Source organism: Cupriavidus sp. YAF13 (genome assembly GCF_052113425.1).
Classification (GTDB): Bacteria; Pseudomonadota; Gammaproteobacteria; order Burkholderiales; family Burkholderiaceae; genus Cupriavidus.
This window is the reverse complement of the sequence record NZ_JBFRDD010000055.1, coordinates 1-52,774: the sequence shown is the minus strand read 5'-3', so window position 1 is coordinate 52,774 and position 52,774 is coordinate 1. Positions and strand designations below refer to the sequence as shown.

Annotated in this window: 49 protein-coding genes and 2 tRNA genes; 21 read left to right on the top strand and 30 right to left on the bottom strand. The window is 65.9% G+C overall.

From position 1 onward, the window contains the following. Window positions 1-276 precede the first annotated feature (276 nt). The gene (locus tag AB4061_RS32560; RefSeq protein WP_441640326.1) at window positions 277-750 is read left to right on the top strand and encodes a thioesterase family protein; all 474 of its coding nucleotides are present in this window, start codon (window positions 277-279) and stop codon (window positions 748-750) included. 20 nt (window positions 751-770) lie between these two features. Here the strand turns inward: AB4061_RS32560 and AB4061_RS32555 are convergent, their stop codons facing one another. Further along, window positions 771-1,892 carry a tetratricopeptide repeat-containing glycosyltransferase gene (locus AB4061_RS32555; RefSeq protein ID WP_441640325.1) on the bottom strand — a complete coding sequence of 374 codons (1,122 nt, stop codon included), beginning with the start codon at window positions 1,890-1,892 and terminating at the stop codon, window positions 771-773. Between the two features lie 252 nt (window positions 1,893-2,144). Here AB4061_RS32555 and AB4061_RS32550 point away from each other — a divergent pair, with 252 nt between their 5' ends. Beyond that, the gene (locus AB4061_RS32550) at window positions 2,145-3,395 is read left to right on the top strand and encodes a hypothetical protein (RefSeq protein WP_441640324.1); all 1,251 of its coding nucleotides are present in this window, start codon (window positions 2,145-2,147) and stop codon (window positions 3,393-3,395) included. Between the two features lie 30 nt (window positions 3,396-3,425). Here AB4061_RS32550 and alkB read toward each other — a convergent pair whose 3' ends face one another. The 7 genes from alkB to fliF form a co-directional block, all read right to left on the bottom strand. Beyond that, on the bottom strand, window positions 3,426-4,079 hold the full coding sequence (gene alkB / locus AB4061_RS32545) for a DNA oxidative demethylase AlkB (protein ID WP_441640323.1): 654 nt from the start codon (window positions 4,077-4,079) through the stop codon (window positions 3,426-3,428). A 133-nt stretch (window positions 4,080-4,212) separates the two neighbouring features. Then, window positions 4,213-5,721, bottom strand: coding sequence for a flagellar hook-length control protein FliK (locus AB4061_RS32540; protein WP_441640322.1), 1,509 nt, complete (start codon window positions 5,719-5,721; stop codon window positions 4,213-4,215). A 26-nt stretch (window positions 5,722-5,747) separates the two neighbouring features. After that, window positions 5,748-6,203: a flagellar export protein FliJ gene (gene fliJ, locus AB4061_RS32535; protein ID WP_174425237.1), complete on the bottom strand. Its 456-nt coding sequence runs from the start codon at window positions 6,201-6,203 to the stop codon at window positions 5,748-5,750. After that, on the bottom strand, window positions 6,196-7,743 hold the full coding sequence (gene fliI / locus AB4061_RS32530; protein ID WP_441640321.1) for a flagellar protein export ATPase FliI: 1,548 nt from the start codon (window positions 7,741-7,743) through the stop codon (window positions 6,196-6,198). The genes fliJ and fliI overlap by 8 nt, the downstream gene beginning before the upstream one ends. Beyond that, a complete protein-coding gene (fliH, locus tag AB4061_RS32525) occupies window positions 7,664-8,521 on the bottom strand; it encodes a flagellar assembly protein FliH (protein ID WP_441640320.1) in 858 nt (285 codons plus the stop codon). Before fliH ends, fliI begins: the two co-directional genes overlap by 80 nt. After that, the gene (gene fliG / locus AB4061_RS32520) at window positions 8,508-9,500 is read right to left on the bottom strand and encodes a flagellar motor switch protein FliG (protein WP_441640319.1); all 993 of its coding nucleotides are present in this window, start codon (window positions 9,498-9,500) and stop codon (window positions 8,508-8,510) included. Before fliG ends, fliH begins: the two co-directional genes overlap by 14 nt. Beyond that, a complete protein-coding gene (fliF, locus tag AB4061_RS32515; RefSeq protein ID WP_441640318.1) occupies window positions 9,490-11,199 on the bottom strand; it encodes a flagellar basal-body MS-ring/collar protein FliF in 1,710 nt (569 codons plus the stop codon). The genes fliG and fliF overlap by 11 nt, the downstream gene beginning before the upstream one ends. A 512-nt stretch (window positions 11,200-11,711) precedes the next feature. Between fliF and fliE the strand changes: the two genes are divergently transcribed. Continuing rightward, window positions 11,712-12,032: a flagellar hook-basal body complex protein FliE gene (gene fliE / locus AB4061_RS32510; protein WP_441640317.1), complete on the top strand. Its 321-nt coding sequence runs from the start codon at window positions 11,712-11,714 to the stop codon at window positions 12,030-12,032. A 494-nt stretch (window positions 12,033-12,526) separates the two neighbouring features. On the opposite strand, the gene AB4061_RS32505 is transcribed toward fliE, so the two are convergent. The 17 genes from AB4061_RS32505 to AB4061_RS32425 form a co-directional block, all read right to left on the bottom strand. Next, the gene (locus AB4061_RS32505; protein ID WP_441640316.1) at window positions 12,527-13,174 is read right to left on the bottom strand and encodes a hypothetical protein; all 648 of its coding nucleotides are present in this window, start codon (window positions 13,172-13,174) and stop codon (window positions 12,527-12,529) included. Then, window positions 13,171-13,818 carry a GNAT family N-acetyltransferase gene (locus tag AB4061_RS32500; protein ID WP_441640315.1) on the bottom strand — a complete coding sequence of 216 codons (648 nt, stop codon included), beginning with the start codon at window positions 13,816-13,818 and terminating at the stop codon, window positions 13,171-13,173. The genes AB4061_RS32505 and AB4061_RS32500 overlap by 4 nt, the downstream gene beginning before the upstream one ends. Window position 13,819: 1 nt before the next feature. Then, window positions 13,820-14,950 (bottom strand): DegT/DnrJ/EryC1/StrS family aminotransferase, encoded by a 1,131-nt coding sequence (locus AB4061_RS32495; RefSeq protein ID WP_441640314.1) that lies wholly within the window; start codon window positions 14,948-14,950, stop codon window positions 13,820-13,822. Next, entirely contained in the window at window positions 14,947-15,501 is a 555-nt protein-coding gene (gene rfbC / locus AB4061_RS32490; RefSeq protein ID WP_441640313.1) for a dTDP-4-dehydrorhamnose 3,5-epimerase, read from the bottom strand. The genes AB4061_RS32495 and rfbC overlap by 4 nt, the downstream gene beginning before the upstream one ends. After that, on the bottom strand, window positions 15,498-16,745 hold the full coding sequence (locus tag AB4061_RS32485; RefSeq protein WP_441640312.1) for a methyltransferase domain-containing protein: 1,248 nt from the start codon (window positions 16,743-16,745) through the stop codon (window positions 15,498-15,500). Before AB4061_RS32485 ends, rfbC begins: the two co-directional genes overlap by 4 nt. Beyond that, window positions 16,742-17,806, bottom strand: coding sequence for a CDP-glucose 4,6-dehydratase (rfbG, locus tag AB4061_RS32480; protein ID WP_441640311.1), 1,065 nt, complete (start codon window positions 17,804-17,806; stop codon window positions 16,742-16,744). Before rfbG ends, AB4061_RS32485 begins: the two co-directional genes overlap by 4 nt. After that, a complete protein-coding gene (gene rfbF / locus AB4061_RS32475) occupies window positions 17,806-18,579 on the bottom strand; it encodes a glucose-1-phosphate cytidylyltransferase (RefSeq protein ID WP_441640310.1) in 774 nt (257 codons plus the stop codon). The genes rfbG and rfbF overlap by 1 nt, the downstream gene beginning before the upstream one ends. Further along, window positions 18,576-20,801 (bottom strand): O-linked N-acetylglucosamine transferase, SPINDLY family protein, encoded by a 2,226-nt coding sequence (locus tag AB4061_RS32470; protein WP_441640309.1) that lies wholly within the window; start codon window positions 20,799-20,801, stop codon window positions 18,576-18,578. Before AB4061_RS32470 ends, rfbF begins: the two co-directional genes overlap by 4 nt. Window positions 20,802-20,860: 59 nt before the next feature. Further along, window positions 20,861-23,110 (bottom strand): O-linked N-acetylglucosamine transferase, SPINDLY family protein, encoded by a 2,250-nt coding sequence (locus AB4061_RS32465; RefSeq protein WP_441640308.1) that lies wholly within the window; start codon window positions 23,108-23,110, stop codon window positions 20,861-20,863. A 253-nt stretch (window positions 23,111-23,363) separates the two neighbouring features. After that, on the bottom strand, window positions 23,364-23,696 hold the full coding sequence (locus tag AB4061_RS32460) for an EscU/YscU/HrcU family type III secretion system export apparatus switch protein (protein WP_441640307.1): 333 nt from the start codon (window positions 23,694-23,696) through the stop codon (window positions 23,364-23,366). Then, window positions 23,693-25,048 (bottom strand): flagellar hook-length control protein FliK, encoded by a 1,356-nt coding sequence (fliK, locus tag AB4061_RS32455; RefSeq protein WP_441640306.1) that lies wholly within the window; start codon window positions 25,046-25,048, stop codon window positions 23,693-23,695. The genes AB4061_RS32460 and fliK overlap by 4 nt, the downstream gene beginning before the upstream one ends. Window positions 25,049-25,056: 8 nt before the next feature. Beyond that, a complete protein-coding gene (locus AB4061_RS32450) occupies window positions 25,057-25,398 on the bottom strand; it encodes a flagellar protein FliT (RefSeq protein WP_416051757.1) in 342 nt (113 codons plus the stop codon). A gap of 1 nt (window position 25,399) precedes the next feature. Continuing rightward, a complete protein-coding gene (gene fliS, locus AB4061_RS32445; protein ID WP_441640305.1) occupies window positions 25,400-25,840 on the bottom strand; it encodes a flagellar export chaperone FliS in 441 nt (146 codons plus the stop codon). Between the two features lie 50 nt (window positions 25,841-25,890). Beyond that, complete coding sequence (fliD, locus tag AB4061_RS32440; RefSeq protein ID WP_441640304.1) at window positions 25,891-27,318, bottom strand: flagellar filament capping protein FliD; 1,428 nt, start codon at window positions 27,316-27,318, stop codon at window positions 25,891-25,893. A 47-nt stretch (window positions 27,319-27,365) separates the two neighbouring features. Beyond that, window positions 27,366-27,743, bottom strand: coding sequence for a flagellar protein FlaG (locus AB4061_RS32435; RefSeq protein WP_441640303.1), 378 nt, complete (start codon window positions 27,741-27,743; stop codon window positions 27,366-27,368). 140 nt (window positions 27,744-27,883) lie between these two features. Beyond that, entirely contained in the window at window positions 27,884-29,212 is a 1,329-nt protein-coding gene (locus tag AB4061_RS32430; RefSeq protein ID WP_441640302.1) for a FliC/FljB family flagellin, read from the bottom strand. A 216-nt stretch (window positions 29,213-29,428) separates the two neighbouring features. Continuing rightward, a complete protein-coding gene (locus tag AB4061_RS32425; protein WP_441640301.1) occupies window positions 29,429-29,752 on the bottom strand; it encodes an RNA chaperone Hfq in 324 nt (107 codons plus the stop codon). A 957-nt stretch (window positions 29,753-30,709) separates the two neighbouring features. Here AB4061_RS32425 and AB4061_RS32420 point away from each other — a divergent pair. Further along, a complete protein-coding gene (locus AB4061_RS32420) occupies window positions 30,710-32,785 on the top strand; it encodes a methyl-accepting chemotaxis protein (RefSeq protein WP_441640300.1) in 2,076 nt (691 codons plus the stop codon). Between the two features lie 215 nt (window positions 32,786-33,000). Here AB4061_RS32420 and AB4061_RS32415 read toward each other — a convergent pair whose 3' ends face one another. Next, on the bottom strand, window positions 33,001-33,186 hold the full coding sequence (locus AB4061_RS32415) for a hypothetical protein (RefSeq protein ID WP_441640299.1): 186 nt from the start codon (window positions 33,184-33,186) through the stop codon (window positions 33,001-33,003). Between AB4061_RS32415 and AB4061_RS32410 the strand changes: the two genes are divergently transcribed. Then, complete coding sequence (locus tag AB4061_RS32410; RefSeq protein WP_441640298.1) at window positions 33,176-34,669, top strand: MDR family MFS transporter; 1,494 nt, start codon at window positions 33,176-33,178, stop codon at window positions 34,667-34,669. The two genes, AB4061_RS32415 and AB4061_RS32410, sit on opposite strands and share 11 nt — an antisense overlap. Before the next feature lie 42 nt (window positions 34,670-34,711). Here AB4061_RS32410 and AB4061_RS32405 read toward each other — a convergent pair whose 3' ends face one another. Continuing rightward, window positions 34,712-35,107 (bottom strand): DUF190 domain-containing protein, encoded by a 396-nt coding sequence (locus tag AB4061_RS32405; protein ID WP_441640297.1) that lies wholly within the window; start codon window positions 35,105-35,107, stop codon window positions 34,712-34,714. Between the two features lie 236 nt (window positions 35,108-35,343). Between AB4061_RS32405 and AB4061_RS32400 the strand changes: the two genes are divergently transcribed. Then, a complete protein-coding gene (locus AB4061_RS32400) occupies window positions 35,344-36,324 on the top strand; it encodes a tripartite tricarboxylate transporter substrate binding protein (RefSeq protein ID WP_441640328.1) in 981 nt (326 codons plus the stop codon). 87 nt (window positions 36,325-36,411) lie between these two features. Here the strand turns inward: AB4061_RS32400 and AB4061_RS32395 are convergent, their stop codons facing one another. Beyond that, window positions 36,412-36,930, bottom strand: coding sequence for a MarR family winged helix-turn-helix transcriptional regulator (locus AB4061_RS32395; RefSeq protein ID WP_441640327.1), 519 nt, complete (start codon window positions 36,928-36,930; stop codon window positions 36,412-36,414). Window positions 36,931-37,065: 135 nt separating this feature from the next. On the opposite strand from AB4061_RS32395, the gene badH reads away from it, so the two are divergent. The 6 genes from badH to AB4061_RS32365 all read left to right on the top strand — a co-directional run bounded on the left by badH (window position 37,066) and on the right by AB4061_RS32365 (window position 43,010). Then, complete coding sequence (gene badH / locus AB4061_RS32390) at window positions 37,066-37,833, top strand: 2-hydroxycyclohexanecarboxyl-CoA dehydrogenase (RefSeq protein ID WP_441640296.1); 768 nt, start codon at window positions 37,066-37,068, stop codon at window positions 37,831-37,833. 50 nt (window positions 37,834-37,883) lie between these two features. Continuing rightward, window positions 37,884-38,666 carry a 2-ketocyclohexanecarboxyl-CoA hydrolase gene (gene badI / locus AB4061_RS32385; RefSeq protein ID WP_043353513.1) on the top strand — a complete coding sequence of 261 codons (783 nt, stop codon included), beginning with the start codon at window positions 37,884-37,886 and terminating at the stop codon, window positions 38,664-38,666. Between the two features lie 127 nt (window positions 38,667-38,793). Beyond that, window positions 38,794-39,945 carry a cyclohexanecarboxyl-CoA dehydrogenase gene (aliB, locus tag AB4061_RS32380; RefSeq protein WP_441640295.1) on the top strand — a complete coding sequence of 384 codons (1,152 nt, stop codon included), beginning with the start codon at window positions 38,794-38,796 and terminating at the stop codon, window positions 39,943-39,945. A 73-nt stretch (window positions 39,946-40,018) separates the two neighbouring features. Continuing rightward, window positions 40,019-41,671: a cyclohexanecarboxylate-CoA ligase gene (gene aliA / locus AB4061_RS32375; RefSeq protein WP_441640294.1), complete on the top strand. Its 1,653-nt coding sequence runs from the start codon at window positions 40,019-40,021 to the stop codon at window positions 41,669-41,671. Beyond that, window positions 41,658-42,461, top strand: coding sequence for an enoyl-CoA hydratase (locus AB4061_RS32370; protein ID WP_441640293.1), 804 nt, complete (start codon window positions 41,658-41,660; stop codon window positions 42,459-42,461). The genes aliA and AB4061_RS32370 overlap by 14 nt, the downstream gene beginning before the upstream one ends. Window positions 42,462-42,695: 234 nt before the next feature. Next, on the top strand, window positions 42,696-43,010 hold the full coding sequence (locus AB4061_RS32365) for an amino acid ABC transporter permease (RefSeq protein WP_441640292.1): 315 nt from the start codon (window positions 42,696-42,698) through the stop codon (window positions 43,008-43,010). A gap of 172 nt (window positions 43,011-43,182) precedes the next feature. Here AB4061_RS32365 and AB4061_RS32360 read toward each other — a convergent pair whose 3' ends face one another. Further along, complete coding sequence (locus AB4061_RS32360; protein WP_441640291.1) at window positions 43,183-44,055, bottom strand: hypothetical protein; 873 nt, start codon at window positions 44,053-44,055, stop codon at window positions 43,183-43,185. 278 nt (window positions 44,056-44,333) lie between these two features. Here AB4061_RS32360 and paaA point away from each other — a divergent pair, with 278 nt between their 5' ends. The 9 genes from paaA to AB4061_RS32315 all read left to right on the top strand — a co-directional run bounded on the left by paaA (window position 44,334) and on the right by AB4061_RS32315 (window position 51,675). Continuing rightward, window positions 44,334-45,338, top strand: a complete 1,005-nt coding sequence (paaA, locus tag AB4061_RS32355) for a 1,2-phenylacetyl-CoA epoxidase subunit PaaA (RefSeq protein WP_441640290.1) — start codon at window positions 44,334-44,336, stop codon at window positions 45,336-45,338. Between the two features lie 13 nt (window positions 45,339-45,351). Further along, window positions 45,352-45,636 carry a 1,2-phenylacetyl-CoA epoxidase subunit PaaB gene (paaB, locus tag AB4061_RS32350; RefSeq protein WP_006156041.1) on the top strand — a complete coding sequence of 95 codons (285 nt, stop codon included), beginning with the start codon at window positions 45,352-45,354 and terminating at the stop codon, window positions 45,634-45,636. 15 nt (window positions 45,637-45,651) lie between these two features. Further along, window positions 45,652-46,452 carry a 1,2-phenylacetyl-CoA epoxidase subunit PaaC gene (gene paaC / locus AB4061_RS32345; RefSeq protein WP_441640289.1) on the top strand — a complete coding sequence of 267 codons (801 nt, stop codon included), beginning with the start codon at window positions 45,652-45,654 and terminating at the stop codon, window positions 46,450-46,452. Window positions 46,453-46,458: 6 nt separating this feature from the next. Continuing rightward, complete coding sequence (paaD, locus tag AB4061_RS32340) at window positions 46,459-47,007, top strand: 1,2-phenylacetyl-CoA epoxidase subunit PaaD (protein ID WP_441640288.1); 549 nt, start codon at window positions 46,459-46,461, stop codon at window positions 47,005-47,007. 38 nt (window positions 47,008-47,045) lie between these two features. After that, window positions 47,046-48,134: a 1,2-phenylacetyl-CoA epoxidase subunit PaaE gene (paaE, locus tag AB4061_RS32335; protein WP_441640287.1), complete on the top strand. Its 1,089-nt coding sequence runs from the start codon at window positions 47,046-47,048 to the stop codon at window positions 48,132-48,134. Window positions 48,135-48,200: 66 nt separating this feature from the next. Beyond that, the gene (gene paaN / locus AB4061_RS32330; protein WP_441640286.1) at window positions 48,201-49,883 is read left to right on the top strand and encodes a phenylacetic acid degradation protein PaaN; all 1,683 of its coding nucleotides are present in this window, start codon (window positions 48,201-48,203) and stop codon (window positions 49,881-49,883) included. 170 nt (window positions 49,884-50,053) lie between these two features. Continuing rightward, window positions 50,054-51,379 (top strand): phenylacetate--CoA ligase PaaK, encoded by a 1,326-nt coding sequence (paaK, locus tag AB4061_RS32325; RefSeq protein WP_441640285.1) that lies wholly within the window; start codon window positions 50,054-50,056, stop codon window positions 51,377-51,379. A 140-nt stretch (window positions 51,380-51,519) separates the two neighbouring features. Beyond that, window positions 51,520-51,595, top strand: a tRNA-Asn gene (locus AB4061_RS32320). 4 nt (window positions 51,596-51,599) lie between these two features. After that, window positions 51,600-51,675, top strand: a tRNA-Gly gene (locus AB4061_RS32315). Window positions 51,676-51,780: 105 nt separating this feature from the next. Here AB4061_RS32315 and AB4061_RS32310 read toward each other — a convergent pair. Next, window positions 51,781-52,575: a tyrosine-type recombinase/integrase gene (locus tag AB4061_RS32310; RefSeq protein WP_441640284.1), complete on the bottom strand. Its 795-nt coding sequence runs from the start codon at window positions 52,573-52,575 to the stop codon at window positions 51,781-51,783. Window positions 52,576-52,774: the final 199 nt, after the last annotated feature.

Sequence of the window (52,774 nt, the reverse complement as noted above, 5' to 3'; positions counted from 1 at the left end):
CCGCAGGCTTGGCCTGCACTAGGCCGGATATAAGTCTGCAACCAACCCTGATCGAGCATCGCGTGACGTTTACCTAGCAAACCGGGGCGCGTTCATATAAGTGACCGGCAGCCCCCGCAGGGGGATGTCGTATGGCTCTTGGGTGCAAACGCCATCGCCGTTCAAAGAAACAGCAACCAACCCAGCAGGGCAATGTCGTATGGCCCTTGGGTGCAAAGACCAACGCCGTAAAAAGAAACAGCGACAATCACCCACTTAGTTCCCCCCCTCCACATCATGGCCCGCCTAAATCTCGAATTCCCCGAAGACCAGTTCTGCTACTCCACCCACCTCACGGTGCGCGTGACCGATATCAACTCGGCCAACCACCTCGGCAACGACTCGATGATCTCGATGATTTCCGAGGCGCGGGCGCGCTTTCTGTTTGACCTGCGCACGGAGGACGAGCCGGATGCGCAGACCGACCAGGTGGGCATCATCGTGACCGACCTGGCCACCACCTACCGTACCGAGGCCCATGCCCGCGACCAGTTGCTGTTCGAGGTGGGGGTGATGGACTTCAACCGCTATGGCGGCGATATCACGTTCCGCATCACGCGTCCGGCGGACCTGGCGCTGGTGGCCATGGCCAAGTCCGGCTTTGTCTTTTTCAGCTACGAGCGCAAGCAGGTGGTGCCGATGCCGGAGGCGTTCGCGCGCAAGTTCCCCAAGGTCAACTGGGTGGACCGAGGGGCGGTCAAGGCAAGCTAAAGCAGGCCAGGGCTGAATAGCTACAGCCCGTAGTAAGGCCGGTTCGACTGGATGCGCGTGCTTTCGGCGGGCGGGAAATGCTCCTCGATCAGCAGCTTTTGCAAGGCGGCCTTGCCTTGCGCCAGCGCGCCGATGTAGTACGCGCTGACCGTGAGTTCGTCGAGCGCGCGCCAGGCATAGACCGCGGCATCGACAAACAGGGTATCGGCCGGGCAGGGCATGGCCGCGGCCTGCTGGGCGTAGAGATGCGCCTGCGCGAACTCGCCACGCAGCCGGTGGTAGCGGGCCAGTTCGCACAGCGGCTCGGCACGCGCGGGGCGCGCCTGGTAAGCGGCGAGGTAGGCGTCTCGCACGGCGCCGGGGGCGTAGGCTGGGCTTGCCGCATGCGCGGCGTCGGCGGCAAGGCGCTCGGTCAGCACGGCGATCTGGAACAGCGCGAACCAGCGCTCCTCCTCCCATCCGCCCATGGCCACGCGCGCCCGGTATTGCTTCAGGCTGGCTTCCAGCTTGCCGGCGTCGCGGTAGCTCTGCGCCAGGTAGAAGCAGTAGCGCGCGTTGGCCGGATCCTTCCGCAGCGCGCGCTCCAGCACTTCGATGTCGCGCAGGTAGGTCTGCGGATCCCGGGCGCGGGCGCCATCGCGCGAGACCACGATGGTGGGGCCGGGCAGGTGCTGCCAGGCGTGCGCCGGGTCCTGCGTCAGGTATTCGTGCAGCACGCCTTCCCAGCGCCAGGGCTGGCCCGCCTTGACCAGGGCGTTGCGCTGGTATTGCCAGCCGCCAAGCTCGCACTGGAAGCGATAACCGTCGTCGGCCAGCCGGGGCCAGCGGAATCCTTCTGGCATGCGCAGGGTTTCATCGGCATCGATGAACAGCACGTAGTCTTCGGCACCGGCCGCGCCCTCGGCGCCGGCGCGCGCCAGCGCCAGGGCCTCGTTGCGGTTGTGCGCGAAATCGATCCAGGGCCGCTCATGGAGCACCCCGGGCAGGTCTCCCATGATCTTGCGCACCAGCGCCTGGGTGCCGTCGGTGGACCCGGTGTCGACGATCGCCCAGCGGTCGATCCATGGCTTGACGGACGCGAGGCAGCGGGCGATCACCGGGGCCTCGTTCTTCACGATCATGTTCAGGCAGATGCGCGTCAATTCAGGTTTCCTGTGATCCTGGGTTGGGGTGCGGCGGGGCCACGGGCGGGAGGTCGGCCCCGCGCCGCGGCGAGCCCAAGAATAGCGGAAAACATGGCAGCGCAACACCGCGCGGCAGGGCGCATGGCGGAGCACGGCGAGGATGCCGAAACGCCGGGACATAGGGTAAGGTGTAAGCACCGTCATCCGGGTCAGCATCCGGGTCAGCAGCAGGGCCAACCTTCCCGCCAACATCCGGGCCACGCCATCGACATGGGTTTCTTCGATTCGCTTTTCCTGCGCAAGCCGCCGCCGGATCGTTTCGCGGCGCTGTTCATTGCCGCTGCCCGGCGCCAGGGCTTTGAGGGGCGCCTCGATTTCAACGCGGACGAGTTCCGGCTGGAGCACGGGCGCAACGCTTTCTTCAACCTCCACAACGCCTACCGGGCGTACTGCGAGGCGCCTGGCGCGCAGCGCGACAAGGCGCTGCATGGTTTCGTGGCCACCTTGTGTTCCAGCGGGCAGGCCACGCCGGCCTTGCTGTCCGAGGCCCGGCCCATGCTGCGCCCGCTGATCCGCAGCCGCTCGCTGATCGACGAGATCCGGCTGCACCACTTGCGCACGGAAGGCGATCCTTCGACCTTTGATGTCGCCTACCTGCCCTTCGGCGAGGATTGCGTGATCCTGCTGGCGGTGGACTATCCGGAAACCACGTCGACGCTGCTCAATGGCCCCTCCGCCTCCTGGCAGGTGACACTTGGCCAGGCGCTGCAGATCGCGGGCGACAACCTGCGCGACCACACCGGCGAAGCCTTCGTCCCGGTCGCGCAGGGCGTCTACCAGGGCGCCTGGAGCGACGGCTACGAGGCCAGCCGCGCGCTGCTGCCGGATGTGCTGGAGCGGGTACCGGTACGCGGCCGCCCGGTCTTCATGATGCCAACCCGCGAGGTGCTGCTGGTGACGGGCGACCAGGATGATGCCGGGCAGCTGCGCATGGTGGAGCTCAGCCTGCAAGCGTCCCGCCAGGGCCGCACGATCTCGCCGGCCATGTTCCGCTACCAGCCCGGGGGCGTGGCGCACGCTGTGCCCACGGGGACCGAGGTGTTGCATTTCGTCCCGGCTGGCGAGGAGGCTGCACGGCACCTTGCCCATCTGGTGCGGCTGTACCGCAAGGAAGAATACGACACGCAAAAGGCTGCCCTTGACCGCCTGAACGAGCGCGACGGTGCCGATGTCTTCCTGGCCAATTACGTGCTCTATGGGCGGCAGGATGATCCGCTTACCGCGTTTTCGATCACCACCTGGACGTGCGGCGTGGATACTTCGCTGCCGCGCGCGGATCGCATCGCCCTGGTACGGCCCGACGCGGCCGATGGCGTGGGGCGGACGCGGGTGGTGGGCTGGCAGCAGGCGCTGGCCTTGCTGGGCGATCTGATGGAGCCGGAGGCGCAGTATCCTGCCAGGTATCGCGTCAAGGCGTTTCCCGACGATCGCCGGCTGGCGCTGCTCGATGAGATCGGCTGACGCTCGCCTGCCAACGCGCCCGGCGCGCCGTTAGCGCGTCTTGCGGAAAGTCAGGTTGATCCGCTCGCGGCCCACCAGCGCGTGATCGCCGTCGGCCAGCGGCGCAATGCCGTGGAACGCCAGCCTGGCCGGGCCACCCCATACCACCACATCGCCATGCGCCAGCCGCACGCGCAGCGGGCGCTCGGCGCGGGCAAGGCCGCCGAACAGGAACACGGCCGGCAGGCCAAGCGACACCGAGACGATGGGCGCACGCAGGTCGAGCTCATCGCGGTCCTGGTGCAGGGAGAGCCGGGTGCCCGGTGCATAACGGTTGAGCAGGCACGCGTCCGGCCGGAAATCGGCAAAGCCGGCCGTGGCGGCCGCATCGCGCGCCAGCGCCAGGAAGGCATYCGGCATGCCAGGCCAGGGCTGGCCGCTGAGGGGATCGGCCGCTTCGTAGCGATAGCCGGTGATATCCGAAACCCAGCCAAACTGGCCGCAGTTGGTCATGGCCACCGACATGCGCAGGCCGCCCGGCGTGACAAGGTGCCGCCACGGCGCTTGCGTGGCAATGGCGCGCACGTTATCCAGCAGGGTTTGTTCATGCTCCCGAGCGAAGCCGCGCAGCACCACTGCGCCGGGCACGATGGGCTCGGCGCGGGGGGCGTCCTGGGGGAGGGAGTCGAACAGGTCGAAGGTCATGGCGTCTTGGCGGGCGGGCGCGCCAGCCCTGGTGGCTGCGGCCCTGCTCTAAAACGACATGGTAAGCGCGAATGCGCCGGTCTGCGTGGCCAGCCCGGGTGTGTGCGCCCGAGCGTCCATCCCGCCCGCGCGGTCAGGCGAAGGTGTCGACCTCGCCGCGGGCGAGGGTGCGTGCCACCGGGGCAACGGGGCCGGCATTGACCGGGGCTGCCGGCATGCCTGCCAGCGTGCCGAAGCCGTTCTGCGCATTGCCCGGCTGGCGTTGCTGCTGTTGGCCGTTGCCGGGCTGGCCGGCAAAGCTGTCGGCGCCAACCGAGGTCTGGCCCAGCTGGATGCCGCTGTCGGCCAGCGCGGTGCGCAGTTGCGGCAGTGCGGCTTCGACCGCGGCGCGCACGGCGGCGTGCGGCGAGACGAACTGGGCCTGGGCCTGGTCGTTGACGACGTTGAGCACGACCTTGAGCGGGCCGAGGTCGGGCGGATTGAGCTGCAGCTCGGCGGTGTGGTTGCCTTGGGTCGACAGGCGCACCATCTGCTGGCCAAGCGCTTGCGGCCACTGGCCATCACCCACGGGCGGGGCGATCGGCAGCGAGGTGGCCGGCGACAGGCCGCCGGAGGTTGGCGCCTGGCTCGCGGCCAGGCTGCCGGCTGCCATCAGCGGCGTGACGGCGGCGGGCGTGGCTTCGGTGCTGGCCGGCTCGGCGGCGCGCATGGCTGCTGCCAGTTGCATCGGGTTGGCCGGCGCGGCGGTGGTGGTTGCCGCGGGCGGGCTGTTCTTGCCGGCATCGCCAAGCTGCAGCGGGGCCTTGTACGGCTGGCCGAGCGAGGCGTCCTGCTGCCCCGAGGAGGCCTGGCCATTGCCGCCTTGCTGGCCGGCCATGGCGGCTTTGAGGCTGGCGGCCAGGTCCGCGCTCGCCTTGGTGGCGTCGGTGCCGGGCGTTGCGGCGGGCTTGTCCGTGGCTGCTGCCTGGGTGCCGGCAGCCGTTTGCGGCACGGCTTGCAACGCGGCGCGCTGGGACGCGATGGTGGCCAGCGTATCGGCGGCGGCTGACGCCGTCGGTGCGCCCGCGTCGGGCGTCGCGGCCGCGCCGGTGGCGAGCGCCGGGTCTTTCATGTCTTTCAAGCCGGCTTGCGCGCCCAGGGCGGCAGTGCCGGGTAGTCCGGTCGAGCCTGGCAGCGCGCCGTTGGCTGCCGGCGCGGCAGGCTGTGCCGGCTGCGGCGCGAGCAGGGCGGCCAGCGCGGCGGCGGCGGACTGTGCGGCGGGATTCGCGGCTTGGTCCTCGGACGTCTCGGCGTCCTTGTCCTGGCGGCGTGATGGCTTGGTGGCTACCGTGCTGGACTGCGTGCCTTCTTTGGCGGCATTGGCGTTCTGGCCGCCGGCGTCGTTGCGTGCGGCCGCGTTATCGGTGTTGTTGCTGGCGTTGCTGGCGTTGCTTGCGCTGCCATTGCCGGCGTTGCTGCTATTGCTGCTATTGCTGCTGGTGCTGCTGGTGCTGCTGGTGCGGTCGTCGTTGCGGGCGCGCGCCAGCGCATCGCCGAACCCTTGCTGCTGCGCATCGGCACTGCTGGTGCTGCTGGTGCTGCGCGAAGAAGCGGCTGTGGCGGCCGTGGCGGCATTGCTGACAATCTGGCTGATATCGATCATGTTCGGGCTCGGTCTGTCTGGGCGGCTTAGCGGTGGCGGCCTGCAACTTGCAGGCGGGCGGCGCGGGCTGCGTATTCGTCGGTGTCGCGTTGCTCGCGGCGCGTGCTGGCAATCTGCTCGCGCGTATCCGCGCGGGTAATGAGCGTGTCGAAGGAACTCTGGCGGCGCTTTTGCTGCTGCCAGTTGGCGCGCCCGGCGAGCAACTGGGCTTCGGCCCGCGCCAGCGCTTCGGTCTGCTGGCGGATGGCGGTATCGAGCGAAGCCAGGAACTGCGCAAAGTCCTGCCAGCGGGTGGAAGTCATGCCGTCCTGCGCGATGGCTTGCATGCGCTCGCGGTATTCCTGCCGGTACTGCGTGAGCGCGGCCAGTTGCTGCTCCGCCTGGTTGCGCAGGCCTTGCAGCCGGCCCAGCTCGCGCGCGGCGGCATCCGTATCGTTCTGGGCCAGGTCGGCCAAGGTATTCAATGCAGATGGCTTAGCCATGTTCACTCCGTTGGAAGAGACTATGCAACTGGCCGATCGAGGCGTCATAGCCGGCGCGCTCATGGATGTCTTGCTGCAGGAAGGCCTCCATCTGCGGATGCAGGTGGATGGCCAGGTCCAGCTCCGGATCGTTGCCCGGCACGTACGCGCCCACGCTGATCAGGTCGCGGTTGCGCTGGTAACGCGACATCAATTGCTTGAAGCGCCGCACCGAGGCGAACTGCGGCGGCTCGATCAGCGCCGTCATGGCCCGGCTGATCGAGGCTTCCACGTCGATGGCGGGGTAGTGGCCGGATTCCGCCAGGCTGCGAGAGAGCACGATGTGGCCGTCGAGGATGGCGCGCGCGGAATCCGCGATCGGGTCCTGCTGGTCGTCGCCTTCGGTCAGCACGGTGTAGAAGGCCGTGATCGAGCCGCCGCCTTCGGCGCCGTTGCCGGTGCGTTCCACCAGCGTGGGGAGCTTGGCGAACACCGAGGGCGGATAGCCCTTGGTAGCGGGCGGCTCGCCGATGGCCAGGGCGATCTCGCGCTGGGCCATGGCGTAACGCGTGAGCGAGTCCATGATCAGCAGCACGTGGCGGCCCTGGTCGCGGAAGTACTCGGCCAGGCGCGTGGCATAGGAGGCGCCCTGCATGCGCAGCAGCGGCGAGGTGTCGGCAGGCGCCGCTACCACCACGGAGCGCGCGCGCCCTTCCGGGCCCAGGATGTTCTCGATGAAGTCTTTCACTTCGCGGCCGCGCTCGCCGATCAGGCCGACCACGATCACTTCCGCGCTGGTGTAGCGCGCCATCATGCCCAGCAACACGCTCTTGCCCACGCCGGAGCCGGCGAACAGGCCCATGCGCTGGCCGCGGCCCACGGTGAGCATGCCGTTGATGGCACGCACGCCCACGTCGAGCACGGTCTCGATAGGCGCGCGCGACAGCGGGTTGATCTGCGTGCCGCCGAGCGTGACTTCGGTGGCAGCGGTGATGGGGCCCAGGCCGTCCAGCGGACGTCCGGCGGCATCGAGCACGCGCCCGAGCAGGCCTTCGCCTACCGGCAGGCGCTTCGAGCCCGGCTCACGCGGGGTGGTGTCGCCGCTGGGCAGCGGCGTGGGCTCGAGCGGGTAGACGCGCGCGCCGGGCACCAGGCCCACCACGTCGGACTGCGGCATCAAGTAGAGCCGGTCGGCGCCGAAGCCGACGACTTCCGCCTCGGCCAGGCGCGGGCCGGTGCTCTTGCCGTGCAGCTGGCCGCCCGGCAGCTCGATCAGGCAATCGCTGCCGACCGGCAGGCGCAGGCCCACGGCTTCCAGCACCAGGCCGGCGGCGCGGGTCAGGCGGCCGCAGCTGCGCTTACTGTCGATCTCGGCAATGCCGGCCGAGGCCGCGGTGAGCGCATCGCGCCAGCGCTGGCCATGCAGGCCGGCGGTGAAATCCGGATTCACCGAGGCGTTGGCCGAGGTATTGGCCGAGGTATCAGGCATGCGGCGGCTCCCACGGGTCGTCACGGCCGAGCGCCTTGACCACGCGGCTCCAGCGCGTGGACAGCGTGGCATCGAGCTCGCCGCTGGCGGCGCTTGCCACGCAGCCGCCGCGCGCGATGGCCGGGTCGGCGCGCACGCTCCAGCCGGCGGCTTGGAGTTCGCCCGTCAGGTGGGTTTCCACCAGCGTGACATCTTCGGGATTGAGCAGCAGGCAGGGCGAGCCGGACAGCGCCGGCTCGGCCGCGAGCAGTTCGCGCACCGCAGGCAGCAGCACGGCGGGATCGGCCTGCACGGCCTGCTGCACGAGCTGGCGCGCGACATCCAGCGCCAGTGAAATCAGGGTCTGGGCCACTTCTTCGTCAACGCGGCCAAGCGCGTGGCTGAAGGTGGCGGCCAGTTGCTGCAGGTGGGCGGCTTCGGTGCGTGCGCCTTCCAGGCCGCGCGCATAGCCTTCGCGGTGGCCGTCGCCGTAGCCCTGGGTCTGGCCCTGGGTATAGCCCTGGGCGTAGCCTTCCTTGCGCGCGCCTTCACGCATGGCGTCGAGCGCGGCGAAGTCGATGGGGGGCGGTGCGGGTTCCAGCGGCATGAACTCCGCCGGAGCGGGCGCGGCCTTGCGCGGATCCAGCGAGACCATCTGCCAGCGTTGCCAGCCGTTTTTCTGCGGGGCGCGGCCCGCCGGCGCGGTAAAGCTCTCGAAGCCGGCCTGCCGCGGCGCGCCGCGGTTGCCCGCTGCGCGGCCATCGCCGGCATCGCTGGCATGATCGCCGCGAAGCTCGCTGCGGCCATCGACAAAATCGCTGTCCGAGGCAAGGCCCCGGAACTGGCGCAGGGCACGTTCAGACGTAGGCATCGTCGCCACCACCGATTACAACTTCGCCGGCTTCGGCCAGGCGTCGTACCACCTGGAGGATGTTCTTCTGCTCGGCCTCGACTTGCGAGACCCGTACCGGGCCCAGCGCTTCGAGGTCTTCGCGCAGCATTTCGCCCGCGCGGGTCGACATGTTGCGGATGAACTTGTCGCGCAACTCCACCGGCGCACCCTTGAGCGCGACGATGAGCGATTCGGTGGCCACTTCCTTGAGCACGCGCTGGATGCCGCGATCGTCGACTTCCATCAGGTTCTCGAACAGGAACATCTCGTCGATGATCTTCTGCGCGAGGTCGCCATCGTGCAGGCGCACGCCTTCGATCACCGCTTCTTCGTGGGCCGTGCTCATCAGGTTGATGATCTCGGCCGCCGTGCGCACACCGCCCATGCGGCTGCGCTTGAGGCTCTGGCCCGCCAGCAGCTTGGTCAGCACGTCGGTCAGTTCCTGCAGGGCGCCAGGCTGCACGCCGCCGAAGGTGGCGATCCGCAGGATCACGTCCTGGCGCAGGCGCTCGGTGAACATCGCGATGATCTCGGACGACTTCTGCCGGTCCAGGTGGATCAGGATGGTGGCGATGATCTGCGGGTGTTCGTCGCGGATCAGTTCTGCCACCGAAGTGGAATCCATCCAGTTCAGCGAGTCGATGCCGGCGCCCGGGTCGCGGGACTCGAGGATGTCCTCGATCACCGATACCGCGCGCTCCTCGCCCAGCGCCTTGTTCAGCACGCTGCGGATAAAGGCGCTCGAATCCACATTCAGCGCAAGGTACTGCTCGGTCTCCGAGCGGAACTCGGCCAGCACGGCGGACATCTGCTCGCGCGTCACCGAGTTGAGCGTGGCCATGGCTGAGCCCAGGCTCTGCACTTCGCGGGGGCCAAGGTGCTTGAATACTTCTGCTGCGGCGTCTTCACCGAGCGACATCATCAGGATGGCGCTCTTCTGCAATCCTTCATCGGTCATCGCTAGCCATCCAGTTTTTGATCACACTAGCAACCAGGCGCGGGTCGCGCTGCGCGGCGTCACGCACCAGGGCGAGATCGCTTTCATATTTAGCGGCAAGCCGCAGGACTTCCGGATTTGCCAGCTCTTCAGGCGGCAACAGAATGGCTTCGTTGTCGGCCGACTTTTCCTGTGGCGGCGGCAGGGGCGGCGCGGTGTACTTGCGCAGCACCGGACGCGCCACCTTGAACCACACGAACAGCGCCAGCAGTGCCAGCAGCAGGTAGCCGGCGGCGGTCTTGGCCAGGGCGATCATTTCCGGCTGCTTCCACAGCGGCAGTTCCGGCTTGATGTCGTTGTCCACGGTGAACGGGCTGTTGACCACATTGAGCGAGTCGCCCCGGTCGGCCGAGAAGCCCATGGCTTCCTTGGTCAGGTTCTCGATCTGGGCGAGCTGCGCGGCGGGCAGGGCTTCAGACACCATCTTGCCGTTGGCGCCCGCCTTTTGACGGTAGTTGACCACCACGGCCACCGACAGGCGCTTCACGCCGCCGGGTGCCTGCTGCACATGGCGCACGGTACGGTCGAGCTCGTAGTTGGTGGTGGAGTCGTGGCGGTTGCTGCTCGGGCCGGTCTGGGCCGTGGCGGTGGCGCCGCCCTGGGCCTGGCCAGCGGCCTGGCCTTGCTGGCCGGGCTGCTGCCCCGGCTGGTTCGGCTGGCCCGGGCGCGGCGGCTGGGCCGTGGTGATCGGGGCCGTGGCCGGCGCCGGCGGCTGGTTGGACAGCGCGCCAGGCACGCCGCCAACCGGCGCTGCGCCTTGCTGGCTCGACTCGCTCGATTGCTGGCTGCGAATGGCGGCGCGGGTTGGGTCCTGATTCGGCTTGTAGGACTCGTCCGTGTGCTCGACGATGGAGAAGTCCACGTCGGCGGTAACCTGCGCTTTCACGTTGTCCTGGCCGAGAATCGGCGCCAGGATGGCCTCCACGCGCTGCGCGTAGTTGCGCTCCAGCGCCTGCACGTACTTGATCTGGCCGGCGTCGAGCATGCGCTCGTTGGTGCCGCTGCCGGACAGCAGGTTGCCGTGCTGGTCGACGATGGAAATGGCCTTGGGCGTGAGTTCCGGCACGCTGGACGAAACCAGGTGGCCGATCGCGGCGACCTGGCCGTCGTCGATGGCGCGGCCCGGGTAGAGTTGCAGCACGATCGAGGCGGTCGGCTTCTGGCGTTCGCGCACGAACAGCGTCGGCTTGGGAATGGCCAGGTGCACGCGCGCCGACTGCACCGCCGCAATCGATTCGATCGAGCGGGCCAGCTCGCCTTCCAGGCCGCGCTGGTAGTTGACCTGTTCGGCAAACTGGCTGATGCCGAACTTCTGCGTGTCCATCAGTTCCATGCCCGTGGTGCCGCTCTTGGGCAAGCCCTGCGAAGCCAGGCGCAGCCGCGTTTCGTGGACTTTCTCGGAGGGCACCATCACCGCACCGCCGCCTTCGGCGAACTTGTACGGCACGTTCATCTGCTGCAGGGAGGCGATGACGGCACCGCCGTCGCGCTCGGACAGATTGCTGTAGAGCACCTTGTAGTCCGGCGCACGCGACCAAAGCACACCCACCGCGATGGCCGCGGCGAGGGCCGCGCCGCCCAGCATCAGGGGCAGGCGCGGATTGGTCTTGAGTCGCTCGAACAGCTCGGACTTGTTCGACAGGGCTGCCACGGCGTTCATGCGCGCGCCCCCGTCACGGCCGGGCCGGCATGGGTCAGGATCGGCTGGGCCGGATGGCGGGCGCCGCTCTGGCTGCCCTGTCCACCCCGGCTGGCCTGGCTAACCCGGGCTTCGGCATGGCTAAGATCACGCTGCTGACAAAACACGCGTACTCCCCGCGATAGTTGATGAGATTCGGGTCCGGACCGGGCGCGCAAAGGAGAGCGGCATCCCAGATTCGGCACGGTATCGATGATCATCCAAGGCGGGTGTCGACAATCCGGCGAATAGGCCTCGTTTTCCACCCGAATTCCCGCAATGGCCCGGGTGACGCCGCGAGTACGCTTCGGGGGCTGGCACAGGTGGCGCGCGCGGATGCGGTATTTGTGGCATAGGCGGCGCATTGCGCCAGGTTTGCCGGCAGAGGCCCGGGCGGGTGCCCGGCGCAACCCTTAATGACTCATTTTTCGAACCGGTTTCCCCCGGGGCGGGCTTTGGCTGGCCAGGGCGGGGCGGGTTCCAAGCGGATCGCCATGACTACCATCTCTTCCATCGACGGCATGTTGCAGCAACTGCGCGGGCTGGCCCAGAGCGCCACCGGGCAGGAAAGCCAGGCTTCCGCCGTTTCCTCCGGCGGTTTTGCCGGCGAGCTCCAGCGTTCGCTGGCGCGCATCAGCAACGTGCAGGAGAAGGCTTATGGGCAGGCTGAGGCGTTTGAGCTTGGCAAGCCGGGTGTGTCGCTCAACGATGTGATGATCGATATGCAGAAGGCCAATGTTTCGTTTCAGACCGGGGTACAGGTTCGGAACCGGTTGACGGCGGCTTATCAGGAGATGATGAGCATGACGGTTTGAGGGGAGTGGCTTGTGGCTGCTTGGAGGCTAGCTGCAACGGCTTAACTTCAAGGTCAAAGGCAACTGCCGTTTCACCACCCCTGCGGGGCGGCGACCTACTTTTTTGTCTTGCCAAAAAAGTAGGCAAAAAAGGCGCGCCGGATGGGGCGACACCCTCCTCGGGATTCGGCGAAAAGAGCGGCCGGGACCCAAACTCGCATCGCCTTAAGGCGATACTCAGACATGGGTCCCTCTTTTCCGCTCTTCTCGCCGAATCCCGAGGCGCCCCATACGGCCTAGGTAAACCTTGACGGCTCGCTTCGCATCGCGTTGGGGTGTTTCCCGCCCTTCGGGCGCTTTACACGGCTACCACAGTTGGTTGATCTTGCCGCCGGTTGGCGCCCCTCTCCCGCTTGCGGGAGAGGGGACGGGGGAGAGGGCGGGCGCTTGCCATGCCGCTATGCCTTCGTTACCGCTTGCGCTCCTTGCGGCACGGGCCGGCAGGCCCCGGAAACTTACAGCCGGAAGTACTCTTCCGCCGCCGGTTCGCGCGCTGGCTTGCAGACCAGGTCGCCGGCATGTCCCGCATACACCAGGCAATCCCCTGGCGTATCGCGATTGATCACGCTGACCCCCTGCGCAATCACCGACCCATTGCCCACATGGCTGCGGCCAATGATGGCGGTATTGGGATACATCACCACGCCGTCTCCGATCACCGGGGCTGCGCCGTGGTTCTTGCCGACCGTGGAGTTCTGGTACAGCACCAGGTAATTGCCGTAGGTGGCTTTTGCCAGCACGATGCCGACCGAGTGCCCGATCAGGAAGACTTCGGGCATGATCACCTCGTAGAAGAGGTCCATCGCGTTGAGCGCCTTGTTCAGGCAGAACAGCTTGGTGCAGGCGCGCGGGTCGCCGCCATCGCGCCAGATCGAGTTGGACAGGTAGTAGAGAAAGGTGGCGTACTGGCTGGAGTGCAGGTAGTCGAATTCACCTGGCCGCCACATCCGGACCGCGTCGACGCAACGGCCGGTCCTGGCGAGTGCCTCGTCCAGATAGCGTTCGAGCGCGGTCCGGTGATCCGCGCCATCCGGAAAAAAGCTGGCCAGCTGTGCTTGCACATAGCTGGCCAGTCCGGCCCGGTCGGTGCCGATGAGCTTCATGCCTGCTTGCGGTAGTTCATGTAGACCAAGGCGGCTTGCGGATCCTGCACGGCAGGGTCCTCGTACCAGCGCACCATGTCTTGCGATCTCTCCACATTCAGGGGGACTCGCTTTTCCTCGACGAAGCCGACCTTGCGATAGAACTCCAGCGCGCTATTGTCGGATCGCACCCTGACCGCGAGGTGGCGCAGGCCGAGCTGGTGCTCGGCCCAGTCCAGCATCGTGCGCAGGGCTTCCTTCATCAGCCCGCGCGGGGAGGCGCCACCGCTGACGATGGCATCCGCTTCACCGTAGCTGGTATCCCAGTCGATGAAATCGATGCCGACATGGCCAAGCGGCGTCCCGTCAAGGCTTTCCACCATGAACAGCAGCTTCGAGGGGTTGGCGTGCACGTAGTCCACCAGCCACTGCTCGGTGCGTTTGGCATGCGCGGCGAACTCGGTCAGGAAGGACTTCACATGGCGATTGCGCCATTCGCTGAGCAATTCCAGGTCGGTCTGCGCGATGCAGCCGGGCCGGGTCGGAATGGGCCGCAATACGGCCACGACCGGCCGGCCGACCGGGATGACCACGCCCACCTGGCTCGTCGCGGCGCTGGCCTTGATGCTGGCGATCAGCTCTTTGCCGGAGATGCGCGTGTCCATATCAGCCCACCACTTTGTCAAAATAGCTACGCACCTTGGCGGCCACTTCGCGCACGATCGCCAGATCCATCTTGGAGTACAGCGGCAGCGACAGGATTTCCTTGCCAACACTGTTGGTGACCGACAGGTCGCCCGCCTTGCAGTCCTTCCACAGCGTGAACCAGTGGCCCGGCTGCCAGTGGATGCCGGTGTCAACGCCGTTCTCCTTGAGGTACGCGCGCAGATCGTCGCGATGGCCTTCGGGCACGCGGATGTAGTACAAGAACGGGTTCACATCTTCGAACTTCGACTTCGGCGTGCGCACCATGGGCACATCGGCCAGCAAGCGGCTGTACTCCACGCAGGCATCGCGGCGCGTCTTCGCGATGGTGCCGATCTTGCGCAACTGCGCCAGGCCGACGGCAGCATGCATATTGATCATGTGATAGCGATAGCCAACGCGTTCCACGTCGAAGGTCCATGCACGCTGGTTCTTGTACATCACGGCTGCCGGCTGTTGCATGCCAAGCAGACGCAGCTCATGCACCAGTTTCAGGTCCTCGGGCGTGCTGACCACGATGGTGCCGCCGTCCAGGCAGGTCACGGTCTTCACCGGATCATGGCTGAACACGCAGATATCGGAGAAGCTGCCGACCGGCTTGCCCTTGTACTTGGAGCCAAAGGAGTGCGCCGCATCGTGAATGACGCGCAGCTTGTGGCGCTGGGCGAACGCGGCCACTTCGTCGTGGTCGCACAGCAGGCAGTCGTAGTCCATCACGATGATGGCCTTGGTGCGCTCGGTGACCAGCTCTTCGGCGCGCTTGAGGTCGATGCACAGCGTGTCGTCTTCGCAGTCGCAGAACACGATCTCGGCGCCCACCTGCGTAATGACCTGGAAGTCCGCCGAACAGTTGAACGACGAAACGATGACCTCGTCGCCCGGGCCCACGCCGGCCACGAGCAGTGCCACGTGCAGGCCGGCCGTGCCGGTGCTGACGGCGGCTACGTATTTGTCTTCGGCGCCGATCAGCTTCTTGACTTCTTCCTCGAACGCGGACACGTAGCTGCCCATGCCGAGCCAGCCGAGCTCAAGGGCTTCGCGGCTCGCCTGGATTTCTTCTTCTTCGATCAGCGGTTTGAACATCGGAATCATGTCGGGTCTCCTGCGTTGGGTTGGTGTTGCCACAGTGGATGTTGTTGGTCGCGTGGAGAGAGGATGGGGTTCTCCAGCGGCCAGGGAATATCGAAAGCGGGATCGTTCCACCGCACGCCCGCCGCGTGGGCGGCAGAGTAGGGCGCGGACATCTGGTAGAACATCTCGGTGTCGTCGCAAAGGGTCTGGAAGCCGTGCGCCACGCCTTGCGGCACGTACAGCATGGCGGCGTTGTCGCTGCTGAGCTCAAACGCCTGCCACTGGCCGAAGCCCGGCGTGCCTTCGCGAAGGTCCAGCAGCACGTCATGCACCTTGCCCCGGGTCACCCGGATCAGCTTGGCTTCCGCGTACGGTGCCGTCTGGTAGTGCATGCCACGCAGCGTCCCGCGCTGGCGGCTATAGGACACGTTGCACTGAACCAGGCGCGCATCCAGGCCCTGCTCGTGAAACGCCTGCTCGCACCAGGTGCGAGCAAAATGGCCGCGGTCATCGCGGAGCTGCTCGGGCTCGACCAGGAGCACGCCAGGCATGCGGGCGGCAACGAACTTCATAGACTACGCACCTCCGGGATCGGCACCAGGAACTTGCCGCCCCATTCGCGGATATGCGCCATCTGGCCCATGATCTCCTCGCGCAGGTTCCAGGGCAGGATCAGCACGTAGTCAGGACGATCCGCGTCGATGGCTTCGGGCGCCAGCACCGGAATGCGCGAGCCTGGCAACAGCGTGCCTTGCTTGTGGGGATTCCGGTCCACGGTGTAGTCGATGAAATCGGTGCCGATGCCGCAATAGTTGAGCAAGGTGTTGCCTTTGGCCGGTGCGCCATAGCCAACGACGCGCTTGCCGGCGCGCCGCGCGGTCACGAGAAAGTCAAGCAGGCTGCGCTTGGTGGCGCGCACCGCTTCCGCAAAGGCGGTGTAAGGCGCGAGCGTGGTCAGGCCGGCGGCTTGCTCCGCCGCCAGGCATTGCGCGACCTGCGCTGTGACCGCGTGCGCGGCAGCCTGGTGACAGACAAAGAGGCGCAGGCTGCCGCCATGAGTGGGCAGGGTCTGCACGTCGAACACGCGCAAGCCCGCGCGTGCAAACACCGGCAGCAGCGCGCTTAGCGACAGGTAGGAGAAATGCTCGTGGTACAGCGTATCGAACTGCGTTTCGGCCATCAGGCGCAACAGGTGCGGGAACTCAAGGGTGATCACCCCTTCAGCCTTGAGGACGCGAGGCATGCCGCCAACAAAGTCATTGAGGTCAGGCACATGCGCCAGCACGTTGTTGCCAAGCAGGAGATCGACCTGCCAGCCCTCGTCGCGCAGCGACTGTGCGGTTTCGCGGCCAAAGAACACTTCGCGGCTGGCGACACCGCGTTCGCGCGCGGCCGCGGCGGTATTGCCCGTGGGCTCGATGCCCAGGCAATCGATGCCGGCCTGCACAAAGTACTGCAGCAGGTAGCCATCGTTGCTGGCGATCTCCATCACGCGGCTGTCCCCTCCCAGCGCGAAGCGCTTCGTCATGTCCTCGACGTAGCGGCGGGCGTGCTCCAGCCAGGAGGCGGAGAACGAAGAGAAGTAGGCGTAGTCGTCGTGAAAGTGGGCCTGGGCCCCCGTCACGTCGCTGAGCTGCACCAGCCAGCAGTGGTCGCAGACTAGCGCATGCAGGGGATAGAACATCTCGCCCTTGCCAGCGTCTTCGCGCTTGATGAAGGCGTTGGAGACCGGGGACAGTCCCAGATCGACGAAGGTGTGCACCAGCGGCGCGCCGCAGGCGCGGCAGTTACCGTGGTTGGGTGCGGCGTCTGTCATGAGCAGAATCGATCCAGTTGTTGTTCGGAGAGCCTGCGCGCCTGATGTGGGTCGCGCTGGACCGTGCCATACCACTCGGCGGTAGCGGCCAGTGCCTCGTCAAGCGTCCAGCGCGGACGCCACGACAGCACTTGCCGGGCCTTGGCCGAATCGAGATACAGGTAGCGGGCCTCATGCGGCGCTTGCTCCCGGGCGGCCTCGTCGACCTCCCATTGCAAGGCTGGCCAGTGAGCCTGCAGACGCGTGAGGACCTCGGCCACAGGGAGGTTATCGGTAGCGGCGGGACCAAAGTTGAAGGCGCCGGCCAGTGCCTGTTCGCCTGCCCACAGGCGTTCGCCCAGCAGCAGGTATCCACGCAGCGACTCCAGCACGTGCTGCCAGGGACGGGTGGCTTCCGGGCTGCGGATGCGCAGTGGCTGCGCCGCCGCGGCGGCGCGGGCGGCATCCGCGATCAGGCGATCCATGGACCAGTCGCCGCCGCCGATCACGTTGCCGGCACGCGCGGTCGCCACCAGTACGCCGCTCCCGGCCAGGAAGGCCTGCCGGTAGCTCGCCGCCACGAGCTCCGCGCCGGCCTTGCTGGCACTGTAGGGATCGTGGCCGCCGAGCGGGTCGGTCTCGCGGTAGCCCCACAGCCATTCGCGGTTCTCATAGCTCTTGTCGGTGGTGACCACCACCACGGCGCGCACCGATGGGCAGGCCCTCACGGCCTCCAGCAGGTGCACGGTGCCCATCACATTGGTCGACCACGTTTGCACCGGCTGATGGTAGCTGGCGCGTACCAGCGGCTGCGCGGCGAGGTGGAAGACGATTTCGGGCTGTGCCGCATGCAGCGCGGCGGTCAAGGCAGCCTGGTCGCGGACGTCGCCATGGTGGTGCGCGTGCATGCCAGCCTCGACATCGGCCAGGGTGAACAGCGCCGGGCTGGTGGCGCAGGGCAGGGCATAGCCGCTCACGCGCGCGCCCAGCCGGGTCAGCCACATCGCCATCCAGGCGCCTTTGAAGCCGGTATGGCCCGTCAGGAAGACAGAGCGCCCGGCGTAGCAGGACAGTGCACGCATTACCAGCATTTCCAGGGAGCGGAGCCGGACTGCCACATTTCTTCCAGCTGGGTCTTCTCGCGCAGCGTGTCCATGGGCTGCCAGAATCCGTCGTGCTCGTAGGCCAGGAGATGCCCCAGGCGCGCCAGTTCCTTCATCGGCGCTTGTTCCCAGGGGGTCTGGTCGTCGGCGATCAGGTCCAGCACCTCGCGCTCGAGCACGAAGAAGCCCCCGTTGATCCAGCCGCCATCGCCGCGCGGCTTCTCGGAAAAACCGGTGACCATGCCCTCAGTGGTCCGCTCGAGTGCGCCATAGCGCCCGGGAGGTTGCACTGCGGCGACGGTTGCCCAGCGTCCGTGGTTGCGGTGGAAAGCGATCTCCGCGCTCAGGTCGATGCTGGAGACACCGTCGCCGTAGGTGAAGCAGAACGACTCGCCAGGCGTGAGGTAGTCGCGCACCCTGCGCAGCCGGCCGCCGGTTTGCGCATCTTCGCCGGTGTCGACCAGCGTGACCCGCCACGGCTCTGCCTTGCGGCAATGCACGTCCATGCGGTTCTCCGACATATCGAAGGTGACATCCGACATGTGCAGGAAGTAGTTGGCGAAGTACTCCTTGATGACGTAGCCCTTGTAGCCCAGGCAGATGATGAAATCATTGATGCCGTGCGCCGCGTACATCTTCATGATGTGCCACAGGATCGGCTTGCCGCCGATCTCGATCATCGGCTTGGGGCGCAGGTGCGATTCTTCGGAAATGCGGGTACCAAGCCCGCCCGCCAGGATGACGGCTTTCATGCGGCTTCCTCCAATACCTGGATGCCCAGGATTTCATGGGTCGTGGGTTTGCCCTGGCGCTCGATCAAGGCGAGGTCCAGGCCGAACTGCTGCTGCAGGATGTCAGCCAGGGGGCTTTTATCGTGGCCGCCTTCGTCCATGCGTACGCTCAGCAGCCGATAGAGCGGCACGTGGTACGGGCGCAGGTTGATGCTCTCCATCAGCAGTTCGAGGGCGCGGTCGTGGTTGCCCAGGTGCTGCTGCATCTCGCCCAGCGCGAACGCGACCAGCCAGTGCTTGCTCCACTTTGCCGACATGTTCTCCAGCAGGCTGCTCAGCTCGATATGCCGCCCTTCCTCCAGCAGCAGGCCGATGGTCAGCACGAGTTCTTCCATGGAATGCCATGCGCCGGCGCAGAACACGCCATCCTGCGTGCGTGCCTCGAGATGGCTGACGTCGCGGTGCTGGCCAACCAGCGCTATCGCCTGGCTTTCGAACCAGCGCGCGAAGCCGGCGGCGTCGAAGATGGCGCTCTTCTCGAAGCGGTGCCGCATGCTCAGGCGCAGGGCATTGAGCTGCTCGCGGTTGCTGGCCAGGCTGGCCGCCACCGTGACATAGGCTTCTTCGGTTTCGCAGATCAGCTCGTCCAGCCCCATGGCGTGCAGGAACGGCGCCGAAACGCGGGTGTGGAACGGGGCGCAGGCCAGCGTGACCACGGGCACGCCCATCCAGAGCGCGTCGCAGGTGGTATTGCCGCCGGTAACGGGGGAGGTATCGAGCACGATGTCGATATCGTGGTAGGTCAGGTATTGGTTCTTGCCTTCCCTCGGGATGCAGGTCACCCGCTGCGTATCGATTCCGGCCTGCTGCATGCGCTCCAGAAGCGGAATCCTTACCTCGTCCCGGTCGAGTTCCGCGGCTTCCACCAGCAGCCGGCTATCCGCGCAGCTTGCCAGGGTGGTGCTCCAGAGCCGCAGCGTGCGGTCCGTGATCTTGCCGAGGTTGTTGCAGGAGCCGAAGGTGATGAAGCCGTTGCGGGCAGCAGGCGTTTCGCGTACCTGGTATTCGGGCTGGTAGGCCTTTAGCGGACTATTGATCATCGGGTAGTAGACCGCGAAGATGCCCGGCGCGCGCAACAGGTTCTCCGTGTAGTGCGATTCGGCTCCCGCCGGGTCGCCGATCCAGTCCGTGATGCGATGGTGGATGGCTGGCATCCCGGTGCTGCCGGGATAACCCAGCCAGGTGAGCTGGACAGGGGCCAGGCCGTAGACCATGTAGTGCAAGGGCGAGGTGCCCGTGTAGCCGCCGAGATCGATCAACAGGTCGAGGTTTTCCTCGCGCACTGTCCGCACGACTTCGTTCTCCGCCATGTTGGCCACGTCGACGAAGCGATCGCAATACATGGCGATCTTCTGCGTGACGGTGTCCCGATAGGCGTGCAGGCCGAGCGCTACCACTTCGAATCGCGCCCGGTCCAGATTGGCGATGAAGGGAACCAGGATGTAGGCGCACGCGTGGCGGAACAGGTCATTCGAAAGAATACCAACGCGAATGCGCTCGGACGCCGGCCTCTGTTGCACAGGCAGCAGAGGCAGTCGCTTGCTAGCAAGCGACTGCGCGAAGCTGCCGGCCTCCTTCAGCAGGTCGCCGGCGCTCGTCTTCTCGCCGAACAGCAGGAGGAACAGCAGATTGGAGCGGATGCTCTTGTTGCCCGGGTCAAGGGCCGCGGCCTTCCTGAGTACCGAGATCGCGTCTTCCGCGAATCCCGTGTCTTTCAGGTCGTTGGCGTAATTTGCCAGGATGGCGGGATTGTTGGGGGCGATCTCGAGCGCTTTGAGAGACGCGTGCTTGGCGTCCGCGTGCAGGGCCAGCTTCTGCAGGACGATGGCATAGTTGGCCCAGGCCGCCAGGCTGCCCGGGTGCGCGGCGACGCAGTCCCGCAGCATGATGCGAGCTGGCTCGAGCTTGCCCATCGTGCACAGGATGCGCGCGACCGTGGCGATCATGTCAGGCTGGTTCGGGTGCGCCTTCAACCCGTCCTGCGCGATGCGGTAAGCCTGCTCGATCTGCTGAAGGCCGAGCGTGGCTACGGCGCGCAAGTAGTAGGCCAGGTAGAGGCCGGGGGCCAGCTTCCCGGCCTTCTCCGCATGTTCGATGGCCTCATGGTACCGGCCGGCGAAGTAGCTGGCCTCGGCCTTCTTGAGGTACCGATCCGCTTTGGAGCTGGCTGCGTTGTTCTTCATTGTGGATGGGCTAGTTTGTCAGGCGAGGCGGCGCGCGGCCAGGGCTTGCGCGGCAGCCATCAGGCGTGGGCTGGTTCGAGGTTTTGCGCTCGCGCGATGTCGATGCCAAGCACTTCGAGGACCGTGGGCGTTCCTTGCTGCTCCAGGAACGCCAGGCTCATGCCGAATTGCTGTTGCAGGAATTCAGCCAGCATGCCCTTGTCATACTGGTATGCATCCATGCGGGCGCTGAGCACACGATAGAGCGGCAGGTGATACGCACGCAGGCCGATGCTCTCCATCAGGTATTCGACGCAGGCTTCGGGCTGCCCGCTGTGATGCGCGATCTCGGCCAGTACATAGGCCGTGATCCAGTGCCTGGGCCATTTCGCGGAGAAGTTCTCCATCAGGCTGCGCAGCTCCACGTAGCGCTGGGCATCCAGCAGGCCCGCGATCGCCACCACGATCTCCGCCATGGTGTGCCAGGCGTCGGCGAAGTAGACGCCATCGAGCGAGCCGGCAGGCTGGCTATCGATCGGCCTGTGGGGCTGGACCAGGGTGGTCAACTGATCTTCCAGCCAGCGCGCGAATCCTGCGCTGTCGGCCAGGGGGCTCTGCTCGAAGCGCTGCCTGGTCGATAGCCGCAAGGCATTGAGCTCTTCGAGGTGGGTCGCCAGGTGCACCGCGACCTCGACATACTCGCGTTCGTCCGCGCACACCAGGCCATCGAGCCCGATGGCATGCAAGACACCCGCGGAGATCCGCGAATGGTAGGCGGCGCCGGCCCGCGATACCACCGGCACACCCATCCACACGGCGTCGCACGTGGTGGTGCCGCCGGTCAGCGGCCACGTGTCGAGGACGATGTCGATGTTGTTGTAGGTCAGGTACTGGTTTTGCACCAGCCGCGGAACGCGGATGACGCTGCCCGCGTCGATGCCGACCCGGGCCAGGCGTGCCAGCAGCGGTCCGCTCACGGCGTCGTTGTCGATGTCGCGCGCTTCGATCAGCAGCCGGCTGCCGGGGCAGCGCGCCATCACGGCGCCCCACAGGGCAAGGGTCTGGTCGGTCACCTTGCCCAGGTTGTTGCAGGAGCCAAAGGTGATCGCGCCAGTCCCGTTGCGCAACGCGGGCGTGTCCTGGACCCGGTACTTGGCGCCGTAGGTCTCGAGCGGGCTATGGATCAGCGGGGCATAGGTGCAAAAGGCGGGCGCCCTGAGCAGGGCTTCGCTGTAGTGCGGCTCGAATCCTTCCGGATCGCAGGTCCAGTCGGTGATGCGGTAGTCAATGGCGCTCAGCCCTGTGCTGCCCGGGTAGCCCAGCCATGTCATCTGTACCGGCGCCAGGCCATGGACCATATAGGGCAGCGGGGAAGTTCCGGTATGCCCGCCGAGGTCGATCAGCACGTCGATCTGCTGACCGCGCACGATGTCGACGATGTCGGCGGTGGACTTGCCGGCCAACTCGATGAACTGGTTGGCGTGCAGCCGGATCTTGTCGGTGACGTGGTCGCTCTGCGGGTTGAGCGAGAACGCCACCACTTCTACGCGGGTGCGGTCCAGGTTGGCAAGCAGCGGCAGGATGAAGTAGGCACAGGCGTGCCGCAGCAGGTCATTGGATAGCAGGCCCAGGCGGATCGGGCCGCCGTCCTGGCGCAGGGCGTGCTTGCGCAGCGGGAAGCGCTGCCCGGCCAGCAGCAGCTGCTCGTAGGCCCTGGCCTCGCGCAGCAGGTCGGGCGCCGTGGTTTCCTGCGCGAACAGCATGGCGAACAGCAGGTTGGCGCGGATGGCGAGATTCTTCGGGGCCAGTCTTACCGCTTTCCATAGTGCCTCCATGGCCTCGCCCATCTCCCCGGTTTCCTTCAGGGCGAGGGCGTAGTTGCAGGCGGCGATGGGTTCGTTCGGATCGATGGCCAGCGCCTTGAGCGCCGCTTCCTTCGCCGCCGCGGGCTCGCGCAGCTCCAGCAGCAGGGCGGCGTAGTGCACCCATCCGCTGATGGAGCCCGGCGCGTTGGCGACGCATTGCTGCAGCAACTGCCTGGCGTCCTCGTGCTTGCCATTGCGCAGCAGGACGAAGCCGCCTAGCGACATCAGGTCGATGTTCGCCGGGAAGCGCTGCAAACCGTCGCGCAGGATCTCGCCGGCTTGCTGCGTATCCTGCATCCCCAGCGCCGCGGCCATTTGCCAATAGCTGGCGTCGGCCCGCTTGCCATGGATTTGCTCCGCCCGTTCGGCCTCCTTGAACGCGGCGCGGTATTGGCCGGCATTGTAGAGTTCGCGCGCCTTGTCGATTTGACGCGGTGCCCTGGAAGCAGTCTGGAGTGGTTTCATCGTTTAAGCCCGTCTTGGCGGGCTGGAACAGGTAGTACGCTTGATGGCGATGCTGGCGCGCCGCCGCGGGCCGTGAACGGCGGTATTCGCAAGGGCAATTGCCAGGCTGTTTCGGCCCCCTAAAACTTAACAGGGCGTCACGCAGGGGGAGGCGGGAATACAGGCCAAAAACAAGGCCAATTCGAGGGGCTTGGAAGTCGTGAGATGAATACGCCGCGTGGATGCCAGGAGCCTGGCGCGGCGGGTGGTGGCGTCAGCCCTGGCTGCCGTGCTGCGTGCCGGATGGGTGGCCGGCGCTAACCTGGTCCTGCTCGAGCTGATACAGCCACGCGAGCAGTTCCGCCACCGCCATGTAGAGCTGCGGGGGGATGTGCGAGTCCAGGTTGACCTGCATCAGCAGGGTTACCAGCGCGGGCGAGTTGTGAACGTAGACGCCGCTCTCGCGGGCGCGGGCGATGATGGCATCGGCGACCTCGCCGTAGCCCTTGGCGACCACGCGCGGGCCGCTGTCGCGGCTTTCGTCGTAGCTCAGCGCGACCGCGCTGCCGCGCGGGCTGCCGTCGAGCACATCGTCCGGGTAGCTCATGATCCGATGCTCCGGCCGGGCGAAAGGATGCCGTCCACCGCCAGCGTGGTGAGGTTCAGTCCGGTGGCCGCCAGCCGATCCTGCAATTGCGCGCGTGCCGCATTCAGGCGGTTGACCGAGTCCGGCGCGGCCAGGCGAGCTTCGATGCCGTTGCCAGCCAGGCTCAGGCGTGCTTCCACGGTGCCGAGGTTGGGGAACTCCAGCACCAGCCGCGTCGACCACACGCCGGTGGCGGGGTCGGGGCCTTCGCCCTGGCTGCGTGCCTTGCTGTCATCGGGCTCGCGCCGGATCTGCCAGTCCATTGGCGTGCCCGGCCACGCTTCGCCCATCCAGCGGAACTGCTGGGTGGCGAGGGCGTCGAGCTGCTGGCGCACCAGCGTGGCGGCGTCGGGATGGACCGGCGGGCCAACCGGCGCCGCCAGTTGCCGGGCCTCGGCCGCGGTGCCGCCATCGCGCCAGGAGCTATCGATGTGCAGGTGCCTGGCTTGCGCCTGCGGGTCTGCCTGTGCCGCTGACGCCGCCTGGTAAGCCTGCGTGGCCTGATGGGCAAGATGGGCCGAGGGGCCTTGCGGGACTGTCAGCGATGAGGCAGCACCGGCGGGCTGCGCCGTGTTGCTGCTGTTGTTGCCTGAGCCCCGCGGCGCAGGCACAGGGGCTGCGGGGCCCGCCTCGGCATCGACGAGCGCCCCCAGGGCCGCGGCTGCAAGGTTGATCGCCGTACCGCTGGCGGCCGGCGGCTGGGGCTGAGCCGCCGGTGCTGGCGGCGCAGCGGGGCTTGCCGAGGGTTCATACGTCAGCGCCAGCACGGGCCGCGCCGCGCCGCCCGCGTTGGCGCTCGCGTCAGGGCTGCCGCTGCCAGGAGTGCCCGGCGGGCGGCCCAGCAAGGCTTGCGGCTCGCGCAGCAGGCTGTCCAGCCCGCGCGTGCCGTTGAGCAGCTGTCCCAGATGGGATTCGTAGAACAAGCCGCTTTGCCCGACCTGCCGCGCCAGCGCACCGGCCAGCGCGGCAGCCTGGCCGCTGCCGGGCGGTGTGGGCAGGAGCGGGGCGGAGCCGCGCAGCGGTGTGGATTCGGTGCCTTCCAGGATATCCAGGATGACGCGCGCCGCCGAGCTCAAGGTCTCACGTGCCGAGGCTGGCGCTGTGCCGGCCGCGGGGTTGAGCCCGCCGCCGGTTACCTGGCCGGGACGGCCTTGCTGCACCGTGGGGCCGCCAGTCGCGGGACCCACCGTATCGGTGACGGTGCCCGTGGGCAACAGCGCGGCCAGCTTGGCCACGCTTAGTGCGGATGTGAGGCCTTGCGTATCCGCACGCAGCGCGAGCGAAGGGTCCGGCGGAAGATTGATGCCGACCATTCAGCGTATCAGAGGGCTGCGTCAGCGCCGTAGGTGTGGTGCAGTTCCAGGCGGCGGCGCGAGTGATTGAGCAGGTTGCCGAGGCGTTCGAGCTGGGGCATCACCAGGTTGCGGATGGCGGCATCCTGCGACAGGATGCTCTCCAGCATCTGGTAGCGGTAGCGGCGTTCCTGAGGCGAGAGCAAGGCTACGTCGTCGTTATTGCGCAGCACGTTGACCTGGGCCACGTAACGGGTCTGCAACGCGCTCAGGCTGTCCCAGTCGCTGGCGCGTGCGGCTTCGCACATCTGCCCGGACAGGCCGAGCAGTTCTTCATAGCAGGCGATGAGTCGGTTCTTTTGTCTGAGCATGTCATACCCCTACCGAGACGGCTTCCGGGGGCCGCAGCGGCTGTTGCTCCGGCTCCGCGGCGGGGTCGATCTGGCTCCACGCCGAGGCCAGGTCGGCCAGCAGCTTGTCCACTTCGAACAGCCGGTCGTCATCGTTATGCAGGTTGCCCAGCATGAGCTGGCGGGTCATGTACTCGTAGAGCGCATCGAGGTTGCCCGCGAGTTCGGCGCTGGCGCCGTGGTCCAGCGAGGCACGCAGGCCGCTGTCGATGATCTCGATCGCCTTCGAAATGGCCATGCCCTTGTCGGCGATTTTGCCCGCCTCCATGTGGAAGCGCGCGCGGGCGATGGCTGCCCGCGCGCCGTCGAACAGCATCACGATGAGCCGGTGCGGAGAAGCACTCATGGCTCCGGTCTGGACGCCTACATTGGCATAGGCGTTGGCGGCAGTGCGTGCGTACATGGCGGCGATCCCTAGGTTTGGTGCGGCGGCTGCGAACGGGGTGACGTGGGTCAGGCCGTCTTGCCGCTTGCAGCAGAAAACTGCTGCGTCAGATAATTCTTGGTGGCAGTCATCTGCGACATGATCGAGTCCAGTTGCTGGAACTGGGTACGATACTGCGCGACGGTGGCATCGATCTGGGCGGACATGTTGGTGTAGTCCGTAGCTAGTGACTTGAGTTGCGCATTGACGCCGTTGGTGGCGGTGGTCAGTGCCCCGGTGGCGCTGGAGAAGCCGGCTGCCACGGTCGCCAGCTGGTTGCCATAGCCCGACTTGCCGTCGGTGCCGCTGAACAGCTGGGCCACGCCGGCCTTGTTGCTGGCTAGCACGCTGTTCAGCTTGGCGGTGTCCAGCGACATGGTGCCGTTCGCGTTGAAGCCGATGCCGATCTGCGTCAGGTTGTTCAGGCTGCCGCTGGCGCCTGTCTGCGGCGTGTTGATCACGGAGCGCAGCTGGTTCTCGATCGTGCGCAGGGTGCTGTCGCCCAGCAGTACGCCCGCGGTCTTGGTGGTCGCGTCGTAGCTGGACAGATTGCCTGCCGTGGTCTGCAGCGTGTTGTAGGCGGTGACAAAGCTCTGCACCGCGCTGGCCATCGTCGAGGTGTCGGTGGACACGCTGATCGTGCTGGAGCCGAGCGTGGCCAGGTTCATCGTGACGCCCTGCGCGGCGCCCTGGACCGTGTTGGTGGCGCTGGTGATCGCCAGGCCATTGACGGTGAGCTTGGCGTCCGCGGCCTTGACGTTCTCGGTCATGGCCTTGGTGCCCGCCGGATCATACGACAGCAGGCCGCTGATGGTGCTGGGGTCGCCCGCGCCATTGCTGGCCACCGACACGCGCATGCTGGAGGCGGCGCCGGACGTGTTGGAGGTGATCACCAGGTGATAGGGCGCGCTGCTGCCGTCATTGACGATGCTGGCGGTGACGCCGGCATTGGCCGCGTTGATGGCATCGCGGATGCCGGTCAGCGTGTTGTTGGTGCCGTTGATGTTGATCGAGGTGGGCGTGCCGCTGCCCGGCGTGAACGTCGTGCCGCTGGTGGTGCCGAATTCGATCTTGATGCTGGCGCTGCCCAGCAGCTGGCCGGTGCTGTCGGTGATGCCGTTCGACACCAGCGTCTGCGACTGCGCCAGGGCCGTCACGTTGACGGCATAGCTACCGGCTACTGCGGTCTTGTCCGCGGCCGTGGTCAGCACGCTGGTGTTGCTCGACGTAGTGGTCGTGCTGTTATACAGGCTGGCCGTGCCGAGCGCGGCGGCTGTGGTCTGGAACGAGGCCACGGCGCCCTGGAGCACGCCATAGGCCGACAGCTTGGAGGTCGCCGCCGTCTGCTGGTCCGTGATCGGCGTGAGCTTTGCCTGTTCCCCCGACTGCAGATTGGTCAACAAGGTACTCAGATCCAGTCCGGAACCAACGCCAAGCGACGAAATCGATGAACTCATGATTGCTACCTGTGATGACTTTGTTCGGGGGGGGGAGGGCTGGCCGCTCAAGCGGTCTGGTGAATCAGCAGGCCTTGCAGCTTGTCAATGGCCCGGGTGATGCGCAGGACTTCTTTCGAGGGGAACTGGCGGATGGTTTCGCCTGTAGTCTTGTCCACCACCACCGTCACGAAGCGGTGGGTGTCGTGGTCGATGTTGAACCGCACCTCGACCGGGGTCGCCCGCAAGGCTTCGTTCAGACTGGCGAGCGCGCTGGCCAGCTCCCTGGAGCTGGCCGCTTCCGCTTTCGCGGCTGCGGCCCCCTCAGCCGAGGCTGAGCCCGCTTGCTGGCCGGCGGCCGGCTCGCCTGCCGTATCCACGGACGAGGCCGGGGTGGCGGCAGGCGTGGCGGTCATCGGCGATAGCAGTTCGGGCGATCTGATCATGGTCTGTCTCGCGGCGGTTGGGTCGGAGCATAAAAGCCCCGGTGGAAACGCTTTCAGAGCGGAGACCGCTCTGGAAGCATTCCCGGCAGTACCGGGCCCGCAGGCCCGGCACTACTAGGAGGGTGACGACTGTTGCGGGATTAACGCAGCAGCGACAGCACGCCTTGGGTCGACTGGTTGGCCTGGGCCAGCACAGCCGTACCTGCTTGTTGCAGGATCTGGGCGCGCGACATGTTCGACACTTCCGTCGCGTAGTCGGCGTCTTGAATGCGCGAGCGCGATGCCGACAGGTTCGTGACAGCCRAACCCAGGTTGGAAATTGCCGAGTTGAAGCGGTTCTGCACTGCGCCCAGCGAGCTGCGCAGCTTGTCGACCGTTGCCAGTGCGGCGTCGATCGTGGTCAGCGGGTTGGTGCTGCCCACGCCGGTGAAGGCGGTGGTAGCAGTGGTGCTGCCGCTGGTGCTCAGTTCGATCTGGGCGCCGTTTGTTACGGCCGTGGTCGTAGAGCCACCGTTGACCAGGGCTGCCGGGCCTGCCGTGGTATCCAGAGCGTAGTTGTTGCCACCTTGGCTGACGTACGCCACTGCCGCACCGTTCGAATCCGCGCCGACCTTGACCAGCTGGCCAGCCACGGTATTGCCAGTATTGCCGTTGGCCGCATCGCCGACCTTCACGTCGGCCTTGTTCAGCGTAACTTTGCCATTGCTGTTGTCGACCGAAGCAGCGTAGTAGTCGCTGCCGAACTTGACCACGTAGCTGTTGGTGGAGTTGCCTGCGGAGTCCAGCACGTTGCTCAGCGTCAGGTCGCTGGCCTTGACGGTCGAGCCGGTAGCGGTGGTCAGCGAGGTTGCTGCGGCGGACAGGTCGACTGCAACCGGGGTGGTACCGGTAGCGGCGRCAACCGTGGTGATGGCGGCGCTGGTCGGCAGTGCGTTCTTGGCAACCGTGAAGCCGGTCATGCCCAGGGTCTTCGAGCTGATTTCCTTCAGGTCGATCGAGATGGTCTGGCCGTCTTGCGCGCCAACTTGCACCTTCAGCGACGATGCGGTCGACGACAGGACCTTCACGCCGTTGAAGTCGGTCTGTTGCGACGTACGGTCGATTTCAGCCATACGCTGGGTGATTTCGTCCTGGATCGACTTCAGATCGCTTGCCGAGTTGCTGCCCGTTGCGGCTTGCACGGCCAGGGTACGGATAGCTTGCAGGTTGTTGTTGACTTCGGTCAGCGCGCCTTCAGTCGTTTGCGACAGCGAGATACCGTCGTTGGCGTTACGTTGAGCTTGGGTCAGGCCGTTGATGTTCGAGGTGAAGCGGTTGGCAATTGCCTGGCCAGCAGCGTCATCCTTGGCGCTGTTAATACGCAGGCCCGAGGACAGACGCTGGATCGCGCTGTTCAGCGACGATTGCGACGAGCTCAGGTTGTTCTGCGTCATCAGGGACAACGTGTTGGTATTGATGACCATCGACATGGTACGACTCCTATTCTTTTACAAGTGAGTTGTGCAATCCGGCTGTTGCCGCAACGTTGGCTGCCAGGCAATGCTGGGCGAGAAGTGCCACCGTTGTTTGGGTTATCGGTTGGGGCCGGAAAAGATTTAGAGTGATCTTTGCGATGGTTTGAAAACGAATGGCGGATTTGGTGTGAAACAAGCCCCGCCGGGCCTGCGGCGTGACCTCGGCAACGCCTAGCGGCGCTTGCGGGTACGCGGTGTATATAAGCTGACAAATTCCGGCGAGGTCTCCGCCCCGGGCACGCTGGCCATGGCCTCGGGGGCGTGAGCCGGCGTGATCACGGCGATGGAGTGCTTGTAGACGATCTGCGCAAGCGGGTCCTGCGCCGACTCCGCCAGCAGCACCATATAGTTGTCCGCCGCCATGATCACGCCGTGCAGCCGAATGCCGTTCGATAGGTGCACGACGACAGGATTGCGACTTGCGCTGTGGGTGGAGAGCTGCAGGTGCTGCAGTTTCCGGCTCGGGCGATCGATCCTGGTTACCTTCTTGTTCACAACTTCTCCGGAAGAGCCCGCTCGGGTTCTGGCGGCTGGCAACGGTCCAATAACTGGGCCTGGGCAAATGGGGTGTGACAGCGTGGCTGGGTGCCGGCTGTGGCACGGCCTGGGCTGGGCGGGGGATGAAACATCCGCTCTCGGTGCTGGCGCGGGACGGCGAGGCGGCATGGGCCGGGACCGGCCCTGGTTTGTGTCCAGGCGGTGGATCCGATGCTGCCCCGCAAGCTGTGGCGGGCGACGCCGCCAGAAGAGAAGGGGAATACTTCAGCGGCGAGGGTAACAAAATTTCTTACAAATCTTGACGGTTGGGGGGCGCGTCTCGCGTAGAGGTTTTCCTCTAATAAAACTATTGCATCACGCTGCAGATCTATGCGTTGATTTGCGCTTGCGTGGCAAGTCCCAACGCCACCCGCGCCCGCATTCCCTGTCTGGCATGGGTTTGCGGGCAACAAGGTGGCCCTGGCCTGCTGCTGCGATGTATTCCATGCCGCGTATTCGCCACTTGCGTGGCACTTTCGGCACTTTTGCTATCAGAGTTATCCCTGATAGAAATTGGATTTACACCTCATGTAAGCAGGTTTATATTCGCTTCAGGGCCTTTCGGCTCTAAAGCAGTCCTGGAAAGCCTACGAGCACCCCGCGCGTGGGCTTCTTTTTTTGTGTGCCCACTTTGTTTGTTGTGCGCCCTCGGCGACAAGCGCCGGAGGCGGCACTTCGAAGTGCATGGGTGACATTAGACGACAGGTTGCAGCCGGCCAATCGTTCGAATTGCCGGGCTTTTCCCCCTTATATTCCCTTTCAATCCCGCTTTTTTCCGCTTCTTTGTGGAAGTCGCTGTTTAGCCCTCAAGCTTGCTCCTGTCCCTGCCGTTAAGCCCGCGATGCGGCGTCGCTCCGGAAATCTGTCCGGGGCGAGGATGAAGCGCGCGCGATAAGAGTTAAAGGAGCCGGGAAGATGCGTTGGTTGCGAAACTTTGGCATTGGGGTGCGCCTGACGGTAGCGTTTTCGCTCGTGGCGCTGCTGCTGGTTGCCGTGGCCGTGCTGGGCATGATGTCCCTGCGCACCATGAACGAATCGATGCGCCTGACAGTGGAAGGGCGCCTGTTCAAGGTGCTGGAGATCGAGCGTGTCAAGCAAGTTGCGCTGCGCGCCGGCATCCTGGTGCGCGATGCCACCCTGAATGAGGATCCGGTCGCCGTGCGCCGCAACGCCGAGCGCATCGGCGCGCTGCGCCAGGACATGCGCGGCACGCTGGATGAACTGGGGAAGTGGTTGTCCAGGTCCGCCAGGCCTGAGATCCAGGAAACCTATCGTGCCCTGATCGAGGCACGCAACGCTTACGACACCCAGCTCGACACGGTGCTGCGCCAGTTGCAGGGCGGCGAGTTCGACAGCGCGCGCAGCGCGCTGGTGGCGACCCTGCCGGCGGCCCAGGCACCTTACTTCGACAAGCTGAGCGAATTGTCCGACGGCGGGCGCAAGGTGGCCGCTGCCGCCGTGCTGGAGGCCAATGCCAGCTATGAGATGGGGCGCAACCTGCTGCTGGGTCTGGCTGCCGCCGCGCTCGCGCTGGCCGCCGTCCTCGGCATCAGCATCACGCGCTCGATCACGCGCCCGGCGCGGCAGGCGCTGGACGCGGCACAAGCGCTCGCACATGGCAACCTGACCTATGTCATCCACGCCAGCAGCGATGACGAGATGGGCCGCATGCTGGGTGCGCTGGAGCGCGCTTTCGGGCAGCTGGCAACGCTGGTGCACGGTATCCAGGGCGCGACGCGCTCGATCGACGGCGCGACCCGCGAAATCGCCAAGGGCAATACCGACCTGTCCCAGCGCACGGAAGAGCAGGCGGCATCCCTGGAGCAGACCGCGGCATCCATGGAGCAGCTCACCTCGACGGTCAAGCAGAACGCGGCCAACGCACGCCACGCCAACGAACTGGCGCTCAGCGCTTCCGGCGTGGCAACGGCGGGCGGGAACGCCGTGCGCGGCGTGGTTGAGACCATGCAGCATATTTCGCAATCGTCGGCCAAGGTCGCCGACATCGTCGGTGTGATCGAAGGGATTGCCTTCCAGACCAATATCCTGGCGCTCAACGCGGCCGTGGAAGCTGCCCGCGCCGGTGAGCAAGGACGTGGCTTTGGCGTGGTGGCCGCAGAGGTGCGCAGCCTGGCCCAGCGGTCTTCGTCGGCGGCCAAGGAGATCGGCCAACTGATCAATGGCTCGGTGGGGCAGGTGGCCCATGGCGCCAAACAGGTCGAGGACGCTGGCCGCACCATGGACGACATCGTCGGGGCGGTGAAGCGCGTGACCGACATCATGGGCGAGATCGCCGCGGCCAGCGAGGAGCAATCCTCCGGCATCGAGCAGGTCAACCGCGCCATCAGCCAGATGGAAAGCGTGACGCAGCAGAACGCCGCGCTGGTCGAGCAAGCCGCCGCCGCCGCCGAGAGCCTGCAGCAGCAGGCCGCCGGGCTGGTCGACGATGTATCCAGGTTCCAGGTGACACCGGCGCAAACGCATGTTGCACGGGCGCCCGCACCGGCTGCGCCTGCGCGAGTGGTATCGGCCGCGCGCGCGGCGCCGGCAGCCGCCGGGCGGCGCCCTGCGGCGCATACGGCCGCAGGTGGCAAGAGCCACCCGCCGGTCCGCCAGGCGGCGGCTCGCCCGACTCCCGCCAAACCGGCGGCTCCGGCCGCTCGTGCTGCCCAGGCGGTGCAGGTGGTGCATGCAACACCTGCTGCACCGGCAGCGCGCGTGGCACCTGCAAGTGCTGCCAAGCCGGCGGCCCGGCCGGCCGCCGTGGCGCCACGTGCCGGCGCGGTCCGCACCACCCGCGAGCCTGTGTTGCCTAGCAAGGCCCGCGCGCCGGTGGTGCGCCAGGGCCGCGAGCCTGTGCTGTCTTCCAAGGCACTGCCCGCCGCGCGCCAGGCCAAGCCTGCCGCCGTAGCACCGGCGCCGCGCCGCGCCGTGCGCACCCCGGCCGCCGGCAGCCCGGCCATGGCCGCGGGCGACTGGGAGTCGTTCTGAGTCCGGCAATGCCGCCTTGAATGTCGCTTGAATATCGCCTGAATGTCGATCAGGCGGCATTCAGGTCAGGAGCCCGGCAAGGCGCCGGGGCGGCTGCAAGGCGCAAGGCTTAGGCCTACAATAGCGCCCTTGTATACAAAAACAGACAGGAGCGATGCCGCCCGTTCGCGGTGGCGCCGCACTCCATGTCCCTCGCCGCAAGCGTCCTCTCTGCCTCAGCCCATGACCGCCGCCTCCATGCCGCCCTTCCTGGCGGCTTCAGCTCCGCCTTCACCCGCCCAGTCACCCGCGAGCGCTTCGGCCACTTCCGCCGCCCCCGAGACCGCGGGCGATGGCGGCAAACCTGGCAACGCGGCATCCGTCCCCTCGCCGGTTCCGCCGGTGCCGGTGATGCAGGTCATTTTCGGGCTGATGCTGGCCATCCTGCTGGGCGCGCTGGAGCAATCGATCGTGGCCGTGGTGCTGCCGGAGATCGCGCTGCAGCTTAATGGCTTCGAGGAGATGGCCTGGGTGGTCTCGGCCTACCTGGTGGCCTCCACGGTGGTGACGCCGATCTACGGCAAGCTCTCGGATCTGCTCGGGCGGCGCTCGGTCCTGTCGTTCGCCATCGTGTTGTTCTTCCTGGCTTCGATCGCGTGCGCGCTGGCGCAGACCATGCCGCAACTGATCATCGCGCGCGTCCTGCAAGGGCTGGGCGGCGGTGGCCTGATCTCGGTGTCGCAGGCCACCATTGCCGATGTGGTGCCGCTGCGCGACCGTGGCCGCTACCAGGGCTATGTGAGCGGCGTATGGGCCGTGGCCAGCATGGCCGGCCCGGTGATCGGCGGCTACCTGGCGCATTACCTGTCGTGGCGCTGGATTTTCTGGATCAATCTGCCGCTGGCGCTGATCGCGCTGCTGGTGGTCCGCCGTGCGCTCAAGCACCTGCCAGCGGGCGGGCGCCGCCATCGCATCGACTACGTCGGCGCGCTGCTGTTCGGTGGCGGCCTGACCGGCGTGCTGGTGTTCCTGACCCGGCTCGGGCAGGGGCAGTCGGCCGCGACGCCGCAAACGCTTGGCCTGCTGGTGGCCGGGGTGGCCGCCATGGTGCTGTTCGTGTGGCAAGAGCGCCGGGTGGCGGACCCGATGATCCCGCTGGACATGCTGCGCGTGCCGACGGTCGCGATCTGCTGCATCACGCTGTTCCTGTGCTTCTTCCAGCTGATCGCCATGTCCGTGCTGCTGCCGCTGCGTTTCCAGGTGGTGGGCGGCGTGCAGGCCGATAGCGCCGCGCTGCGGCTGGTGCCGCTGACGCTGTCCATCCCGTTTGGCGCGTTTGTCTCGGGCCGGCTGATGACGCGCAGCGGCCGTTACAAGCCGCTGCAGCTGGTGGGTTCGCTGGTTGCCCCGCTGGCGATTGTTGCGCTGGCCTTCGTCGATCCGCATGCGGTCCTGCTGACCGCGCTGGTGATGGTGATCCTCGGCCTGGCCATCGGGCTGCAGTTGCCGAGTGGCTTGGTCGCTACCCAGAACGCGGTGCCAGCGCATCAGGTAGGGGTGGCCACGGCGCTGACCGCGTTCTCGCGCATGCTCGGCGGCGCGGTCGGCGTGGCGGTGCTGACCACCGTGCTGATCGCGCTGCTGCGCCGTGGCGACATGGGAATAGCGGACCTGGCCGGTGGCGAGGACGTCCTGATGAGCATGTTCCACCGCGCCATGGTGGGCGGCGACGCGGGCGCCTCGGCCGATGCAGGCGCGGTGCGGGCGGCGGCCGAGGTGGCGTTCCGTACGCTGTTCCTGCTCAGCGCCGCTGTGTCGCTGGTGGCGCCCTTCCTGGTGGCGCGTCTGCCGGAGGCCACCTTGCGCGGCAGCACTGGCGCCAGCGTGGCGGCCAGCATGGATTGATTGGCGCACGCTGGCCGAGTGCGGCCGCGTGGCCCGGCCAGGTCAGGGGCTCCGCGCCTCTGGCGTGCTGCTTTTTCCGAGGAAGCCGAACTCCACCGGCGTCTTGGCGTAGAACACCTGGACGTCTTCCAGGGCGAGGCGGTCGAACAGCCGCTGCACTTCCTCCTCCGTGGCAATCACGGTGATCTCCTCCGGCCGGTCGGCCAGCTCCACGAAATGCCAGGTGTGAAAGCGGCGGTCATGGCCGATGCCTTCGGCCGCGACCATATGCGTGGCGCCGCGGATCTGCAGCTCGCGCAGGATCTGCAGCAGCCAGTGGGATAACTGCTTGCCGTGGTGGCGGCGGTTTTCGATGGTAAATAGCGTGAGCTGGAAGCCTTGCACGGCAGCCCCCTTTTGCCCCCTTGCGGCGGTGTTCGCGTGCCGCGGACGTGGCATGGACGGTGTGCGCCTGACGGGGTGCCGTCTTTAGTTTAGGCGCGAAACCTGCTGCCCAAAAACCAAGGGTTCACCCTAGTCTCATTCGGGGAGAGGGCCGGCTATATTTTCATTCGTCTCAATAGCAATCTGTGGTTTTATATATAAAACAAAACCAAGGGATCGCTCCCGTCACGCCAACCATTAGCAGGCCTACCGTGCGACATCCGAAGCCCAACACCAACCTCAGGCGTGCACTGCGCTGGCCCGCCGCTGCCTGCCTCGCGTTCGCCAGCCTGTGGGTTGGCGCGGCACCAGCGGCATGCGCCGCGCAACCCGCCTCAGCCTGCAGTGCGCTGCGCATTGTCGTGCCGTTCCCGGCGGCTGGCCCGGCCGACCTGCTCGCGCGCACGCTCGCGCAGGGTTTGCACCAGCGGCGCGGCGTGACCGCGGTGGTGGACAACAAGCCCGGGGCCAACGGCAATATCGGCATCGATGCGGTGCGCCGCGCGGCGGGCGATGGCTGCACCTTGCTGGTGGCGCCGGCCGGCAACCTGACCATCAACCCCACGCTGTTCCCGGCGCTGTCTTATCAGGTCGAGCGCGACTTCCTTCCCGTTTCGCTATTGGCAAGTTCGCCCAATGTGCTGGCGGTGCACCCTTCCGTACGCGCAAATTCCGTGCAGGCGCTGGTGGCGCTGGCACAGCACGCCAATCCGCCGCTTGGTTATGCCAGCCCCGGCGTGGGCAGCGGCCTGCACCTGGCCGGCGAGTTGTTCCGCCAGCAGACCGGCATCGCGCTGCTGCATGTGCCCTATAAGGGCACCACGCAGGCGCTCAACGACGTGGTGGGCGGGCAGGTGCCGATCCTGTTCGGCACGCTGCCCACGCTGGCGCCCTTCATCCGCTCCGGCGCGTTGCGTGCGCTGGCCGTGACCCAGGCCAAACGCTCGCCCGCCGCGCCCGCGATTCCGTCGCTGGCGGAGCAGGGCGTGCACGGCATCGAGGTCAGCTCCTGGTACGCGCTGCTGGTGCCGCACGCCACGCCGGCGCCGGTGGTGGAGGCGCTGAATGCCGACGTGCGCGAAGTCTTCGCCGGCAAGGCGGTGCGCGAGGAACTGGCGCGCCAGGGCATGGAGCCGGTTGCCAGCACGCCCGATGCGCTCGCCACGCGCATCCGCCAGGAAAGCGCGAGCTGGGCCGAGCTGATCCGCGCACGCGGCATCAAGGCTGAATAAGGCAACAGCGTAATGACGCAATGATGCGCAACAACGCAAGCCGGTGCTGGCGGCCGGTTTGCGTCATCCCCCCCCACGCATCACGCCTCACTCCCGCCCGTCCTCCGTCGCGGCGCCTTCGGCATCCAGCCCCTTCATGTTTTCCAGCAGCTTGAGCAGGTAGTGCAGCGTGTGGGTGATGTCGCCGGTTGAAAAATCGGTCAGCGCCCGCTCGTAGTAGTCCCGGATCTTGGGCTGCGCCAGGCGCAGCCATACATGGCGCCCGGTCTCCGTCATGGTGACCAGCCGCGAGCGCCGGTCGCGCCCGTCGGGCGCCATGCTCAGGTGGCCGTCGCGCTCCATGCGGCTGATCAGTCCCGACAGGTTCTGCCGGCTCACCATCAGGTAGCGCGCCAGGTCGCCCACGCTCATGCCATCGGCCGCCTGTGGCCGCGACAGCGCGCCCAGCACGGCCCACTGCTGCGTCGTCAGGCCTTCGGCCTCGACCGCCCTTGACCCTGTTTTATGCAACATATTTGCGCATTGGTACAGGCGAAAGAACAACCTGTTTGCCATTTCCATGCGCGCTGCTGGGGCAAGATCATCATCAAAATCGGGGTTAACCATCATAAATTCCTGAGAAACCGTACTTGCATTGGTTCAGTTGCCCGCCTAGTATACGTCAATATATTTACGTATTTAACCGCTGGCGCGCGACCTATCAGTCGCACGATAGCACCCTGGACCACGAAGGAGAACACTGTGCAAAGACTCGAAGGCAAGACGGTCATCGTGACTGGTGGTGGTGGTGGCATCGGCGGCGCAACCTGCCGGCGCTTTGCGCGGGAGGGCGCCGCCGTGGCCGTGCTCGACCTGAACCTGGCGGCAGCGCAGCAGGTCGCCGCCCGCATCCGCGAAGACGGCGGCCGCGCCGAAGCATTCCAGTGCGACATCACGGACCGCGCCAGCGTCGACACCGCCGTGGCGGCCACCATCGGCCAGCTTGGCCCCATCGACGTGCTGGTCAACAACGCCGGCTGGGACGTGTTCAAGCCCTTTGCCAAGACCGAGCCGGCGCAATGGGACCGCCTGATCGCCATCAACCTCACCGGCGCGCTGCACATGCACCACGCGGTGCTGCCCGGCATGGTGGAGCGCAAGCGCGGGCGCATCGTCAACATCGCCTCCGACGCCGCGCGTGTGGGTTCCTCCGGCGAGGCGGTCTACGCCGCGTGCAAGGGCGGCCTGGTGTCGTTCTCCAAGACCATCGCCCGCGAGCACGCCCGTCACGGCATCACAGTCAACGTGGTGTGCCCCGGCCCGACCGATACCGCGCTGTTCGAGGACTACAAGCAAGGCGCAGGCAATCCGGAAAAGCTGATCGAAGCCTTCACCCGCTCGATCCCGCTGGGCCGCATCGGCCAGCCGGAGGACCTGCCCGGCGCCATCGTGTTCTTTGCCAGCGACGACGCGGCCTTCGTCACCGGCCAGGTGCTGAGCGTGTCGGGTGGCCTGACCATGAACGGCTGAACCCGGCCGCGGCGATATCGAAGACATCGAAGACAACGGAGACAACGACCATGAACTACGAAGACATCCTCTACGACGTGCGCAACGGCGCGGCCTGGATCACCATCAACCGCCCGGAGAAGATGAACGCCTTCCGCGGGCGCACCTGCGACGAACTGATCCACGCCATCAACCGCGCCGGCTATGACCGGGAGATCGGCGCCATCGTGCTCGCCGGCGCCGGCGAGAAAGCCTTCTGCACCGGCGGCGACCAGTCCGCCCATGAAGGCCAGTACGACGGCCGCGGCACCATCGGCCTGCCGATGGAGGAGCTGCACAACGCCATCCGCGACGTGCCCAAGCCCGTCATCGCCCGCGTGCAGGGCTATGCCATTGGCGGTGGCAATGTCATCTGCACGATCTGCGACTTCACCATCGCCTCCGAGAAGGCCGTGTTCGGGCAGGTGGGCCCCAAGGTCGGCTCGGTCGATCCTGGCTACGGCACGGCCTTCCTGGCCCGCGTGGTGGGCGAGAAAAAAGCGCGCGAGATCTGGTATATGTGCCGCCGCTATCCGGCGGCCGAAGCCCTCGCCATGGGCCTCGTCAACGCTGTCGTCCCGCATGAACAGCTCGACGCCGAAGTGCAGAAGTGGTGCGACGAGATCATGGAAAAGAGCCCCACCGCGCTGGCCATCGCCAAGCGCTCGTTCAACATGGACACGGCCCACCAGAGCGGCATCGCCGGCATGGGCATGTACGCGCTCAAGCTCTATTACGACACCGAGGAATCGCGCGAGGGCGTCACCGCCTTCCAGGAAAAGCGCAAGCCCGATTTCCGCAAGTACGCCAAGTAAACCGCCGTAGCCGCCGTAGCCGCCGTAGCCGCCGTAAGCCGCCATAGCCGCCGTTGCTGTCACAAGCAACGCGGCCGCGCGGTGCATCGCATCGGCGCGCCATGCGGCAAGACATCCTGGAGACGCCATGAACCCCTATCTCGACGAAGACCTGGCCGCGCTCGGCGACCATGCCCGCCGCTTCGCCACCGAACGTATCGCACCCGGCTTCCTGGCGCGCGACCGCACTCGCGAGCTTGACCGCGCGCTGATGCGCGAAATGGGCCAGATGGGCTTTATCGCCCCCGAGCTGCCCGAGCAATACGGTGGCCAGGGCCTGGGCTGCCTGGCGGCCGGCGTGATCCACGAAGAAGTGGCGCGCGCGGACCTGAGCCTTTCCTACATCAACCTGCTGGCCTCGCTGAACGGGCAGATCCTGGCGCATCATGCCGCCCCGGAGATTGCGCGGCCATGGCTGCAGCGCCTGACGCAAGGCGAAGCCCTGCTTGCCATCGCGCTGACCGAGCCGCGCGGCGGCTCGGACGCGGCCAACCTGCGCCTGCGCATGGAGCGCGACGGCGGCCACTACGTGCTCAATGGCGAGAAGACCTCCATCTCCGCTGCCGACCAGGCCGACGCCGCCGTGGTGTTCGCGCGCAGCGGCTCCGTGGAGGCGGGCGCGCGCGGCGTCTCGGCGCTGCTGGTGCCGATGGACCTGCCCGGCATCACCACCAATCGCTTCGACTGCCACGGCCAGCGCGCGATCGGGCGCGGCTCGATCTTCTTCGAGAACGTGCGCGTGCCCGTCAGCCATCTGCTCGGCAAGGAAGGCGAGGGCTTTGTGCAGGTGATGCAGGGCTTCGATTTCTCCCGCGCGCTGATCGGCCTGCAGGTACTGGCGGTGGCCAGGGCGAGCCTGGAGGAAACCTGGGAATACGTGGCCGAGCGCCAGGCCTTCGGCAAGCCGCTGGCCGCCTTCCAGGGCGTGTCCCATCCGTTGGCGGATTTCGAGACGCAGGTCACTGCCGCGCGCCTGCTGTGCCTGCAGACGCTCTGGCTGAAAGACCGCAACCTGCCGCACACGGCCGAAGCCGCGATGTGCAAATGGTGGGCGCCCAAGCTGGCCTACGACGTGGTGCACCAGTGCCTGCTGTCGTTTGGCCACGGCGGCTACGACCGCGGCCCGATGGAGCAGCGCCTGCGCGATGTGCTCGGCTTCCAGATCGGCGACGGCACCGCGCAGATCATGAAGACCATCATCGCCCGCACCCGCGCGGGCCGGGATGCGGTGCCGGCCTGATCTCGCCAGCTAGCAAGCCCGAACCACAAGCCCGGCAAGCCAGGCCAAACCGACAACAACAAGGAGACACGCCATGGAATTCGACGCCATCCTGCTGCCCCCGCGCCGCGCGTCCAGCGTTGCGCAAGGCCTGTGGCCAGAGCGCACCATCAACGATGCGCTGGACGACTGCGTGGCCCGTTGCCCCGACAAGGTTGCGTTGAGCGCATTGCAGGTGGAGAGCGGCACGACCACGCGCCTGACGTACTGGGAGCTGGCCGGGCGGGCCGGGCGCATCGCCGCGGGCCTCGCCAGGCTGGGTGTTGGCGCCAACGATGTCGTGTCCTGCCAGTTGCCCAACTGGTGGGAGTTCACCGCGCTCTACCTCGCCTGCGCGCGCCTTGGCGCGGTGCTCAATCCGCTGATGCCGATCCTGCGCGAGCGCGAGTTGTCGTTCATGCTCCGGCACGCATGCAGCAAGGTCGTGGTGATTCCAAAGCGCTTTCGCGGGTTTGACTACGAAGCCATGTTCGATGGCCTGCGCCAGGCACTGCCCGACCTGCAGCATGTGGCCGTGATCGGCGGCGCCGGGCCCGATTCGTTCGAGGCCTTGCTGGCCGGTGCCGGCGCGCCGGACCTGGCGGCTGGCCATCGCCCCGGCCCGGATGACATCACCCAGCTCATCTACACCTCCGGCACCACCGGCGAGCCGAAGGGCGTGCTGCATTCGTCCAACACGCTCATGGCCAACATCGTCACGTACGCCGAACGCCTGCGCCTGGGTGCGGGCGACGTGATCCTGATGGCCTCGCCCATGGCGCACCAGACCGGCTTCATGTACGGCCTGATGATGCCGGTCATGCTGGGCGCGAGCGTGGTGCTGCAAGACATCTGGGAGCCGGGCAAGGCCGTAGCGTTGATCCGGCAGGAGGGCGTTACCTTCACCATGGCCTCCACGCCGTTCCTCACCGACCTGGCCCGCACGGTCACCGAGACCGGCAGCGCCGTGCCCACGCTGCGCGCCTTCCTGTGCGCCGGCGCACCTATCCCCGGCGCACTGGTGGAGCTGGCGCGCGGCGCGCTGGGCGCCAAGGTGATCTCCGCCTGGGGCATGTCGGAAATGGGCGCTGTGACCACCACCCGGCTCGAGGATGACGATGCGCGCGCCGCCAGCACCGACGGATGCCCGTTGCCCGGCGTGGAAGTGCGCGTGGTCGACGCAGCGGGCGCGGCGTTGCCGGTGGGCGCCAGCGGCCGCCTGCTGGTGCGCTCCTGCTCCAATTTCGGCGGCTACCTGCGCCGTCCCCACCTGAACGACACCGACGCCGACGGCTGGTTCGACACCGGCGACCTGGCCCGCATCGACGCGCGCGGCTACATCCGCATCGMCGGCCGCAGCAAGGACGTCATCATCCGCGGCGGCGAGAACATCCCCGTGGTTGAAATCGAAACCCTGCTGTACCGGCATCCGGCCGTCGCGCAGGTGGCCATCGTCGCCTATCCCGACGAGCGCCTTGGCGAGCGCGCCTGCGCCTTCGTCGTGACCCGCGACGGCCAGGCATTCGACATGGCCGCGATGGTGGATTTTCTCAAGGCGCAGAAGATGGCCGCGCAATACATCCCCGAGCGGCTGGTCGTGCAGGCCGCGCTGCCGTCGACGCCAGCGGGCAAGATCCAGAAATTCAGGCTGCGGGAGCAACTTCGCGAGAGCGGGCAAGGGGAGGGAACGTCCAATGACCGCGCATGAAGCCACGCCTGCGATCGACGAGAACCTGGTCCTGCTGGAGATGGCCGGCCGCGTCGCCGTGATCCGGCTCAATCGCCCCCGGCAGATGAACGCGCTCAACGATGCGCTGATGGATGCGCTCGGCCTGGCGCTGCTGGCGTGTGACCAGGACGACGGCGTTGGCGCCATCGTGATCACCGGCAACGCCAAGGCCTTCGCCGCCGGCGCGGACATCGCAGCCATGCGCGGCTGGGACTATATGGACGTGTTCAAGTCCAACTACATCACGCGCAACTGGGAGACGCTGCGCAATGTGCGCAAGCCCGTGATCGCCGCGGTGGCTGGCTACGCGCTTGGCGGTGGCTGCGAGCTGGCCATGGCCTGCGACATTGTCATCGCGGCGGACAACGCGGTGTTCGGCCTGCCGGAACTGAAGCTCGCGGTCATCCCCGGCGCGGGCGGCACGCAGCGCCTGCCGCGCGCCATCTCCAAGGCGAAAGCCATGGACATGTGCATGACGGCGCGCAACATGGGCGCGGATGAAGCGGAGCGCAGCGGGCTGGTATCGCGGGTGGTGGCGGCCGGGCGGTTGATGGATGAAGCGATGGCGGCGGCGCAGACGATTGCCGGTTTTTCGCTGCCGTCGATGATGGCGGTCAAGGAGGCGATCAACCGCGCCTACGAGTCATCGCTGTCCGAGGGAATCCTGTTCGAGCGGCGGCAGTTGCATGCGCTGTTTGCCACGGAGGATCTGAAGGAGGGGATGAACGCGTTTTTGGAGAGAAGGGCGGCGGTGTTCCGGCACCGCTAGACGGCATGTGGGCATCGATGCCGGAACGCCCGATCCGCCAAGGCCGCAAAAAGGGGTTCCGCGTTCACCTCGTCATTGGCTCCATTCAAATGGCTCCAATTTTGGGAAAAGAAGTTTGAATGCCAAGTCAACGGACGCTTAATACGATGCGTTTAGTGGAGAGCTGGTCGGTCAGGCTAGCTCAATGTTCGCGTGTCCACGGCTGCCCGGGAGGTGGCCTTCCAAGGAAATGTCATGAAGAAGATTGTCGCTACCGCTTTCGCGCTGTGCCTTGGCGCAGCATCCATCGCCGCTCAGGCGCAAGGCACCGGCAAGGTTGATCCCTACACCCAGGGCGCCAAGGCTGGCAAGGCAGACCCGTACACCGATGGCGCCAAGGCAGGCAAGGCCGACCCTTATACCGACGGGGCCAAGGCTGGCGACAAGTTTGACCCGTATACCCAGGGCGCAAACAAGAGTTCGCGTGCCAACCTGACGGATTCGAAGGCGAAGAAGTCGCATAAGAAGCACACCAAGAAGGCAGCGCCGGCCTCCGCCGCCGGGACCTGAGCCGTCTCGCCGCGCGGCGGTTGATGCCGTGCGCCTGGAAAAACCCGCCAAACCGGCGGGTTTTTTCTTTGACGAACCGGGTTGGCTTGTCCCCGGCACCGCGGGCCATGACGCAGCCCAGGGTAATGCAGCGCCGCAGTCCTTCCTGTGCTGCCTGATCCCCGAGCGGAATTCAGGGTGCCTCTCCGGCCGGCATGATTGCTGTCGTATCGATGCGTTGGACCTTGCCCTGCTCCCGTACTTCCGTACGAAGCACGAAGCGCTCGCTTGGGCAATACCAATCCGTGATCTGCATGACCGAAGGCGTCGTCATGATCAGCGTATCGACTAGCTGCGCCGGCCCAAGCGAGGAATGTTTTTCGTAAGTGATCGGTATGCAATCCTTGCGGCCCAGCGCGGTTTCGATCATGCGGCGCCGTCCGACGTGGCGCGAGCTGATGGTGATCGTGGCGTGCGGAGCGCGCAGTTCGCCCACCTCCTCATCCGTTCCGCGCGCATAGATCTTGAGCGTCAAGCTGGAGTTGACCGTCACGCCGCCAAGTGTCGTGCCCTCGCGCAGATCTGCGCCGGCATAGTTGACCACACCTTCGCCCACGCTTGTCGATGTGCCATAGAGCCGGGCATAGCGCGCTCTCGCATTGATCTCTGCATGGATTTCGACGCGAACCGCCGATGGCCCAGCGAGCGGCGAGATGCTGACCAGGTCGCGCTGGTCCGCAATGACCGGCGGCCCCATCAGCGCTGCCAGCGCGCTCTTCGAGTGAATATTGATGATCGCCTGGCATCCCGCCGGCGTATTTTCCAGCAGCTCCTGGACCGTCATCATGGACATCGGCATGGTGCCGTCCGCCTCCATCTGCACTTTCGCATTCGGGCGAGACCAGAGCGTTCCCCAGCAATTTGCCGTGCCCGCCGATGGCGGCGCCTGGGCCGGCAGCGGCCTTTCGGACGATTCGGACGAAATTGACGCGTCAGTCGCGGCCCACACCACCTGGGTGCCAGTCAGTACAGCAGCGATGCCAATCGCAGCAAGCTCGCGCTTCACGCACACTTTCTTCCCCGGGGGCAAATTTCCATTCTACTGCCTGGGTGCGCCATCAAGGGGCGCTGGCCGTGCGCCGGATTCCCGGCAGGGAGGCTGGCCTGCCCGATGCTGCATGCCGGAGTGAATATGCTTCGCTCGTCACAACTTTTTTCCTCAGCCGGCCAGTCCTTCACAACTCAGGCTATGTAACTATCAGTTTTGTTTGTCGATCTAAATAATAAATCAACCGGACGGTCGGTTTATAAATATACTGCGGCATCGGTCCACAGGAAAACGCCATGTACACCCAATCACTGGATATCCCGGGCAACGCCCAGCCGCTCGAAACGGTGCAAGCCGACGTCTCGCCGGAGCAGGCGCATTTCGACGCGGTCATGGACGCCGACGGCAAGATCGAGGCGCAGGACTGGATGCCAGACGCATACCGCAAGACCTTGATCCGGCAGATCTCGCAGCACGCGCATTCCGAGATCATCGGCATGCAGCCCGAGGGCAACTGGATCAGCCGGGCGCCGAGCCTCAAGCGCAAGGCCATCCTGCTCGCCAAGGTGCAGGACGAGGGCGGCCATGGCCTGTACCTCTACAGCGCGGCCGAAACGATGGGCGTGTCGCGCGACCAGCTGGTCGATGCCTTGCACGCTGGCAAGGCCAAGTATTCGAGCATCTTCAATTACCCCACGCCCACCTGGGCGGACGTGGGCGTGATCGGCTGGCTGGTGGATGGCGCGGCGATCATGAACCAGATCCCGCTGTGCCGCTGCACTTACGGCCCGTACGCGCGCGCCATGATCCGCATCTGCAAGGAGGAGTCCTTCCATCAGCGCCAGGGCTTCGATGCGCTGCTGTCGATGATGAAGGGCACGCAGGCCCAGAAGGACATGGTGCAAGAGTCGGTGAACCGCTGGTGGTGGCCGGTGCTGATGATGTTCGGTCCCAGCGACAAGGACTCCATCCATAGCGGCCAGTCGTTCAAGTGGGGCATCAAGCGGATCTCCAACGACGACCTGCGCCAGAAGTTTGTCGACGCGACGGTCGAGCAAGCCAAGATCCTCGGCGTGACGCTGCCCGATCCGGACCTGAAGTGGAACGAGGCGCGCGGTGCGCACGACTACGGCGCGATCGACTGGGAAGAATTCTGGCGCGTGGTCAATGGCGACGGGCCTTGCAACAAGGAGCGCCTCGCCACCCGGGTGAAGGCGCACGACGATGGCGCCTGGGTGCGCGAAGCCGCGCTGGCGCATGCCGAGAAACAGACCGCCCGCGCCCGCAAACAAGCTGCTTGAACAGGAGACAAAGATGAACAAGGAATGGCCAATCTGGGAAGTGTTCGTGCGTAGCAAGCAGGGCCTTGACCACAAGCATTGCGGCAGCCTGCACGCGCCTGACGCCAGCGGCGCACTGCGCATGGCCCGCGACGTCTATACGCGCCGCCAGGAAGGCGTGAGCATCTGGGTGGTGCCGTCGGCCATGATCACGGCGTCGGACCCGGCGGACAAGGAGTCGTTCTTCGAGCCGGCTGGCGACAAGATCTATCGCCACCCGACGTTCTTCGTGCTCCCCCCCGAAGTCGACCACATGTAAGGCGGGACCCAGAACATGACAACGCCCCAACATTTGTCGTACGTGCTGCGCCTGGCCGATAACGCGCTTATCCTCGGCCAGCGCAACAGCGAGTGGTGCAGCCAGGGCCCGGCGCTCGAGGAAGACATCGCGCTGGCGAACATCAGCCTGGACCTGATCGGCCAGGCACGCCTGCTGTATTCGCACGCAGCTACCCTTGACGAAGCGCTGAACGGCACACGGAAAACCGAAGACAGCTACGCTTACTTCCGCGCCGAGCGCGAGTTTGCCAACTACACCTTGGTGGAGTTGCCCCACTTCGGGCCGCTTGCCGGCACGGCACGCGCCGAGCGCGACTATGCGGTCACGATCACGCGCAACTTCCTGTATTCCGCGCTGATGGGCCACCTGTGGACGGCATTGCAATCGTCCACCGACACGCATCTGGCGGCCATCGCTGCCAAGTCGCTGAAGGAAACCCGCTATCACCTGACCCACGCCGCCGACTGGCTGATCCGCTTTGGCGATGGCACCGAGGAGTCGCACCGGCGCGCGCAGGCGGCACTGGATTACCTGATGCCGTACACCCGTGAGTTCTTCGCGGCCGATGCGGTGGAGACCGCGGTGGCAGCGGCCGGCATCGGTCCCTTGATGGCGGACCTTCAGCCCGCCTGGCAGGCAGACGTCGCCGCCACAGTGGCGCTGGCCACGCTCACGTTGCCGTCGGAGGCGAAGCACGTCACCACCGGCAAGCACGGCGAGCACTCGGAGCACATGGGCTACCTGCTTTCCGAAATGCAGAGCCTTGCGCGCCAGCATCCCGGCGCCACCTGGTAGATCAAGATGAACGCTGCTGACACGTTGATGGAGTCCGACGCCACGCTGGAGCGCGCCTGGACCGTGCTCGAAGCCGTACCCGACCCGGAAATCCCGGTGGTGTCGATTCGCGAACTGGGCATCCTGCGGGACGTGCGCCGCGGCGATGATGGCGTGCTCGAAGCCGTCATCACGCCTACCTATTCGGGCTGCCCTGCCATGTCGCAGATTGCCGAGGACATCGAGCAGGCCTTGAACGCCGCGGGGATCCTTTCCCATCGCGTTGTCACCGTGCTCGCCCCGGCCTGGACCACCGACTGGATGACCAGCGAAGCGCGCGGCAAGCTGCGGCAATACGGCATCGCGCCCCCGATGGGCAACTGCGGCAGCGGCCACGCGCCGCAAGAAAAGACCATCCGCTTCGTGCCGCGCACGGCAACGCACGACCGGCCAGCATGCCCGCAATGCGGCTCCGTGCACACCGAACGCCTGGCGCAGTTCGGCTCGACGGCCTGCAAGGCACTGTACCGCTGCATCGATTGCCGCGAGCCGTTCGATTACTTCAAACCGTACTGACAACCGTACCGACAACCGTACCGACCTGGACCGACAACATGGCGACACCGCAATTTCATCCGCTGCGTATCCGCGAGGTACGGCCCGAGACCGCCGATGCGGTGACCGTCTCGTTCGAGGTGCCGGAGGCCCTGCGCGACGCATATCGTTTCACGCAAGGGCAATTCGTCACGCTCAAGGCGCATCTCGATGGCGAGGAAACCCGCCGTTCATATTCGATCTGCGTGGGCGTCACCGACTATGACCGCGATGGCGAGCTGCGCATCGGCATCAAGCGGGTACGCGGCGGCAGATTCTCCAATTTCGCCTTCGACACGCTGCAGCCCGGCCACGAGATCGAGGTGATGACGCCCGACGGCCGCTTCTTCACCCACCTGAACGCCGAGCTGTCGCGGTCCTACGTGGCGTTCGCGGGCGGCTCGGGCATCACGCCAGTGCTCGCGATCATCAAGACCACGCTGGAGACGGAGCCGACCAGCCGTTTCACACTGGTGTATGGCAACCGCAGCGTCGACGCGATCATGTTTGCCGAGGAGCTCGAAGACCTCAAGAATCGCTTCATGAGCCGGTTCTCGCTGTATCACGTGTTGTCCGATGATCTGCAAGAGGTCGAGCTGTTCAACGGCGTGCTGGATCAGGCGAAATGCGAGGCCTTCCTGGCCACGCTCGTGCCCGCCGCAGAGATCGACGAAGCCTTCATCTGTGGCCCCGGCCCGATGATGGACGCCGCCGAGGCCGCGCTCAAGGCCGCCGGCGTGGCGCCCGGGAAGGTGCACGTGGAGCGCTTCGGCACGCCGCTGCCGCAAGCGGGCGTGCCACCGATCGAGATCACCGACGACACGCCGGCCGCGGATCTGGAGCTGATCATCGACGGCAAGAAGCGCAAGCTGCGGCTGCCGTACGTGGGCGTCAGCGTGCTGGACGTTGGCCTGAAGGCTGGCCTTGCATTGCCCTATGCCTGCAAGGGCGGCGTGTGCTGCACGTGCCGGGCCAAGGTCCTGGAAGGCGAAGTCAAGATGGAAAAGAACTACACACTGGAGCAGCACGAGATCGACGACGGCTTCGTGCTGACCTGCCAATGCCATCCGGTCTCCGACCGGGTTGTCGTCAGCTACGACGAACGGTAAATGAACGGTAAATCGACGCACAGCAAGTGCAGTACCGCAATCCTTTAAAGAAATACGGCCCCCGCAATGAATCACGCCCTGTTTGACAAACACGAGAAGACACTTGCCCACGCCCTGGACGCCATCCGGACCCGAGGCTACTGGAGCCCCTTCAATGAGATGCCCAGCCCGCGCACCTACGGCGAAACCGCTGCCGCCGACGGCGAGGCGGCATTCAAGGCGCAGCTCGGACAGCCCTTCGTGCTCGAGCAAGCCGGCAGCGGCGGCACGGTCGGCGCGGAACATTCGCCATTCGGCTTCGCGCTGAACATCGGCTATCCCAACGCAGAGCCGGACGCGCTGATCGCGGCGGCGCAAGCGGCACAGCTGCAATACCGCAAGGCCGGCCCGAAGGCCTGGGTCGGCGTGAGCCTGGAGATCCTGGCGCGGTTGAACCAGGCGAGCTTCGAGATTGCGCACAGCGTCATGCATACCACCGGGCAGGCGTTCATGATGGCATTCCAGGCCGGCGGCCCGCATGCCCAGGACCGCGCGCTGGAGGCAATCACTTACGCGTGGGATGCCATGCGCGGCATTCCGGAGACGGCGTACTGGGAAAAGCCGCAAGGCAAGAATCCGCCGCTCGCCATGGAAAAGCGCTTTACCGTCGTGCCGCGTGGGATCGGGCTGGTGATCGGCTGCTGCACGTTTCCCACCTGGAACAGCTATCCCGGCCTGTTCGCGGACCTGGCCACCGGCAATGCCGTCATCGTCAAGCCGCATCCCGCCGCGATCCTGCCGCTGGCCATCACCGTGCGTATCGCGCGGCAGGTGCTGGAGGAGGCCGGCTTCGATCCGAACGTCGTGACCCTCCTGGCCACCGCACCCAATGACGGCGCGCTGGTGCAGTCGCTGGCCACGCGTGATGAAATCCGGCTGATCGACTTCACCGGCAGCACCGCCAACGGCGACTGGCTGGAGGCACACGCGCTGCAGGCGCAGGTATATACCGAGAAGGCGGGCGTCAACCAGATCGTGATCGACTCGGCGGACGAACTGAAGGCGGTGTCGCGCAATATCGCGTTCTCGCTCGCGCTGTACTCGGGCCAGATGTGCACCGCGCCGCAGAATATCTACGTGTCGTGCGATGGCATCAAGACGGCGCAAGGCACGGTCCCGTTCGAGGTGGTGGCGCAGTCCATCGCCGATGCCGTGCAAAAGCTGACTAGCGATCCGGCCAAGGCCGTGGAGCTGATCGGTGCGATCCAGAACAAGGGCGTGCTTGAGCGGATCGAGCAGGTGACCAAGCTGGGCGTGCCGCTCCTTGCCAGCCAGCGCCTGGTGCATCCGGCCTACCCGGAAGCCAGCGTCAGCACGCCGGTCCTGCTGAAGCTCGATGCCCAGCGCGACGAGGATACGTTTGCGCAGGAATGGTTCGGCCCGATTGCGTTTGTGATTGCCACCGATTCCACCCGGCATTCGCTGGAACTCGCCGCGCGCATCGCTCGCACGCGCGGCGCCCTGACGCTGTCGGTCTACAGCACGGACGAACAGGTGCTCGATGCCGCCGACGAGGCTGCGGTGTCCGGCGGCGTTGCGCTGTCGGTCAACCTCACGGGCGGCGTCTTCGTGAACCAGTCGGCGGCGTTCTCCGACTTCCACGCCACCGGCGCCAATCCCGCGGCCAACGCGAGCCTTGCCGACACGGCCTTTGTTGCCAACCGTTTCCGCGTCGTGCAAAGCCGGCGGCATGTGCCGCAGCGCACCTGAACGACTGCGTATCCAGCACTACCCATAAGTAAGCAGGCACGTTGCCAACCTGGGCGGCATGACGGCGAAGACCGTTGACGCGCATGACCAGGTTGGCAGGCTGCCGCGTGGCGCCCCCATTCCCGCCACCGTTCATTCCTATTTTGCCGCGTCATTCTCAGGAGACAACCGTGGTCCAGCCAATTCCTCAACCGGGTGAACTCGAAGCCATCGAACTAGCGAGCCGCGACGAACTCCAGGCGCTGCAACTGGCGCGCCTCAAATGGTCGCTGCGGCATGCCTATGACAATGTGGCGCACTACCGCCGCGCTTTCGACGCTGCCGGGGTGCATCCGGACGACCTGCGCCAGCTATCCGACCTGGCGAAGTTCCCAACCACGACCAAGCAAGACCTGCGCGACAACTATCCGTTCGGGTTGTTTGCCGTGCCAAAGGACGAGGTGGTGCGCGTGCACGCATCGAGCGGCACGACCGGCAAGCCAACCGTGGTGGGCTATACCGCGAAGGACATCGACACATGGGCCAACGTGACGGCGCGCTCGATCCGTGCGGCGGGCGGCCGGCGTGGCGACACGCTGCACAACGCGTTTGGCTATGGCCTGTTCACCGGCGGCCTCGGCATTCATTACGGCGCCGAGCGGCTCGGCTGCATGGTCGTGCCCATGTCCGGCGGGCAGACCGAGAAACAGGTACAGCTCATCCGCGATTTCGAGCCGTCGATCATTCTCGTCACGCCGTCCTACATGCTCAACCTGATCGACGAGATGGCACGCCAGGGCATGAGCCCGGCGGAGTCGTCGCTGAAGATCGGCATCTTCGGCGCGGAGCCGTGGACTCAGGGCATGCGCGGCGAGATCGAGACCCGGGCGGGCATCCAGGCCGTCGACATCTACGGCCTCTCGGAGATCATGGGCCCGGGCGTGGCGTCCGAGTGCATTGAAAGCAAGGACGGCCCGGTGGTCTGGGAGGACCATTTCTATCCCGAGATCATCGATCCGGTCACCGGCGAAGTGCTGCCCGACGGCAGCCACGGCGAACTGGTATTCACCTCGCTCTCGAAGGAAGCCATGCCGATGATCCGTTACCGCACGCGCGACCTGACCGCGCTGTTGGCGCCGACATCGCGCTCGATGCGCAGGCTGGCGAAGATCACGGGCCGCTCCGACGACATGCTGATCATTCGCGGCGTCAACGTGTTTCCGAGCCAGGTCGAGGAGCTGATTCTCGGCATTGCCCGGCTGAGCGGCAACTACCAGCTGTGCATCACGCGCGACGGGCATATGGATTCGCTGTCCGTGTCGGTGGAGGTGCGCGCGGAGATCTGCGCCTCGCTGGCCGAAAGCGAGCGCGCGCAGCTGGCACGTGAGCTGCAGCACCGGGTGAAGACGATGATCGGCGTTTCCACGGCCGTGCGCGTCCTGAATGCCGGCGAGATCAAGACCACCGCCACGGGCAAGGCGCAGCGCGTGCTCGACTTGCGGCACCTCAGCGCTTGAGGCGGCAACTGCGAGAGGCGCGAGAAGCGAGCGAGAAGCAAGCCAATCGCAGCCGATCCACGCTGAGCGAAAAAAACTATTCAAAAACGCAAAAGGCTGTTGTACAATCCGGCCTCCGTTTCGATTGAGACGGAACTTGTTCCCCGATAGCTCAGTTGGTAGAGCGCCGGACTGTTAATCCGTAGGTCCCTGGTTCGAGCCCAGGTCGGGGAGCCAAAAAGCGGGAGTAGCTCAGTTGGTAGAGCGCAACCTTGCCAAGGTTGAGGTCGCGAGTTCGAGCCTCGTCTCCCGCTCCAAAATGGCAAAATTTACCCGCTAGGGTATCGTGAGAGCGCCCGCATCAGGTCGCCTCCCAAACGAGAGGGTGCCCGAACCTCCCGTAGCTGTCAACATTCCATCTGCTACAGATACGAAACCAATTCCCGCATCTCGTCGATATCGGGGTGGACATACTTCATCGTCGTATTGAGACTCGTATGTCCAAGCTGAAGCTGCACAAGCTTCGGGTTCTTCGTCACTCGCATCAATTTCGTTCCGGTCGTGTGTCGGAAGCGATGGCAGGATGCAACTATCCCATGTGTGTTCCTGAGCTCGGCGAAGACGTCACGCAGATTCCATTCGCCCATGGCTTCTTGAGGATCAGTTCGTTTCGCTCGAGTTCGAAACGGGCCGACATTGAAGACCTTCCAATTTGGGTTCGTTCCGCCGAGGCGCTTGCAGTACATTTTTCGATACGTTCCCAACTCGGTGAGTAAGGATTGGGGTACGGGAATGTCGTAGGATCGCCGGGTCTTGCTGGTTTCCGATCTGAGGTGAATAGTGCGTTGTTCGACGTCTATATCACGCCACTCCAGGTTGAGAATTTGTCTTCTCCGCATGCCCGTGAAATAGAGCGTCTTGATGAACGCTCTCCAGAACCAGATAGGTCGCATGCAAGGCGGCCACGGATGCTCTGGATTGTCTAACAGCTGAAACAACAGGCTCAGCTTTTCCCTCTGAATGACCTTCGGCAGTTCATGATGCACAGGTGCCTTCTTGACGACGCGGAACGGGCTTGAGGCAACGACCCCGGTTTCCACTCCATATTGGAAGATCGCAGAGAGATGCCGGTGAAGCGTATTGTAAGTCGAAGCCGAAGTGCTCTTGATAACCTTGTTTCTGTAGTCAATCAGGTTATCAACACTCAATTCCTTCACGTCAATATCGCCTACTTCTCGGATAAGGTGAGTAGTCTTCTCCCTGTAGGATTGGCGCTGTTCAGGTTAAGCGTGGATAGCTGCTAGACTTTGGTCGTTGATATGACGAGAGCAGTCGATGAACGCCCGCCAGTTCAAGAGATTCCTGGAGTCGGTGACCAAGCTCACCGCCGGCCAGTTGGAGCAGGTACGAAGCGCG

Bases quoted from the DNA above. Each gene is read 5' to 3' on its own strand.
- AB4061_RS32560 (WP_441640326.1), top strand. From the start codon at position 277: ATGGCCCGCCTAAATCTCGAATTCCCCGAAGACCAGTTCTGCTACTCC.
- AB4061_RS32550 (WP_441640324.1), top strand. From the start codon at position 2,145: ATGGGTTTCTTCGATTCGCTTTTCCTGCGCAAGCCGCCGCCGGATCGT.
- AB4061_RS32540 (WP_441640322.1), bottom strand. From the start codon at position 5,721: ATGATCGATATCAGCCAGATTGTCAGCAATGCCGCCACGGCCGCCACA.
- fliJ (WP_174425237.1), bottom strand. From the start codon at position 6,203: ATGGCTAAGCCATCTGCATTGAATACCTTGGCCGACCTGGCCCAGAAC.
- fliI (WP_441640321.1), bottom strand. From the start codon at position 7,743: ATGCCACGCTGTCCACGCGCTGGAGCCGCGTGGTCAAGGCGCTCGGCC.
- fliH (WP_441640320.1), bottom strand. From the start codon at position 8,521: ATGCCTACGTCTGAACGTGCCCTGCGCCAGTTCCGGGGCCTTGCCTCG.
- fliG (WP_441640319.1), bottom strand. From the start codon at position 9,500: ATGACCGATGAAGGATTGCAGAAGAGCGCCATCCTGATGATGTCGCTC.
- fliF (WP_441640318.1), bottom strand. From the start codon at position 11,199: ATGAACGCCGTGGCAGCCCTGTCGAACAAGTCCGAGCTGTTCGAGCGA.
- fliE (WP_441640317.1), top strand. From the start codon at position 11,712: ATGACTACCATCTCTTCCATCGACGGCATGTTGCAGCAACTGCGCGGG.
- AB4061_RS32505 (WP_441640316.1), bottom strand. From the start codon at position 13,174: ATGAAGCTCATCGGCACCGACCGGGCCGGACTGGCCAGCTATGTGCAA.
- AB4061_RS32500 (WP_441640315.1), bottom strand. From the start codon at position 13,818: ATGGACACGCGCATCTCCGGCAAAGAGCTGATCGCCAGCATCAAGGCC.
- AB4061_RS32495 (WP_441640314.1), bottom strand. From the start codon at position 14,950: ATGATTCCGATGTTCAAACCGCTGATCGAAGAAGAAGAAATCCAGGCG.
- rfbC (WP_441640313.1), bottom strand. From the start codon at position 15,501: ATGAAGTTCGTTGCCGCCCGCATGCCTGGCGTGCTCCTGGTCGAGCCC.
- AB4061_RS32485 (WP_441640312.1), bottom strand. From the start codon at position 16,745: ATGACAGACGCCGCACCCAACCACGGTAACTGCCGCGCCTGCGGCGCG.
- rfbG (WP_441640311.1), bottom strand. From the start codon at position 17,806: ATGCGTGCACTGTCCTGCTACGCCGGGCGCTCTGTCTTCCTGACGGGC.
- rfbF (WP_441640310.1), bottom strand. From the start codon at position 18,579: ATGAAAGCCGTCATCCTGGCGGGCGGGCTTGGTACCCGCATTTCCGAA.
- AB4061_RS32470 (WP_441640309.1), bottom strand. From the start codon at position 20,801: ATGAAGAACAACGCAGCCAGCTCCAAAGCGGATCGGTACCTCAAGAAG.
- AB4061_RS32465 (WP_441640308.1), bottom strand. From the start codon at position 23,110: ATGAAACCACTCCAGACTGCTTCCAGGGCACCGCGTCAAATCGACAAG.
- AB4061_RS32460 (WP_441640307.1), bottom strand. From the start codon at position 23,696: ATGAGCTACCCGGACGATGTGCTCGACGGCAGCCCGCGCGGCAGCGCG.
- fliK (WP_441640306.1), bottom strand. From the start codon at position 25,048: ATGGTCGGCATCAATCTTCCGCCGGACCCTTCGCTCGCGCTGCGTGCG.
- AB4061_RS32450 (WP_416051757.1), bottom strand. From the start codon at position 25,398: ATGCTCAGACAAAAGAACCGACTCATCGCCTGCTATGAAGAACTGCTC.
- fliS (WP_441640305.1), bottom strand. From the start codon at position 25,840: ATGTACGCACGCACTGCCGCCAACGCCTATGCCAATGTAGGCGTCCAG.
- fliD (WP_441640304.1), bottom strand. From the start codon at position 27,318: ATGAGTTCATCGATTTCGTCGCTTGGCGTTGGTTCCGGACTGGATCTG.
- AB4061_RS32435 (WP_441640303.1), bottom strand. From the start codon at position 27,743: ATGATCAGATCGCCCGAACTGCTATCGCCGATGACCGCCACGCCTGCC.
- AB4061_RS32420 (WP_441640300.1), top strand. From the start codon at position 30,710: ATGCGTTGGTTGCGAAACTTTGGCATTGGGGTGCGCCTGACGGTAGCG.
- AB4061_RS32410 (WP_441640298.1), top strand. From the start codon at position 33,176: ATGCAGGTCATTTTCGGGCTGATGCTGGCCATCCTGCTGGGCGCGCTG.
- AB4061_RS32415 (WP_441640299.1), bottom strand. From the start codon at position 33,186: ATGACCTGCATCACCGGCACCGGCGGAACCGGCGAGGGGACGGATGCC.
- AB4061_RS32405 (WP_441640297.1), bottom strand. From the start codon at position 35,107: ATGCCACGTCCGCGGCACGCGAACACCGCCGCAAGGGGGCAAAAGGGG.
- AB4061_RS32395 (WP_441640327.1), bottom strand. From the start codon at position 36,930: ATGGTTAACCCCGATTTTGATGATGATCTTGCCCCAGCAGCGCGCATG.
- badI (WP_043353513.1), top strand. From the start codon at position 37,884: ATGAACTACGAAGACATCCTCTACGACGTGCGCAACGGCGCGGCCTGG.
- aliB (WP_441640295.1), top strand. From the start codon at position 38,794: ATGAACCCCTATCTCGACGAAGACCTGGCCGCGCTCGGCGACCATGCC.
- AB4061_RS32370 (WP_441640293.1), top strand. From the start codon at position 41,658: ATGACCGCGCATGAAGCCACGCCTGCGATCGACGAGAACCTGGTCCTG.
- AB4061_RS32365 (WP_441640292.1), top strand. From the start codon at position 42,696: ATGAAGAAGATTGTCGCTACCGCTTTCGCGCTGTGCCTTGGCGCAGCA.
- paaA (WP_441640290.1), top strand. From the start codon at position 44,334: ATGTACACCCAATCACTGGATATCCCGGGCAACGCCCAGCCGCTCGAA.
- paaB (WP_006156041.1), top strand. From the start codon at position 45,352: ATGAACAAGGAATGGCCAATCTGGGAAGTGTTCGTGCGTAGCAAGCAG.
- paaC (WP_441640289.1), top strand. From the start codon at position 45,652: ATGACAACGCCCCAACATTTGTCGTACGTGCTGCGCCTGGCCGATAAC.
- paaD (WP_441640288.1), top strand. From the start codon at position 46,459: ATGAACGCTGCTGACACGTTGATGGAGTCCGACGCCACGCTGGAGCGC.
- paaE (WP_441640287.1), top strand. From the start codon at position 47,046: ATGGCGACACCGCAATTTCATCCGCTGCGTATCCGCGAGGTACGGCCC.
- paaN (WP_441640286.1), top strand. From the start codon at position 48,201: ATGAATCACGCCCTGTTTGACAAACACGAGAAGACACTTGCCCACGCC.